37 protein-coding genes and 1 pseudogene (1 of these 38 cut by a window edge) are annotated in these 47,415 nt (G+C 59.8%); 13 read left to right on the top strand and 25 right to left on the bottom strand.

What is annotated here, in order from left to right:
* Positions 1-274, top strand: a 274-nt coding sequence (locus M3I54_RS19940; RefSeq protein ID WP_254338940.1) for a hypothetical protein, incomplete at its 5' end; no start/stop codon positions are given.
* Positions 275-325: 51 nt separating this feature from the next.
* Here M3I54_RS19940 and M3I54_RS19935 read toward each other — a convergent pair.
* The 15 genes from M3I54_RS19935 to rfbB all read right to left on the bottom strand — a co-directional run bounded on the left by M3I54_RS19935 (position 326) and on the right by rfbB (position 22,247).
* Positions 326-1,516, bottom strand: coding sequence for a glycosyltransferase (locus M3I54_RS19935; protein WP_254338938.1), 1,191 nt, complete (start codon positions 1,514-1,516; stop codon positions 326-328).
* Entirely contained in the window at positions 1,513-2,628 is a 1,116-nt protein-coding gene (locus M3I54_RS19930) for a glycosyltransferase family 1 protein (RefSeq protein ID WP_254338936.1), read from the bottom strand. The genes M3I54_RS19935 and M3I54_RS19930 overlap by 4 nt, the downstream gene beginning before the upstream one ends.
* On the bottom strand, positions 2,616-3,770 hold the full coding sequence (locus M3I54_RS19925) for a glycosyltransferase family 1 protein (RefSeq protein WP_254338928.1): 1,155 nt from the start codon (positions 3,768-3,770) through the stop codon (positions 2,616-2,618). The genes M3I54_RS19930 and M3I54_RS19925 overlap by 13 nt, the downstream gene beginning before the upstream one ends.
* 150 nt (positions 3,771-3,920) lie before the next feature.
* Complete coding sequence (gene gmd / locus M3I54_RS19920) at positions 3,921-4,955, bottom strand: GDP-mannose 4,6-dehydratase (protein ID WP_254338902.1); 1,035 nt, start codon at positions 4,953-4,955, stop codon at positions 3,921-3,923.
* Positions 4,956-5,057: 102 nt separating this feature from the next.
* Positions 5,058-8,702, bottom strand: a complete 3,645-nt coding sequence (locus M3I54_RS19915; RefSeq protein ID WP_254338900.1) for a glycosyltransferase — start codon at positions 8,700-8,702, stop codon at positions 5,058-5,060.
* Complete coding sequence (locus M3I54_RS19910; RefSeq protein ID WP_254338898.1) at positions 8,702-10,240, bottom strand: methyltransferase domain-containing protein; 1,539 nt, start codon at positions 10,238-10,240, stop codon at positions 8,702-8,704. The genes M3I54_RS19915 and M3I54_RS19910 overlap by 1 nt, the downstream gene beginning before the upstream one ends.
* Complete coding sequence (locus M3I54_RS19905) at positions 10,207-11,427, bottom strand: ABC transporter ATP-binding protein (protein WP_254338896.1); 1,221 nt, start codon at positions 11,425-11,427, stop codon at positions 10,207-10,209. Before M3I54_RS19905 ends, M3I54_RS19910 begins: the two co-directional genes overlap by 34 nt.
* Positions 11,427-12,221, bottom strand: a complete 795-nt coding sequence (locus tag M3I54_RS19900; protein ID WP_254338894.1) for an ABC transporter permease — start codon at positions 12,219-12,221, stop codon at positions 11,427-11,429. Before M3I54_RS19900 ends, M3I54_RS19905 begins: the two co-directional genes overlap by 1 nt.
* Positions 12,221-13,663 carry a mannose-1-phosphate guanylyltransferase/mannose-6-phosphate isomerase gene (locus tag M3I54_RS19895; RefSeq protein ID WP_254338892.1) on the bottom strand — a complete coding sequence of 481 codons (1,443 nt, stop codon included), beginning with the start codon at positions 13,661-13,663 and terminating at the stop codon, positions 12,221-12,223. The genes M3I54_RS19900 and M3I54_RS19895 overlap by 1 nt, the downstream gene beginning before the upstream one ends.
* Positions 13,664-13,900: 237 nt before the next feature.
* Positions 13,901-15,103, bottom strand: a complete 1,203-nt coding sequence (locus M3I54_RS19890) for a sulfotransferase family 2 domain-containing protein (RefSeq protein ID WP_254338890.1) — start codon at positions 15,101-15,103, stop codon at positions 13,901-13,903.
* Positions 15,104-15,409: 306 nt separating this feature from the next.
* On the bottom strand, positions 15,410-18,616 hold the full coding sequence (locus tag M3I54_RS19885) for a glycosyltransferase (protein ID WP_254338888.1): 3,207 nt from the start codon (positions 18,614-18,616) through the stop codon (positions 15,410-15,412).
* 218 nt (positions 18,617-18,834) lie between these two features.
* Complete coding sequence (gene rfbD / locus M3I54_RS19880) at positions 18,835-19,731, bottom strand: dTDP-4-dehydrorhamnose reductase (protein ID WP_375542169.1); 897 nt, start codon at positions 19,729-19,731, stop codon at positions 18,835-18,837.
* A gap of 13 nt (positions 19,732-19,744) precedes the next feature.
* Positions 19,745-20,296, bottom strand: a complete 552-nt coding sequence (gene rfbC, locus M3I54_RS19875) for a dTDP-4-dehydrorhamnose 3,5-epimerase (protein ID WP_254338884.1) — start codon at positions 20,294-20,296, stop codon at positions 19,745-19,747.
* Positions 20,281-21,174 carry a glucose-1-phosphate thymidylyltransferase RfbA gene (rfbA, locus tag M3I54_RS19870; protein WP_254338882.1) on the bottom strand — a complete coding sequence of 298 codons (894 nt, stop codon included), beginning with the start codon at positions 21,172-21,174 and terminating at the stop codon, positions 20,281-20,283. The genes rfbC and rfbA overlap by 16 nt, the downstream gene beginning before the upstream one ends.
* Before the next feature lie 11 nt (positions 21,175-21,185).
* Positions 21,186-22,247 (bottom strand): dTDP-glucose 4,6-dehydratase, encoded by a 1,062-nt coding sequence (gene rfbB / locus M3I54_RS19865; RefSeq protein ID WP_254338880.1) that lies wholly within the window; start codon positions 22,245-22,247, stop codon positions 21,186-21,188.
* A 370-nt stretch (positions 22,248-22,617) separates the two neighbouring features.
* Here rfbB and M3I54_RS19860 point away from each other — a divergent pair, with 370 nt between their 5' ends.
* Positions 22,618-23,466, top strand: a complete 849-nt coding sequence (locus M3I54_RS19860; RefSeq protein WP_254338878.1) for a symmetrical bis(5'-nucleosyl)-tetraphosphatase — start codon at positions 22,618-22,620, stop codon at positions 23,464-23,466.
* 36 nt (positions 23,467-23,502) lie between these two features.
* Here M3I54_RS19860 and M3I54_RS19855 read toward each other — a convergent pair whose 3' ends face one another.
* The 8 genes from M3I54_RS19855 to M3I54_RS19820 all read right to left on the bottom strand — a co-directional run bounded on the left by M3I54_RS19855 (position 23,503) and on the right by M3I54_RS19820 (position 30,392).
* Positions 23,503-24,276, bottom strand: coding sequence for a 1-acyl-sn-glycerol-3-phosphate acyltransferase (locus M3I54_RS19855; RefSeq protein WP_254338876.1), 774 nt, complete (start codon positions 24,274-24,276; stop codon positions 23,503-23,505).
* Between the two features lie 72 nt (positions 24,277-24,348).
* Positions 24,349-25,632: a dihydroorotase gene (locus M3I54_RS19850; protein ID WP_254338874.1), complete on the bottom strand. Its 1,284-nt coding sequence runs from the start codon at positions 25,630-25,632 to the stop codon at positions 24,349-24,351.
* 26 nt (positions 25,633-25,658) lie between these two features.
* The gene (locus tag M3I54_RS19845; RefSeq protein WP_254338872.1) at positions 25,659-26,678 is read right to left on the bottom strand and encodes an aspartate carbamoyltransferase catalytic subunit; all 1,020 of its coding nucleotides are present in this window, start codon (positions 26,676-26,678) and stop codon (positions 25,659-25,661) included.
* Between the two features lie 101 nt (positions 26,679-26,779).
* Positions 26,780-27,301 (bottom strand): bifunctional pyr operon transcriptional regulator/uracil phosphoribosyltransferase PyrR, encoded by a 522-nt coding sequence (gene pyrR / locus M3I54_RS19840; RefSeq protein WP_254338870.1) that lies wholly within the window; start codon positions 27,299-27,301, stop codon positions 26,780-26,782.
* A 19-nt stretch (positions 27,302-27,320) separates the two neighbouring features.
* On the bottom strand, positions 27,321-27,755 hold the full coding sequence (gene ruvX, locus M3I54_RS19835) for a Holliday junction resolvase RuvX (protein ID WP_254338867.1): 435 nt from the start codon (positions 27,753-27,755) through the stop codon (positions 27,321-27,323).
* On the bottom strand, positions 27,752-28,330 hold the full coding sequence (locus tag M3I54_RS19830; protein WP_028202127.1) for a YqgE/AlgH family protein: 579 nt from the start codon (positions 28,328-28,330) through the stop codon (positions 27,752-27,754). Before M3I54_RS19830 ends, ruvX begins: the two co-directional genes overlap by 4 nt.
* 235 nt (positions 28,331-28,565) lie before the next feature.
* Positions 28,566-30,080 (bottom strand): hypothetical protein, encoded by a 1,515-nt coding sequence (locus M3I54_RS19825; RefSeq protein ID WP_254338865.1) that lies wholly within the window; start codon positions 30,078-30,080, stop codon positions 28,566-28,568.
* A 141-nt stretch (positions 30,081-30,221) separates the two neighbouring features.
* Positions 30,222-30,392, bottom strand: coding sequence for a rubredoxin (locus M3I54_RS19820; RefSeq protein WP_008342674.1), 171 nt, complete (start codon positions 30,390-30,392; stop codon positions 30,222-30,224).
* Positions 30,393-30,675: 283 nt separating this feature from the next.
* On the opposite strand from M3I54_RS19820, the gene M3I54_RS19815 reads away from it, so the two are divergent.
* Entirely contained in the window at positions 30,676-31,521 is an 846-nt protein-coding gene (locus M3I54_RS19815) for a hydroxymethylpyrimidine/phosphomethylpyrimidine kinase (protein WP_254338863.1), read from the top strand.
* A 200-nt stretch (positions 31,522-31,721) separates the two neighbouring features.
* Here M3I54_RS19815 and groL read toward each other — a convergent pair whose 3' ends face one another.
* Together groL and groES are read right to left on the bottom strand one after the other, a co-directional pair.
* Positions 31,722-33,362: a chaperonin GroEL gene (gene groL / locus M3I54_RS19810; RefSeq protein ID WP_254338861.1), complete on the bottom strand. Its 1,641-nt coding sequence runs from the start codon at positions 33,360-33,362 to the stop codon at positions 31,722-31,724.
* Positions 33,363-33,406: 44 nt separating this feature from the next.
* Positions 33,407-33,697, bottom strand: a complete 291-nt coding sequence (gene groES / locus M3I54_RS19805; RefSeq protein WP_028202123.1) for a co-chaperone GroES — start codon at positions 33,695-33,697, stop codon at positions 33,407-33,409.
* A gap of 1,066 nt (positions 33,698-34,763) precedes the next feature.
* On the opposite strand from groES, the gene M3I54_RS19800 reads away from it, so the two are divergent.
* From M3I54_RS19800 to M3I54_RS19755, 10 genes and pseudogenes are all read left to right on the top strand, one after another.
* Positions 34,764-35,669: a hypothetical protein gene (locus tag M3I54_RS19800; RefSeq protein WP_254338859.1), complete on the top strand. Its 906-nt coding sequence runs from the start codon at positions 34,764-34,766 to the stop codon at positions 35,667-35,669.
* 60 nt (positions 35,670-35,729) lie between these two features.
* Positions 35,730-36,818: a TAXI family TRAP transporter solute-binding subunit gene (locus M3I54_RS19795; RefSeq protein ID WP_254338857.1), complete on the top strand. Its 1,089-nt coding sequence runs from the start codon at positions 35,730-35,732 to the stop codon at positions 36,816-36,818.
* A gap of 880 nt (positions 36,819-37,698) precedes the next feature.
* On the top strand, positions 37,699-38,817 hold the full coding sequence (locus tag M3I54_RS19790) for an acyltransferase (protein ID WP_254338855.1): 1,119 nt from the start codon (positions 37,699-37,701) through the stop codon (positions 38,815-38,817).
* Positions 38,818-39,087: 270 nt separating this feature from the next.
* Positions 39,088-39,807: pseudogene (locus M3I54_RS19785) on the top strand (IS5/IS1182 family transposase); the annotation flags it as partial.
* Between the two features lie 156 nt (positions 39,808-39,963).
* On the top strand, positions 39,964-41,331 hold the full coding sequence (locus M3I54_RS19780; RefSeq protein WP_375542168.1) for an acyltransferase family protein: 1,368 nt from the start codon (positions 39,964-39,966) through the stop codon (positions 41,329-41,331).
* A 487-nt stretch (positions 41,332-41,818) separates the two neighbouring features.
* Positions 41,819-43,138, top strand: coding sequence for an FAD-binding oxidoreductase (locus M3I54_RS19775; protein ID WP_254338851.1), 1,320 nt, complete (start codon positions 41,819-41,821; stop codon positions 43,136-43,138).
* Complete coding sequence (locus M3I54_RS19770) at positions 43,138-43,881, top strand: SDR family oxidoreductase (protein WP_254338849.1); 744 nt, start codon at positions 43,138-43,140, stop codon at positions 43,879-43,881. Before M3I54_RS19775 ends, M3I54_RS19770 begins: the two co-directional genes overlap by 1 nt.
* Positions 43,878-44,303, top strand: coding sequence for a GtrA family protein (locus M3I54_RS19765; RefSeq protein WP_254338847.1), 426 nt, complete (start codon positions 43,878-43,880; stop codon positions 44,301-44,303). Before M3I54_RS19770 ends, M3I54_RS19765 begins: the two co-directional genes overlap by 4 nt.
* A 143-nt stretch (positions 44,304-44,446) precedes the next feature.
* Positions 44,447-45,877, top strand: coding sequence for a UbiA family prenyltransferase (locus M3I54_RS19760; RefSeq protein WP_254338845.1), 1,431 nt, complete (start codon positions 44,447-44,449; stop codon positions 45,875-45,877).
* Positions 45,878-46,191: 314 nt separating this feature from the next.
* Positions 46,192-47,415, top strand: the 5' portion of a protein-coding gene (locus tag M3I54_RS19755) for a hypothetical protein (protein ID WP_254338843.1). It continues 9 nt past the right edge of the window; only the first 1,224 of its 1,233 coding nucleotides appear in the window; the start codon lies at positions 46,192-46,194; the stop codon falls past the right edge of the window.

Below are 47,415 nucleotides of genomic sequence, written 5' to 3'. Positions count from 1 at the left end.
TCATCCGGGCGCTCGCGATTGCGCGCTCGGACGTTTTGCCTTCCGCTACACAGACAGCGTCGGCACCCGGGATCAGTTTTCTATCGTGGCTCAATGGCTGGCCTGCACGTACCCCTGCCGACGCTTCGCCGACATCCTCGCGGATACCTGCGCACGGCTCGGGGCCGATGTGGTTCGCTATTCCTTCATCGCAGTGGACTTGCACCACCTACTCCTTGCCGGTCTCCCGGCGCACCTGTGTGAAAACGCGAAACTATACGGTTTTCGGGTGTAGCTTTACCCTACCTGTGCCGAAAGAAACATCACTGCCCCGCGCATCACCACTTTATCCAATAAAGTCAGCAAGCCTAACCATCAGCGGATCAATCATTCGCCCCCATCCATGCTCCCGCTCGACAAACATCCTTGCGTGCTCGGCCATTTGAATCGCTCCGGCTTCGTTGTCCGTCAGCCACTCGATCCGATCGACAAATTCCTCCGGCGTATTCGCGATCACCAGATCTCGACCGGCCTCCGCATGCAGCCCCTCATGTCCAGACGAAGTCGCCACAACAGGCAACCCCAGCGCCATGTACTCTAGAATCTTGTTCTGCACACCGGCCCCGATTCGCATCGGGCACACGCCAATGGCGCCATCCGTAGCCGAATCTGCTACTGACGCAACGCGCCCTGTCACGTCGACACCGTCATATGCCCTGAACCGCTCGGCAAGTGCGGGAGAAATCGAACCCACGATCCTGAACCGGTAATTCGCGCGCTTGCGCAGCAATGGCAACACCTCTTGTGCAAAGAAGTGGCACATATCCTCGTTCTGAACCGTCCGCATGTCTCCGATGAAGATCAGTACGCGGCTTGCCATACTACGCACCGAATACGGCAACCCTGACAGATCAACTCCGTTCGAGCACACGATCACATTCGCGGCGTGCAAGCCAGGAAACAGATAATCCTTATCGGTCTGCGAAACTAGTACGGACAAGTCGAAGTCGTCGACGATCGTGCGCTCGTAATCGCGCAACCGTTTCGCCTCGAGACTGAGCACGCGCGACTTGAGCCCCCGTGCATTCTTGAGTTGCCTGATCCGGCTGTAGTTAAGCGAGATCGCGTCGGTCATTTCGAGAACCCGCGGCTTGTCCGACTTGCGCACATACTCGGCGCAGCGCACCAGATGGACGAGTACGCCATCATGCGAAGGCATCATCCGTGCAACTGCCGCGGCAAATGCCCGACTGCGGTAGTAGGCGACCTGCAATGGCGTCCGCGTGGGAAGCGCAAGCAGCGTGTTGACGTACGAACGCGCCTTCGACAGGAAGACTCGCTCGACCCGGTCAAATACGCCGTCGTTGGGCAGCTCGCAGTCCATCTCTTCGCGCGACTCGCACAGGCTCAGCAGCGTTAGCGAATACTGGCGCGACAACGCTTTGCAGAGGTGATAAATCCTCAGTTTGTCCCCGCCGATCACCGGGTAGGGAAGTCTGGGCGTCAGCACCAGCAGCTTTTTCTTGTCTGTGGTCACGACAAACGTTCCCAGAATTGCTGAATCGCCGGCGCGACGATCGACTTCGAAAACAGACGCGCGCGGTCCACTCCGTCGCGGACCCTCGCATCGAACGTTTCTCCGCCGCTGCATATGCCCCGGATCTGCTCGGCCATCTCGCCAACCGAAAAGGGGTCGAAATGCAGACCGGCCCCCCCAACGATCTCGGGCATCGACGTCGTGTTACTGCACGCGACAGGCGTACCCGATGCCATCGCCTCCAACAGCGGTATGCCGAACCCTTCGAACAACGAAGCAAAGATGAATGCCCGCGCCTGCCGGTAGTGCAGCTTCAGCTCCTGGTCGGAAACATACCCGAACAGCTCGACATGACCTGCGAGTCCCAGTGCAGTTGCCCGCCGTAGAAAATATTCGTGATGCGCCGATTTAATCCCGGCAATGCGCAATCTGACGTTCTCGTCCAGCGTCGGCCTCGCCAACGCGAACGCTTGCAGGAGGCGATCGACGTTCTTGCTGGGCACTTCGCCCGCCACGGTAAACAGGTAGGGTTGGCGATCTGCCTGACTGAGGGGAGGAGCGAACCAGTCGTCCGGAATCGAACACGGAATGACGCGCACATCCTCTTCCGACAATCCGAACTGCTCAACCAGTTCCCGCTGGGTAAATCGGGATACGGTTAGCACGACGTCGGCGCGGCGAGCCAGCCGGGGCACCACATGCCGTCTGTACACGCGCCCGAACGTCTGATACAGGGATCTCGACGGAGGCAGCACGCGCCAAGGTTGCAGATAGATCAGGTCGTATATAACCGAGATCAGACGGGTCCGGCCCGTTGATCGCAATGGTCCGGTGTTGTACGGACAAAGCAGGTAATCCAGCTTCTGCGCCTCGCACAGGCGGGGCAGCTCGACCTGCTCCCACCATGGAAAGAAACCGCGCCCATCGCTAACGCATGGCCAATCCGTGGTTGTCACGCCGCTCGGCGCGAGACCCAGCACCGACGCACTAACCGGCTCGATCAGCTGACGCGCGAATCGTCCCATGCCGCGGTAGTTGCCAACCATCCAGGTGATATCCACCCCCAACTTCACGCTGCATTGCCCCGAGGCAGATTGAGTCAGGAGCGACATGAACCATCCAGGACAGTTTGATAGACCGCCACGGTCTTCGCGGCGCACGCCTGCCAGGTCAACTCGCCCGCTCTCGACAACCCTGCCTCGCGGAGCGCGTCAGCTTCGCGTGGACCCTCGATCACGAGGCGCATGGCATCGGCAATTTCACCTGCGCTGCAGGGATCGACCAAAATGGCGGCATCTGCCGCCACTTCGGGAACGGAGGTTGTATTGGACGCGATGACCAGAAGACCCGAAGCGAACGCCTCCACGACTGGCAATCCGAAGCCCTCGCCCAACGACGCAAACACCAGTGCGCTGGCCGATTGCATCAATGCACGCACTTCGAAATCGGGCAAATACTGCAACCAGCGAGTACCGCCTTCCGTTTCGCTCGCGCGCAGGCGGCCGACAACGCTTTCACACCCCCACCCGGCCATTCCGACGACAACCAATGGAAACTCTCGGCGTAAGTCGGCCGGAAGACTTGCGTGCGCATCCATGACCCGATCGAGATTCTTCCGCGGCTGCAAGGTCCCCACACACAGGAAGAACTGCGCAGGCAAGCCCAACCGCTTCAGCACCTCGTCACGGGCCGCACCGTCGATCTGTTCAAAAAACCGTGGATGCACACCCAAGGGAACCACGGAAATGTGATCTGCCGCGATGCCGAAATGCTCCACAATCGAGCGCTTCGAATACTCGGAAATCGTGATCACATGATCCGCCCACGCGCCCGAGCGCCGCAACAGCCAACGACGTAGCGCAGCCTGCTTCACGGTCGTCCACTCGGGATTCGACAACAGAATCGCATCCATCAAGGTCGCGATTACGGGCATCGCCGACAATTTTGGAATCAGATGATCGGTTGCATGGAACACGTCCACGTGCTCCATGACAAGCTCCGCCTCACCCATGCACTTCCACGGGCTCACAGCGCCCAGCGTTGCCATGACCTCGTGACGGCCGAGATTCACGGGCGGCCGGGCCCCCGGAAACACCTCATCGCCGACGTACGCGCGATAACCGGCGGGGACGAGATCGACCTCGCCCCCTGCAAGCAGGGCTCGCCCCAGTTCCCGCGTGTACGAGCCAATGCCGTCCACCCCGCCGCGTGCAATGCTACGGGCCAATGCCGTCGTACCAAAACCAACCTTCACCCAAGCCCCTTGTTATACATCCAGCGCAGTGCGTCTTCCCGCAATATTTCTTCGAGCGGCCCGACGACGCAATTACCCACCGCCTCCACAAGCCATGCGAAATCACGGCTGGTGAAGCCGGCGAGTTAGGTCACCAGCGGCTGCGGCGCATCAGAACGAGAAGCCGCGCTCGTTACGACGCAAGTCAGCTTCGACCATCATCGCGCACAACTGCTCGAGCGTGGTCTTCGGCTCCCAGCCCAGTTGCCGCTTTGCCTTTTCCGGATTGCCGATCAACAGATCCACTTCGGCCGGACGATAGAACTTCGGGTTGATCCTGACGAGCGTCTTGCCGGTCGCAGCGTCGATCGCGATCTCGTTCTCGTCACGCCCCCTGAACTCGAGGTCGACGCCGGTTGCCTTGAATGCCATGCGCACGAAGTCGCGTACGGTCTCGGTACGATTCGTGCCCAGCACGTAGGTGTCCGGCTCTTCGGCCTGCAACATGCGCCACATGCCTTCGACGTATTCCTTCGCAAAACCCCAATCGCGCTTCGCGTCGATGTTGCCCAGTTCGAGCACATTCAGTTGGCCGAGCTTGATCTTGGCGACAGAGTCGGTAATCTTGCGCGTCACGAACTCGCGGCCACGCAGGGGCGATTCGTGATTGAACAGGATGCCGCTGCAACCGAAGATGTTGTAGCTCTCGCGATAATTCACCGTGATCCAGTGAGCGTAGAGCTTCGCCACACCGTAGGGGCTGCGCGGGTAGAACGGCGTCGACTCGATCTGCGGAATGGCCTGCACCTTGCCGAACATTTCGGACGTGCTCGCCTGGTAGAAGCGGATCTTCGGGTTGACAATGCGAATGGCTTCGAGCAGATTCAGCGGGCCGATGCCGGTGATCTCCGCCGTGGTGGCGGGCTGGTCGAAGGACACGCCAACGAAGCTTTGCGCGGCGAGGTTGTATACCTCGGTCGCTTCTGTCGTTTGCAGCAAGCGAATGCTCGACGACAGATCCGTCAGATCGTACTCGACCAGATGGAGATTCGGATGCTTCGAGATACCTAGCTCTTCGATGCGCCAGAAGTTGACCGAACTCGTGCGGCGGTAGGTGCCGTAAACGGTATAGCCTTTTTCGAGCAGGATCTGGGCGAGGTAGGCACCGTCCTGACCGGTGATGCCGGTAATAATAGAAGTCTTCATAATCCCCTCAAATTAGCTTCAACAAAACTATCCAACGCATAAAACGGGCGCCTCCGGGCCGTCAAACTGCAAGCGACACCGGGCACGCGGAAAATCCTTGGTCTACACTTTTTGAGCCAGCATTGCTGCGCTCTGCTCCCACGACAGGAACGGGAGCCCCGTCGGCAACGGAATCGTTCCCGCCTCCCTCGAGGCCAGCCACTCGCGGACTGCGCCAGCAAGTTCCGGACCTTCGTTGGCGTCGAAATACGACGCATGGTTAGCGGCCACCTCCCTGAAGACGGGGATGTCACGCGCCAGAATCGGCAAACCGTGGCGGGCAGCCTCGATCAAAGGTAGCCCAAAGCCCTCTCCGGAAGATGCAGCAATCAGGCAGTCGCTCACCGCGTACACTTTCTCAAGGTACTCATCGCTGATGCTCTCCAGCCAAAACAAACGGTGATTGCGCTCGGCATGCGAACGAATCCTGTCTGCCAGCGCCTCCATCATCCAGCCTTGTTTGCCGACGATGACGAGATTGGCATCGGTACCGGTCGCCCACAACTGCTCGAACGCGTCGAGCACCAGAGCGTGCCCCTTGCGGGGCTCAAGCGTCCCCACCATCAGAAAACTCAGGCGTTGCTGGATCTTGTTCAATACGCTCGGCGCATCTTTTGGCACTCCCGTCGTCGGGACTGAATTTTCGATATCGGCCCCGAGGTGGAACCAGTCCAACGCGAACGGGCGCAGTCTTGCGACCTCATGAGATGCCATCCATGCATGCAGTTCGTCCGCTACCGCTTTCGAGATGCAGACCGCACCATCGCTTTCCGACACCACATCGAGCCAGCGCAGATAGTGGTCGACGAGCGAGTGCTCGAAATGGTCGCCCCGCAGCGGTAGCAGATCGTAGACAACGAACTTCACACAAACGCCCTGCTGACGCAAATGCTGATAGAAGTCTGCGTAACGCGGGACAACGCCCGGCGCGAGATCGAGACCGAGAAACACATCGCCTACGGCATATTCGATCGGCGCGTCGCGCAATTGACTGCCGTCCTTGCCCTGGAACCGCGCTATGTACTTTCTCGCGTAACGATAGGGCTCATCTGCGCTCGCATAGACGGGCTCCAGGCGATAACCTATCGGAGGCCTCATAAGCCATTCCCGAAGTATGCTGCGCACCACCCGCTGGATCCCGCTCTTCGCATCCTGTTGGACCAGCACTGAAATATCAACCAGCAGTTGCCGGGTGCCTGTGACTTCGTCGAGTAGCTGGGACTTGAGTTCAAATGAGCTCTGTGCCCACGTCGACCATGAAATCTTCGACGACTGAGGATGTTGACCCGTACCATACAACTTGAGCCATTCCGCCAGAGACGCACTCAACTCAGCAGCGGAGTTCCCGGTAAAAAAGTAGGCACCTTCTCCTGCTACTTCGCGGAATACCGGGATATCTCTCGCAATGACAGGCAGTCCATAGTAAGCAGCTTCAATCAATGACAGGCCGAAACCCTCATTGGCACTCGCAGCGACCAGCGCACTCGCCGCCTTATACAGGCTGACTAAATAGTTGTCGTCGATCCCCGCCAGCCAAAATAGCCGCTTGCCGAACTCGCTGTGTGCACGTACCTTTTTTGCAAAGGCATCCATCTTCCAGCCTAGGCGCCCCACAAAAGTCACGCAGATGTCGTGGCCAGTTGACCACAACGCTTCAACGGCCTCGAGGATCTGAACCTGCCTTTTTCGCGGTTCAATGGTCGATACACAGAGGAAGCTCGGGCAGCGCTGCATCGCCGCGATCACGCGTGCGGCTTCAGGCGGCAACGCGCCTTCCGCAACCTCCGGGAAATCAACCCCAATATGAACCCATGAACTATGGAAGCGCGAGGAAGTCGGTACTTCCTCGTCCCGGATCCAAGTCTGAAGGGCATCCGATGTCGCCTTGGATATGCATATCGCTCCATCCGTTGTGGCCATCACTGACAACAGTTTTTCGTGTAGCGTCTTAAGGTTCGCGCCATAGAAATGTTCCGGAAATTCGACCGGCAACAAGTCGTAAAGCACGAATTTGACCAAGACTCCCTGCCGCATTAGCTGTTGGTAGAAGGCGGCGTGCGCAGTTTGCACGCCGTGCTGCATGTCGAGCCCAAGAAAGATGTCACCGCGCTGCCACTGCAGGGTGCCGTCTCCGACGGTTTCATCCGGTGGTGCGTCGAGAAATTTTTGCGTAAACTGACGTGCGTATCGATACGGGCTGTCGACCGTCGCGTAGACGGGCTCGACCCGATAGCCCTTGGGAGGGTCATTCAACAGACAGCGCAGGTAGTTCCGGACGACTCGCTGCACTCCCGTACCCGCGTCGTTCTGGCAGAACTCGGAAACGTCGACCAGTAGTTGGCGAACGTATCCGGACCTCTGGTTCTGAGCAACACATGCGGCGAGCGGCACCAGCATATCTGCGTCGTTCGCGTCCGAGGCTTTGGCAGCAATCGCATGGAGCAACCGATCCTGCTCCCAGCTTTGCTCCAACCAACGCCTTGCTGGGGGCCGATCCAGCCTCTCCCACTCGGCGATAGCCTTGCGAGCTACCGTATCCCACGAAAAGTTCTTTGCCTGCACAAGGCCGTACTCCCGCAGTTGCTCGCGGAAGTTTGCATCTGTCAGTACCTGCGCCATCTTCTGGGACATGGCAGACACGTCCATGGGATCGAACATCGCATCCTTGCGCCCCATGACTTCCGGCAGGCTGGAGGCGTCGGCACAAATAACGGCCGCTCCGCAAGCCATTGCTTCGAGTACCGGCAGCCCGAACCCTTCGTGATACGAAGGAAACACGAACGCATCGCAGATCGCGTAAAGGGAACGCAGATCGTCATCACCCACATAGCCCGGGAATATTAGCTCCACGTCCGAAACGCCGAACTTGTCCGCGTGCTCGCACAATTCGGCCAGTACGCCTTCGGAAATCTTGCCTGCAAGCACCAGCTGAACGTTTGCGCGGACGTCTGCAGTGAGGAGCGAATAAGCCTCGATCAACCGAGGGAGGTTTTTGCGCTCGTCGGCCCCACCTGTGTGCAGCAGGAATGCACCGTTGATACCGAGTTTCTGACGCAGCGCGCCCGCTTCCAGTGCATCGAGAAGCCGCGGACTGACGGAATCCTCAATGGCCGAAGAAATCGCAAATATCTGCCCGGGAGGATAGTCAAGATAATCCACACCCTCCTGGCGAGAGAAATTCGAAACAGCCAGCAGCAGAGAGGCCTTTTTTAAATAGCCAATCTTCCGGTAGTAGTGGCGTGCCTCAATAGGCCTTGGATCGAGATAGTGCTTGGCGTCGACGAGCGGAATGAGATCAAACAGAGAAACACTTATCGGAGTTGCCCGATCGAACCGACCAATGCTCGATACGCTATGATCTGCCTCTCCCTCAAAAAAGCTACCAATATGGATGACATCCGGCTCCAGACTTGCGAGGAAGGCTTCTCGAACGAGTTCGGCGACTTCACGGCGCGTCGCATTTTCGCCGCTTGCTTCCTCTACCGGGTCAGGCGCCTGCCAGACGCGGATATTCTCCTGAGGCAACAGCCCGCAGAACTCCGCACGAATCGCTTCTATCGATTCGTGCATCATGCCGTTCAAGACAAGGATGACCTCATGGTCACCACGAACACGCACCACGCCTTTCGCAAAACCCAACACGTAACGGCCAATGTCCGTGAATCGGCTCTCAGTCTGAGCGCCTTGCATATCGATGACAATGCGCATCAGCGCTTCTCCCGTTGCGATTTGTCGAATTCTGCAGTCAGACTGGCATGAATACGATTCGCGTGCTCGCTAAGGCGCTCGACATGATTGGGCAGAGTGTTCAGGTCGACGGCTAGTCCGGCCGTCGACGCAGTCACGACATGCGTGAGACGCGCCTTTACTCGCGGCATGCGATTGAGCACGGCAAATACAGGCCAGCGCAACCAGGGCCGCTTGCTCACGTACAGCCCCGCCTTCCCGAGAACAGGCTTCAACGCCTGCTTTACTGTCACCGCTTGCTTGCCTCGCAACGCAAGGCTCACCCACCTCATGGGAGCAGTGACACGCCATGACATGCTCCGATAGACCGCATCCAATTGAACATGTACCAGCTGCAATTGAGCATTTGCCTGATGCGCCACCTCTTCTGCATGCCGCGCACGGTGCTCTGCACCGTGCATTTGAGTCTCAGCATGCTCGAGCCGCTCTTCGACCTGTTGGCGTTGATGCTCCTCAATATGCAACCGTCCCTCAGTAGAGCGCAATTTTCCTTCTACGGAATAAAGCCGCTCCTCAGCGGTGTGCAATTTTCGTTCTACGGAATAAAGCCGCTCGTCAGCGGTGTGCAATTTTCCGTCTACGGAAAAAAGCCGCTCCTGAGTGATGTGCAATATTTCTTCTGAGGAACGAAGCCGCTCCTGAGTGATGTGCAATATTTCTTCTGAGGAACGAAGCCGCTCCTGAGTCTGTCCGAGGCGTGCGTCCAGCTGCGAAATACTCGATGCGATCCTCGCCTCGTAGCGATGAACCAGCACGTCGATCGTCAGACCATATTCCGCCGCGAACGCATCGTCAAACGCACCTTGGCTCGAGTTGGCATCTTTCTGCGCGACAATCGCATAGTCGGGGCTCGCTCCGCGCAACACATCCAGAAAGCCAACGGGCACTGCCGCGTCGTTGAGTTCTGGAGCCTCTTGCAGCCGGACCACTTTGACGCGATCGAACCCCGCATGTTCCACAACAAAAGAGAGCAGCAGCGGAGGAATAGGCTTCTGGTGCGACGGATCGAGGTAAAAATTGGACGTCGCTACGGCGATATTTTCAGGGTTCGGCGTTTCGAGAATCAACAATCCGCCCGGCTTCAGCACGCGCAAAGCCTCACTGACGAGACTGCGCAACTGATCGAAGCTCACGTGCTCGACAACATGAAAAGCCGAGATCAACGCGTGACTGTCCGATTCAAGCGTCGCGAGATGCGCAATTGCGTCGGCCTGAAGTACCGGCAGATTTCGCTCTCGACATGCCTCCAGCATCTCGGCGTCGAGGTCCGCGCCGAGCGCGGTAAAACCGGTTTCGACCATCAACTCCAGCCACTCGCCGCGGCCACAGCCCAAGTCGAAGGTCTTTTCGCCCGGATACAGCGTCGCCAGCGGCTGGACGAACGGCATGTATTTCGCCAGCCGGCTTTTGATCAACTCCCGGGAGCCCCGATACCGGTCTTCGAACGCGCGATAGAAACTGTCCACTACGGCAAGCTCCGCACCGTCGTTGGTATCCACGCCACTCCGACAAAATTTTCCATTTTTATATTAACAACGTTGAAAACCAATGCGCGGTCACGCCATTGATAATTGTTGGCGATGTGGGCGTTTCCCGTGTGCAGCGCCACCGCTACCGAATAGCTACCCACGCCAAGGTTCGCCAAAAATTCGAAATAGAGTTCGACTAACTGGCCCTCGGCCAGATCGACCATCACTTGCTTCAGGTGATAGGTATTCGTTCCGAACACCGTCTGTCCCAAGCGATCCTTGATCATGTACCCGACGACCAGTTCGGGGATCGCGTATACGCATTTGACCTTGATGCGCATCGCAACTGGCTGGCCAACTCCGACGACTTCAATGGCCTGACCGGATTCATCCAGCAACACAACTTCGTCGATCACTGCCTCGCCGGTTCCGGAAACGGTTTGCACCGTACCGTCTTCCAGCTTCTCTTGCTTGACCTCATGGTTCTTACGGTCGGCCAACATAGCGTTGTAGTAATCCATCACCGCCTCTGGCGGTCCCTCCATTTCGAGCCGCCCAGCATTCAGCAGGATCGCTCGATCGCAGATGGCCTGTATTGCCGCCTTGTCGTGAGCCACGATGAGCAGCGTCGTGCCTTGCTTGCGAAACTCGCGAATCCGTTCGAAGCTCTTATGCTGGAAATACGAGTCGCCTACCGACAGCGCCTCGTCGACGATCAGCACGTCAGGCCGTCGGGCCGTCGCCACGCTAAATGCCAAACGCACTTGCATGCCGCTCGAATACACTCGCACGGGCTCATCGATATATTCGCCAATTTCGGCGAACGCCTCGATTTCAGACATCAAAGCGAGAATCTCTTCAACGCTGTAACCGAGCAGTTGCCCGGCCATCATGACATTCTGACGCCCGGTAAAGTCGGGATGAAAACCCATCCCCAGCTCAAGTAGCGCTGCAACACGCCCGGTTAGGGTCACGGCGCCAGTGGTGGGCTGCGTGGTCCCAACGATCATTTTCAACAAGGTGCTCTTGCCAGCACCGTTAATACCGATGATGCCTAGCGCTTCCCCGGACTGAACCGAGAAGTTCACGTCCTGGAGTACCCAGTGGAGCTTGTGGTGCGCCTTACCACGTGGGTCCATCCATTCGACGAGACGGGACCAGCGGGTCGGGTATTGCTTGTAGGCCTTGCCGACATTGGTAACGGTAATGGTTCCCATCAGAGTTCATCCACCATTTCGCCCACATGCTTGCGGAACAACCTGAAACCGAAGACGCATAACCCGACGCTCAGTACCGCGACGAGCCAGAGTTGCGACCAATCCGGCCACTCGCCTTGCATCATGACGCCCTGGAAAGCTTCGATCAACGATGCCATTGGATTGAACTGCATCCCTGCCTGGATGCGCTTGGGCAGAATGTCGGCCGAATAGACGATTGGCGTCAGCCAGAACCAGAAATTCAGCACGATGCCAAAGAACTGGCCGACGTCACGGAAGAACACATTGAGTACCCCTAGCGTAATGCCAAGGCCGATGGCGAACAATGTCAGCAGGATCAGCAACGGAATGAGAGCAAGAAACGCCAAGCCGGGAAACGTGCCTGAGACCAACGTGAAGGCAACAAACAACCCGAACACGATCGCAAAATTAACCAGCGCGTTGACCACCACGATCACCGGCAGACACAACCGCGGAAAGCTCAGCTTCTTGATCATGTTGGCGTTCTCTATGAACGCATTCTGGGCGCGACTGACGATTTCGACGAACATGCCCCATGGCAGCACACCCGCGCACAAGTGTATGCTGTACGCGAAGCTGCTATCCACACCGGGCAAGCGGGCATGCATAACTTTCGCAAAGACCACCGTATAGACGACAATCATCGCCAGCGGATTGAGCACCGTCCACGCCGCACCCAGCAAGGAATTGCGGTACTTGGACTGGAACTCCCGCTTGACGCTCCCCAGGATGAACCCGCGATATGCCCAAAGGGCTCGTAGCAATCCCAGCATCAAGCCCGCCCGTAGACATCCTGGAAGCGAACGATATCGTCTTCCCCCAGGTACTCACCGCTCTGAACTTCGATCATCACGAGGTCAAGGACGCCCGGGTTCTCAAGGCGATGCTTGTGGCCGGCAGGAATGTACGTGGACTCGTTGGTGCGAACGAAGATTTCCTTATCGCCGTTCACGACCTTGGCCATCCCGCATACCACTATCCAGTGTTCGTTACGATGGTGGTGCATCTGCAGGCTCAGGCTGGCGCCCGGCTTGACTTCGATGCGCTTGATCTTGAACCGTGGGCCCTCTTCCAGCACCGTATAGGTTCCCCACGGGCGGCTAACAGTGCGATGCAGTTTGTACGCTTCGTGGTTCTGCTTCTTCAGGCGAGCGACGACCTGCTTGACGTCCTGCGCGCGATCCGGATGAGCGACCAGCAGCGCGTCCGGCGTATCGATGATCATCAGATCGGCCACGCCCACTGACGCTACGAGGCGTTCCTGGCTCTGCACATAGACGTTACTGCTATCGACGAAGATCGCATCTCCAACGGCGCGGTTGCTGTCCTCATCCGGAGCAACGAGATCACGGACTGCCCCCCACGAGCCAATATCGCTCCAGCCAAAACTGGAAGGTACCACCACCACGTTCGACGAGCGCTCCATCACCGCGTAGTCGATCGAGATGTCGGGCATCTTCGCGAACGACTCAGTGGGAATTTCGAGCATCTGTGCTGATGCGCTGCCAGCCGTCAGCGATGCCCAGCATGCGTTGGCTGCCACCGTGACCTCCGGCGTGTGCCGGGCCATTTCTTCGAGAATGGCGCCCGCCTTGAAACAGAACATGCCCGAGTTCCACAGGTAGTTGCCGGCTGCCACATATTCGGCAGCCTTGGCCGCGTTCGGCTTCTCGACGAAACGCAGCGCGATCCGTCCTTCTCCGATTCTGTCTCCGACCTCGATGTAGCCGAAGCCAGTATCGGCATTGGTCGGCACGATGCCGAACGTGACCAGCTTGCCCTGCTGCGCCAGTTCAGCGGCACTGGAAACGGCGGCCGCAAATGCGTGCTGATCCTGAACCAGATGATCGGCTGCGAGAACAAGCATCAGCGCATCACGGCCGTACTTCTCCGCGACGTAATACGCCGCCATCGCCACGGCAGGCGCCGTGTTGCGTCCCGACGGCTCGAGCAGGAACGCACCAGGCTGCTCGCCGAGATTCGCCAACGCGAACTCGTCTTTGCTCATGAAGTAGTAATCGCGGTTGGTGACCGTCAGGAGTTCCCCCCGCTGCGATTCCGCATCGTCGCCCGCTACGGCCGCCGCACGACGGTACGTTTTCAGCAGTAGGCTCTCACCGTCAGCGAGTTTCATAAACGGCTTCGGGTGCCCTTCACGGGAGACTGGCCAAAGCCGTGTGCCAGCGCCACCAGACAGGATGACGGGGATTAACATCTCTTTCACTCCAGAAATAATATTCGCTGGCGAACGGAAGCCTTCGCCACGTGGATCGATGAGCCGTCGGCGTAGGGATCAGCCGATCAGGACTGATCCGGGTGGGACAGAATTATACCTGGTGGCCAAGCGGCCCCACGAAGGATGCCTGCGTCCTCACCGGGCCGGACGAGCCAATCGGTCACGCCCCAATATCGTCCCCCTACATGGACGCCCATCACGGTCGATACCCTGATGCTACTCGACTGCGACTTCGACATCGCAAAAAGCACCCGAGTCGCCATCGTCAAGCCAGCCGATTCCTTCCTGTACCAAAGTCAACCGTAGAAAATAACGCCCTGGGACCGCAGGTGCTATTGCGGATACCCGCACATTCTGGTCCTCGCCCGGGATCAGAGAAGCAGGTAATCTCGTGCGCTCTCCATCGAACACCACGACCTGCGAACGCTCGCCGTCGAGCCAGTGATACGACACATGCACCGGATTCGATCCGCGGCTGGCGAGTTGATAGCAGGAAGAGTTGTGCAAGCTGATCTCGGCCCTGAACTGCTGGTTTGCAGGCACCCGTGACGGCGCATCAAGGATCGTCACCTTTATCTGTGTTCTTGCCGGCCCTGCAATTGGCACGTGCCATGACTTCCTGACCAACGTGTGGGACTGCCGGTACCGGTCCATCAAAAGTGAACGCAGCATCTCGCCCACTCGTTCCTCGAAGAGCTGACAAGCCCAGACATACAACTCCTGATCGAGCGGAGTCAACTCACGAATGGCATCGGCTTCATCCTCCGATAACTCGCCATCTCCCGATCGATTGGACGATATATTCAGTTTGGGAACCGAAAAACTCGGAAAAAAACCGAGTTCGTAGGCGAGAAGGCTCATCGAGTCGCGCATCCGCTCGGTGATGCCAAAGAACGCAAACGATTCAAGGCGCCTTTTTGCAAGATCAAGCAATGAGCGGTCATTTTTGCGAGCCGCAAGCTCCTTTATAGCTGCCTGCCCGTAACCGATTGGATCACGTGCCAGCTTGTCATAATCAAGGTCGGCCGCAAGAAACAGAGTCTGTGTGTTAACGATATCCCAGTTCGTTTCAGCGTCTCGAACAAAATCCAGCAAGGACCAACGCTCTTCTTTCATTTTCTGATGGCGATATGCATTGGCATCGCGCATCGCGTGCGAGTACCACGACACCGTCCGCTGCGCCGGGTCCCGCAGCATCGTGAGGTAGGTTAGTTTCCGCTTCGTATAGGCATCTAAACCGTGCCAGAGATGCCCACGAAACAGCCTATATCTATCCACGAACTGCAGTGGCAGCGCGAACAGTTCCGGAAGCAGCCGCGCCGGGCAAATGTCTTCTGGATCGAATTGATCGTCAAGAAAGGAAGTAAGTGAAGTTCCGCCAGTCTTGGGGATATGGAGGTAGTAAACGGGGTCCGCCACTTTTTTTCACCTTTACAAAAGCAGCTCGATCACGAGCGTTCTATCAGATTCGAGTGCGAGTATTTTACAAGACGGATCCGCACCGCATTCTCCAATTTGGGCATCCGCAATTCAAACATGTCAGTCAGTTTGTACGGCGACTGAGTGCTCACGAGTTATGACCTTGCCCGGACGGTCGTTACGCAGTTCGTCTATTTCTGGACGACGTTACATCCAAGATTAATTTTCGATCTAAATTTTCAAAAAATTTAATCATAAGATCGACGGTCAATTTCGCGCGAGATGACGTCATCCATCTGCATAAAATCAATCAGGCGTACTGTCGGATTCAAATTTTTTAGATAAAGCATCTAACCGCACCTTCATAGCTTCTCCGACCACGTCCGGGCTATAACTGCTCTCGATCCACTTGCGCGCATTCCGCCCTCTTACCATCGCTTCTGACGGATCGGTTGCGACTTGCCTCATAATATTTGCCGCCGCCTCCACATCCGGCTCGGCCCAGACCTGACCCTCGGAGCACGGATATTCGTGCTCTTCTACACGTCGCAACTGATAAGGTACGGGATAGCCAGTATCATTGTTCAGAAAATCTACCGACCCTGAAAAGTCCGTACCTATAACGATCCGTTCAAAGGTCATCGCCTCAGCCATTCCAAGCCCGAAACCCTCAGCACGATGGAGGGAAACGTAGGAATCCGACGCGCGAATCAAGCCAAGCATCTCATTGCGCGGCATGTTGCTATCGAACAACATAATGCGCGGATCGCGCCTCATCGCTTCTTCGATTATCGCCTTAATGTCCGGAAAGTGCCCGGGCGCCCCAGTCGACTTGATAACCAATCCGACGTTTTCGTTGCCGCGAGGAAATGCCTTCTGGAATGCATACAGCACACCAAGCGGATTTTTCCTGAACGGCGACGAATAGTAATCGAAGCTGAACATAAAATAGAAACGCCCTTCATCCATCCCGAAATGAGCTCGCGCGGGATGGTCGCCAGCGGTATCTTCCATAGCCGGCGGCATGACGACGATTGGGCCCTCGAATATATGAGAGAAGGCTTTCGCGATGTAGGCATTAGGCGCCCATATTTCATGAATATTCGCCAAATTAGCCCGCCATTCCTCAGGGGCGCGAGGAAGCTCCCAGTATGGACACAAAATATTGTACGAATTGTTCAACAAGCCCGGGGCGACTGACCGGAAAACAACGGGTACCTGGTCACACGCAACTCCGATAACATTGATCTCGCGCGGATGCGCTTCATCATATCGTTGCGGCATGAATGGCTCGAGCATCCGAGTTTCAATACCAACGCGGAACGGATACACCGCAAAACGCAATTTGGCCGCCTCGGCCGCCCTCAGGTTCGCACGAAATGCCTGACCTAGCCCAAGCGCGCCCTCGGCGTAACCGATGAACAATGTACCCGGGAGTTTCTCCTCGCTCACCGGTGGAACGGGCCTCGTGACGATTGACTGATTATTGCGACCAGAAAACCGCAAACGCTGCGCGACCCGCTGTTTGACCCATTGAGTGCGCGTCCTGAAGTACGGCCCGACGAGCCGCGTTGACGAAACCGAAAACGCGGTCCGCCAGCCATATGGCTCCAGGTTATCGGCAAAGAACGTCAGAAGAGTCCCCGTTCGCCGCATACCCCTTGCCACCGCTCCTCGCACACGTCTCGCGCTTTTCATGGTGGGCGGTGCGGCGAATGTCGGTTTTGGAAGAGTCAGGGGCGGTTGGTTGCCGCCCTTTCGCGTTTCGACTGTTAGCAGTCTGCCCTCATCCTCGGCGATGAGGGCACGGCGAATCGCGAGACTCGTTTCACGCCACGAAAAGCGTGTGCGAATGGTCCTTACTCCGATGTCTGAGAGCAACCGATAGCGCTTCGCATCCATGTCATTTGCTTCGAACAAGAGCGCCGTGAGATTCTCAACAGACGGTTCCCACCAGTTACCGACATCTCCAAATCCCTTGTCGGAATAGTCAGCGGCAATAGGTGTTCCCATGAGAGCCAGGGCACCGGGAACCACGAAATCTGCTGTCCCGCCGAAGTTGCCGAAGATGGCAGGCGTCCCACAGGCCATTGACTCGGCGACGCCGAATCCGAAACCCTCCGAACGCGACGAGCACACCGTAAAATCGACGCTGCGATAGATGGCAGCCAGCGACTCGTCGTCCACGCCCGAAATATTCTCGTAGACGGAAATACCGTCTTCTGGAAACTCGGCAATGCGGAAATTCTTCCACAGACGAGTACTGGCGGGAGCAGGCATTGTTTCAAGGATGCCAATGCCCATCAAGATCAATTTGGCGCCGGGCTGCGCACGGTGAAACGGTGCCCAAGCCTTGAGCATGACGTCCAGACCTTTACGGTACTGGTTGCGCGCGAACCAAAGAAAGGTCTTCCCATCGGAGAAGCGCTGCGTGCCGCCCCAAGGCTGGAAGACATCACTTTCGACGCCGAGAGGGACGTAATGCACTCGACCAAAACCAGCTTGCTTGAAAACCTCCGTGTTCCAACGCGACGTAGTCAACACGAGCTTGTATTGATCCCTGAACGCCAGCCACGCATCTGGGAGCCGGGTTGTCTCCCAGACTGAATACAGGTATTGAAAAGGCTCGGCTCCTGGATGAGAGAAAATTAATTCAGCAGCATCAGGGTGAACAAATCCGTACTTTCGCAGGTACGGATGCAAATGCTTGTTGATGATATTCCACGAATTGGTCGCATCCGATTTGTGATTGTGATGCGCGACATATCGTCCAAGAAACTTTTGCGCAAAAAGTTCCTTGTTTTTCTTCAAATATTTGAGCTTGAATTCGCTGGGCTTCGCCGAAACCGTCGAACTTGTCCAATGCTCGATTTGCGAGTGGGGGAAATAAGCGCACGTGTAGCCGGCATCCCTAAGGCGGAAACCGAAATCCGCATCCTCGTGGTAGAACCCGTAATCATCGTCAAGGAAACCGATCTTCTGAATCACCGACATTCGCATCCCTGCAAACGTCAGTTCACAAAAATCGGCCTCCAGTCGGTGCGTATTCCCATGGGGCGGCGTGAAATCATGAGCGAACGAAAGCGTCTCAAGATCCCAGTAAACACGATATGCGAGTTGCTTGAATGAAGCAGCTACGTCTATCAGCAACTGCGCCGGCGCCGCGATGCCGAGATCCGGATCAGCCATCAATTCAGCGAGCAATTCCCGAACGACGTCGGTACTGAACGAAATGTCGTTATTTCCAACAAACAAGAATTCACACCCACGCTCGGCAGCGATTCTCGCGCCGATGTTGCATGCCTCTGTGTAGGTATGTGGACGCTCGAGCTGCACGAAGCCTACTCCGGCCTTGCGGCACACCTCCTCAGTGTGATCGGTACTACCTTGATCGAGAACAACGACCAGTTCCCCCGGAATCCGCAAGGTCGGCAACATCCGCTCGAGCAGTCGGCCACCATTGATTGACGGAATAGCAACGAGGGATTTTTGAAGGGCAGCTTCAATAAGCATAATATTTAGCCTCGGATCGCTATGGGCATGAATTAAAGCACGAATTCGGAAGGCAACGAACCGACCGGATCAAGCCCGCGATCGTGTAGTGTCCACGGGTGTATTCGACGACGACGGACGCCGCTATAGAGGCCGAACGGCTCGCGTTGGCCGCACACGCACCGTCGGAAAATAAAAAACGACAACCGCGCGTGAACGCCCCGAATCGGGAGCACTCGTCAAAGCGCCCTCATGCAAAGCTTCAACGCGTCTTCCCAGTCCGGCGCATACAGGCCGAAACGCTCGCCGAGTTTCGCGTTTGACAAACGCGAATTGGTCGGTCGACACGCGGGCGTCGGGTAGGCACTTGCGGGAATAGGCTTTACGATTGGCTTGCTCTCGAGATTCGACAACCGGAAAATTGCTTGTGCAAAACCATGCCACGAAGTCGAGCCAGACGCAGTCATGTGATAGAGGCCCGAGTGGACGTGCCACCAGTCATTCCACCCGGCACTACCCGCGCCAATCGCTTGCGCAATTACGTCAGCAGTCATCGTCGCGATCGTGCTGGACCACGTCGGTGCGCCGATCTGATCGGCAACTACAGCAAGCTCAGGTCGCGAAGCACCGAGGCGAAGCATCGTTAGCATGAAGTTCTTGCCGCGCGTGCCGTACACCCAACTCGTGCGAAAGATGAGATGTGAGCAACCTGACGCCGCGATAGCCTGCTCGCCCGCGAGTTTGCTCTTTCCGTAGACGTTCTGTGGATTGACCGGATCATCTTCGACATACGGCTCGCCTTTCTCTCCGGAGAAGACATAGTCAGTCGAATAGTGAATCAGGGCTGCACCGATGCGCTTCGCTTCTTCGGCGAACACAGCAGGCGTTTCAGCGTTTAACCGCGTTGCAGCGGCAACATCGATTTCTGCGTTGTCGACGGCGGTATATGCTGCGGGATTAACAATCAGATCGGGCTTGGTCGTACGCACTGCGTCTCGCACGAGATCGAGATTCGTGAGATTGAGACGACTACGGTCGAACGCCACCACCTCGCCGAGTCCTTGCAGGCTCCGCTCCAGTTCAAATCCCACTTGGCCGTTTATGCCAGTGAGCAGGATCTTTTTTCGATCGCGCATCGTTACGTAAGCCTCACTCGAAACACTCAGCTTCGCCCAACAGCTTGCCGGCCGCATCCTTTACAGCAAGCAACGGCTCGGAGTCGAGCGGCCACTTGATACCAATTTCCGGATCGTTCCACACGATGCTGCGCTCGTGCTCCGGAAACCAGTAGTCGGTCGTCTTGTACAGGAATTGCGCGGACTCGGACAGCACGAGAAATCCATGCGCAAAGCCCGGTGGCACCCACAACTGTCTATGGTTATCGGCCGAAAGATTCACACTAACCCATTTACCGAAATTCGGCGAACTCCTCCGGATATCGACGGCGACATCGAATACCTCACCCTCGACGACGCGCACCAGCTTGCCTTGCGCATTTTGAATCTGATAATGCAACCCACGCAGCACGCCCTTTGCGGAACGCGAGTGATTATCCTGCACGAACTCGACGCCCGGCTCAACGCGCTCAGCGAATTCACACGCATTGAAACTTTCGAAGAAGAAGCCGCGTGCATCGCCGAATACCTTCGGCTCGACGATCTTCACTTCGGGAAGCTCAGTGGCTGTTACCGTGATGGCCATGCAACCTGATCCGTAAGAATGTTCAACAAATATTTTCCGTAGCCGTTCTTGGCGAGCGGGGACGCGAGCTTATGCAACTGTTCCGCATCAATCCATCGACTGCGATACGCAATCTCTTCCGGACACGCCACCACCAGCCCCTGTCGCTTCTGCAACGTAGCAATAAATGTCGCCGCATCGATCAGCGAATCGTGCGTACCGGTATCAAGCCACGCATAGCCGCGACCCATGATCTCAACGTTCAGCGAACCATCGGCGAGATAGCGGGAGTTCACATCGGTAATCTCGAGCTCGCCGCGCGCGGACGGCTTGATATCAGCCGCGATATCGCACACGCAATTGTCGTAAAAGTACAGCCCCGTCACCGCGTAGTTCGAACGCGGCTCCTGCGGCTTCTCTTCGATCGACAATGCGCGGAAGCGCTTGTCGAATTCGACTACACCATACCGTTCCGGATCTTGCACGTGATACGCGAAGACAGTCGCGCCGCTCTCACGGGCGTTGGCGCTCTCGAGTTGTTTCGCGAGGTCGTGACCGTAGAAGATGTTGTCACCGAGAATCAGTGCGGACGGATCATTGCCGACGAATTCGCGTCCGATGATAAACGCCTGTGCAAGCCCATCGGGCGACGGCTGCACCGCGTACTGAATGTTCATGCCCCACTGGCTACCGTCGCCGAGCATCGACTCAAAGCGTGGCGTGTCCTGCGGCGTCGAGATGATGAGCAAGTCGCGGATGCCAGCGATCATTAGTGTCGACAGTGGGTAATAGATCATCGGCTTATCGTAGACCGGCAGCAGTTGCTTCGAGACCGCATGCGTGATCGGATAGAGCCGCGTGCCGGAACCGCCCGCTAAAATAATACCTTTGCGCGCCATGACGACCGCCCTTACGCGCGCTGCGCGTAGTTGGTTTCGACCCACTTTCGATAGTCGCCCGAGGCGACCTCGTCCGCCCACGCCTGGTTGTCCAGGTACCACCGCACCGTCTTCGCCAGACCAGTATCAAAAGTTTCCGCAGGCTTCCAGCCAAGTTCGCGCTCAAGCTTGCGCGCGTCGATGGCGTAGCGCCGGTCGTGGCCTGGCCGATCTGTCACGTAGGCGATCTGGTCACGGTATGAGTCGGCGGCCTTCGGACGCAGTTCGTCAAGCAGGTCGCAGAGCGTATGCACGACTTCGAGATTTTTCTTCTCGTTCCAGCCGCCAACGTTGTAAGTCTCGCCTACACCGCCGCGCGTGAGCACTTCGCGAATCGCGCTACAGTGGTCGCCCACATACAGCCAGTCACGCACATTCTGGCCATCGCCATAGACCGGTAGTGGCTTACCTGCGAGAGCGTTGGCGATCATCAGTGGAATCAGCTTTTCCGGAAACTGGTATGGGCCGTAGTTGTTCGAACAGTTCGTCGTAAGCGTGGGTAGGCCATATGTATGGTGGTACGCGCGAACGAGATGGTCCGATCCCGCCTTGGTCGCAGAGTACGGGCTGTTTGGCGCGTACGGCGTGGTCTCGGAGAATTGCCGGTCGGTTGCCGAAAGCGAGCCAAATACCTCGTCCGTGGAGACGTGCAGGAAGCGGAACGCAACCTTTTCACGTTCCGGCAGACCATTCCAGTACTGACGAGCGGCCTCGAGAAGCGTGAACGTGCCTACAACGTTCGTCTGAACAAAGTCAGCCGGACCATGAATCGAGCGGTCAACGTGACTTTCAGCCGCGAAGTGCAACACCGCGCGCGGTTTGTGCTGGGCGAAGAGCGCATCGAGCGCTGCCCGATCGCAAATGTCCACGCGTGCGAATACGTGCCTCGGATCATCCCGCAGCGATTTCAGCGTACCGAGATTGCCCGCGTATGTCAGCTTGTCGACATTCAATACGGTTTCGTCGGACTGACTCAGCCAGTCAAGCACAAAGTTGGCACCGATAAAGCCGGCGCCACCAGTTACCAGAATCATGGAACTCCTTTTATTGCGCGAGCGCGGAAGCATTTCTGGCGTCAACCCTCGCACCGGGCCACCTTGGAGCTATTCTTAAAAACAGCTTTCGTGAGGTAGAAGTGCCCGATTCAGTTTAACTACCCGCAGACTCTGGTTCTAATTTATCGAAAGAGATTATAAGGATACCCCGCGCAAACGCCACCCCTCTAACATCTTGAAACAGCTTGACAAATTCATTAGACCGCACTTTTCATGCCAAGATGGGGTCTGAACGTTCATGCATTGATGGATTTTTATCATTCTCGAGCCGTCACGCGGCCAAACTATTCCTGTGATACCGTCACAGCCTCGTGTTCCACGCTGCACTGCAATCAAGCCCACCCTAACGATGACGCAAGCGCCGCATCCAGCCCCTCTCGCTTTCGGCGACCTCCAGGGTTGCCTCACACCGTTTCGCGAACTGCTCGCCAAAGCCGCCCCGTCCCCGGACACGCCGCTCTGGTTCGCGGGCGACCTGATCAATCGCGGTCCCGCGTCGCTCGAAACGTTGCGTGAGGTGATCGATCTCGGCAAGCGCGGCGTGGCGGTGCTGGGCAATCATGATCTGCATCTGCTGTCGGTTTCGGCGGGCATCCGCAAGGCGAAGAAAGACGACACCATCGAAGACATCCTGAACGCGCCCGACGCCGAAGATCTGCTGCACTGGGTGCGTCATCGCCCGATCGCGCACTACGAGAACGGCATGCTGATGGTGCATGCGGGCGTATTACCCCAGTGGGACGTCGATCTCACGATGGAACTCGCGCACGAACTCGAAAAAGCGTTGCGCCGCGACAACTGGCGAGAGACGCTCGCCGGCCTCTATGGCAACCAGCCGAACCGATGGTCCAAGGATCTCAAGGGTATCGAGCGGCTGCGCGTGACCTGCAGCGCGCTCACGCGCGTACGCTTTTGCGATAGCGACGGCGTGATGGACTTCTCGACCAGCGGCGGCCTCGACTCCGCGCCGCCGGGCTTCATGCCGTGGTTCGACGTGCCCGGTCGCAAAACGGCCGACACGACCGTGGTGTTCGGCCATTGGGCAGCGCTTGGCCTCACCCTGCGCAAGAACCTGGTCGGGCTCGACTCGGGCTGCGTCTGGGGCGAGCAACTCTCGGCAATCCATCTCGTCGGCGATCCGGGCGAACGCATCCTCACGCAGGTGCCCTGCGAGAGTTGCCGCGTGACGAACGGCTAAAGCTCCTGAATTCGCGCAGGCGCACGCCTTCTGACATCAAGTCAGCTGCGCGACGCTATGCGGACGCGCCGCCGGTTCACCACGCATCGTCTCCAACGCCTGCCCCACCGATTCCTGCGCACGCGCCGCCAGCTTGCGCCGATCGTCCCCCGCTTCGATCGCTTCGCCCACGTAGACGTGAGCGGTCAGTGGCCCAGCCTTGAGCATCGCGTCGAGCGAATCCTTGAGCGAAAGGTCGTCGATATACGCCGGCGCCACCGACTGCCGCCCCTGCGCATCCTCATACAAAATGCACAGCGGCTGCACGGGCCTCCCAGCCGACACCGCCGCCTGGAACATGTTCGAGTGAAACGGCTTGAGCGCGAGGCCGTCCGTGGTCGTGCCTTCAGGAAACACGCACATCAGCTCGCCGCGCTCGAGCCGCGCCGCCAGCTCATGCATGATGCGCTTCGCGTCACTGCGTTTCTCGCGCTCGACGAACACCGTGTCGAGATTCTGCGCGAACCAGCCAATGAGGGGCCAGTTGCGGATCTCGGCCTTCGAAACAAACGGCGTGGGACGCCACGCGTTAATCACGTAGATATCGATCCACGAAATGTGGTTGCTCACGACGAGCGCGCCCGCATCGAGCCGCGCTGCGTCGTTGTGCACGACGAGCTTCATGCCGCACAGCTCGAGCATCTTGAGGGACCATGCCCGGTTCATGGCGTGGCGCCGATCGGCGCTTGCGCGCGGAAAACGCGTCGTGACGGTCAAGGCGCCGCGCAGCAGATGCGCGAGCAGCCGGGTCTTGCGAATGAAAAGGCTCATGTTTGACGATAGGCTGAATCGCGAGATCCTAGCAGACGCGCATGACACAAATCTGTCACGCGCGTTCGCAACTCAATCGAACCCGCGCTCGAAACCCACACGGCCCGCTACGAGCGTGGCGCGCACCACGGCGGGCAGTTCGTAGCCGAGGAACGGCGTGTTGTGCCCCTGACTCTTGAGCACACGCGGCTCGACACGCCAGTGCGCATAGGGATCGAACACGCTGAGGTCCGCGTTCGCGCCCACGGAGAGCCGGCCCGCGTCACGCTGCATCACGGCAGCCGGCGCCGACGTCACATGAGCGAGCGCCTTCGCGAGCGGCACGCGCGCTTCCTGCGCCCACTTCACGGTGAGCGAGAGGAGTAGCTCGAGGCCCGTCGCGCCTGGCGTCGCTTCGGCGAAGGGCAGCAACTTCTCGTCGTCGTCCACGGGCGTGTGCTGCGAGCAGATCGCGTCGATCGTGCCGTCGGCGAGACCTGCGCGTATCGCCTCGCGGTCGCGCTGCTGTCGCAGCGGCGGGTCGAGCCGGAACTGCGCGTCGAAATAGCCGATGTCCATGTCGATCAGATGCAGGTGATTGGCCGTCACGTCGCAGGTCACGGGCAGGCCCTCGGCCTTCGCCGCGCGCATGAGCGCCACGGCCGCCGCCGACGAAAGATGCTGCACGTGCACACGCGCACCCGTCACTCGCATCAGTTCGAAAAGCGTATGTAGCGCGATCGTCTCCGCGCTCACCGGCACGCCGGAGAGGCCGAGGCGCGAAGCCAGCGCGCCGCTCGCGGCCACGCCGCCCTTCGAGAGATACGCGTCCTGCGGCCGCAGCCACACGGCGTAGCCATAGGTGCTCGCGTACTGCAGCGCGCGCAGCAGGACCTGGGTATCGGCGACCGGCGTGTCGGCCTGCGTGAAGCCGATGCAGCCCGCCTCGGTCAGCGACACCATCTCGGTGATCACCTGCCCTTTCAGGCCCACGGTGAGCGCGCCTAGCGGATGCACATGCGCACGCGCGAGTTTGCCCGCACGGTGCTTGAGCATCTCGACGAGGCCGGCCTCGTCGAGCACAGGGTCGGTGTCCGGCGGGCACACGAGGCTCGTCACGCCGCCCGCGAGCGCCGCGTTCATCTCCGAGTCGAGCGTGGCCTTGTGCTCGTAGCCCGGCTCGCGCAGGCGCGCGCTCAGGTCGACGAGACCGGGCGCGACCACGAGGCCGCGTGCATCGAGCGTTCTATCTGCCTGGAAGCCCGTGGGCGCCGCGCCAAGCGCAGCGATCTTGCCCGCTTCGATGTACACGTCCTGCTGCTGTTCGGTTCCGGCCGCCGGATCGATCAGCGTGCCGCCTTGAATATGGATCTTCATCTGCTGCCCTTGTCGTTCTCGCCGCTTCAGTCGTTGTTACCGGCGACGATGCCCATCACCGCCATGCGCACCGCAATGCCAAAGCTCACCTGGTCGAGGATCACCGACTGCGGACCGTCGGCAACCTGCGAGTCGATCTCCACGCCGCGATTCATCGGCCCCGGATGCATGACGATCGCGTCGGGCGCGGCGAGCGCGAGGCGCTCAGGCGTCAAGCCCCAGCTCTTGAAATACTCCTGCGCAGAGGGCAGCAGCGCGCCGCTCATGCGCTCGTTCTGCAGGCGCAGCATGATGACGACGTCGACGTCCTTCAGGCCTTCATCGAGGTTATGAAACACGCGCACACCCATCTGTTCGAGGCCGCCCGGCAACAGCGTGCGCGGGCCGATGGCGCGCACTTCTGGCACGCCGAGCGTGGTGAGCGCGTGGATGTCCGAGCGCGCCACACGCGAATGCAGGATGTCGCCCACGATCGCCACGCGCAGGTTCGTGAAGTCGCGCTTGTAGTGACGGATCGTGTACATGTCGAGCAGGCCTTGCGTCGGGTGCGCGTGGCGGCCGTCGCCGGCGTTGATCACGTGCACGTGCGGCGCGCAGTGCTCGGCGATCAGGTACGGCGCGCCGCTCGACGCGTGACGCACGACGAACATGTCGGCGTGCATCGCCGAAAGATTGCCGATGGTGTCGAGCAGCGACTCGCCCTTGCTCGTCGATGAAGCGTTGATGTTCAGGTTGAGCACATCCGCCGAAAGACGCTTGGCCGCGATCTCGAATGTGGTGCGCGTGCGCGTGGAGTTCTCGAAGAACAGGTTGAACACCGACTTGCCGCGCAACAGCGGCACCTTCTTCACGTCGCGGTCGGTCACGCTCACGAACTGCGTGGCGGTGTCGAGAACGTGCGTAAGGATCGCGCGCGACAGGCCCTCGATCGACAGCAGGTGCTTGAGTTCACCGTTCTTCGTGAGCTGCGGATTGCCCTTGAGGAAGCCGTAGCGAAAACGCTTGTCGTCCGCTGTGGACGCGGCGGGCGTGGGCTGTGTGTTCATCGCGTGAATCCTGGGTGTGATAGGCGGCGTATGGCCAGCGTGCGTGCCGGTGCGTCTGGCGTCGTTGCCGCCGAATTGATTCGATGCGCTCGATGCGCGTGTCAGGCGCCGCTTCCCGGCTCGACGTGAAAGGCGAAGCGGCCGTCGGTGCTGTGTGCGAGCACAAGCGTTTCGCGCGCATCGACGCTCACCGCGCCGCCGGTGAAACGCGCGGACACCGGCAGCTCGCGCCCGCCGCGCTCGGCGAGCACCGCGAGTTCGACGGAAGCCGGGCGACCGTAGTCGTAGAGTTCGTTGAGCGCGGCGCGCACGGTGCGCCCGGTGTACAGCACGTCGTCGACGAGCAGAATGTGGCGGCCTTCCACCGCGAAGGGCAGCGCCGTTGGGCTCGCCTTGCTGTGCAAGCCCTTCTTCGCATAGTCGTCGCGGTGCAGCGCAACGTTGAGCACGCCCCATTCGAGCGCGCCAACGTCCTGCGCGAGGCGCTCGGCGATCCACGCGCCGCCGCTATGGATACCGACGATCGCCACGCCGCCAGGCGCGCCGAACGCATCGGCGTGATACGCCGCGCGGATCTCGTCGAGAAGGGCAAAATACAGCGCTTCAGCGTCGGGAGTGATCATCGGGTAACTCGTGGGCAGGTCAGAGCGGGAGTTCGTCGAGGTACTGCTGGAGAATCACGGAGGCCGCTTCGGCGTCGACATGTTCGACGCGTTCGCCGCGCTCGCGTAGCCGCACTTCGGCGTCGACGGACGAATAGCGCTCGTCCACCCACACCACCCTCAGACCGAAGCGGCCGTTGAGCTGGTTGCCAAAGCGCTTTGCGTGCTGCGTCATGAAGTGCGGCGTGCCGTCTGGATGGCACGGCAAGCCGACCACGAGCAGATCGGGTTGCCACTCGCGCAGCAACTCGCCTATCGCTTCGAAACGGTAGTCGCGACTCTTGTTTGGAATGACGGTGAGCGCCCTGGCGCTGCGCGTGAGCGCATTGCCGAGCGCCACGCCGATGCGCTTTTCGCCGTAATCGAAAGCAAGCAAGGTGGCCTCGCCGGCCCCTCGCCCAGCGGCCACGCTCATGCGTGGCCCGCCTCGCCCGACAGCATCGTCGAGGAAATGCCGAGCAGCGCGAGCGCCGCCTCGAAGCGCTCTTCGGCGGGCACGTCGAAGACGATCTTCGGATCGGCCTCGACCGTGAGCCAGCCGTTCTTCGAGATTTCGTCCTCGAGCTGACCCGCGCCCCAGCCGGCGTGGCCAAGCGTGAGGAGGAAGCGCTCGGGGCCGCTGCCGTTGGCAACGGCTTCGAGCACGTCCTTCGACGTGGTCATCTCGAGCCCGCCCGGCACCGACATCGAAGACGTATAGCTCGTGCCCTCGGCGGGCGCGTGCAGCACGAAACCGCGCTCGGTCTGCACCGGGCCGCCGAAATAGACGGGCACATGCAGGAGCGGCTCGATTTCGAGCTTGAGGTCGATGCGGGAAAAGAGCGCTTCGAGATCGATGTCGGTAGGCCGGTTGATGACGAGACCGAGCGCGCCGCGCTCCGAATGATCGCAAAGGTAGACCACCGTTCCTGAAAACGTGGGGTCCGCCATGTTTGGCATGGCGATCAGGAACTGGTTGGTCAGATTGATGCGATCGGTACTCTTGGACATGGTTTGAATTCTAGCAAAGACGATGCGCAATGGCGGCGCGCTGCCAGGCCGGAGGTCGGGCGCCCGATGGCTGCCTCGCACTTTGCCAGCCGCTACGCGTTGCGCATTGCAGGGAATGGCTCACTCTAACACGCGCGTGCTGTGCCCTTGCAAGGCAATCGGCCGGGTGCGCAAGGCCGATGCCCGGTGCCTGCGAGAGCAAGGCACACGCCGCTGATCCACCCGCCCGGTGCATTCAGTGCGCGATCGATTGCACCGCGGATTGCACTGCGGTTTGCGCCACGCCGCTGACGATCGCCGCCCCGAGCGCACGCACCGCGGGTGTGGCGTCGGGCTGCGCGACGCCCGCTGCAACCTTGTGCAGCATGGCACGCAGCGCTTCGCTGGCGTGCTCGATCGCCTCGGCGCCGGGCGGCTGAACCGATGGCGCGCCGTGCGCCTCGTGCACTGCGAGCGTTGCCGCGTGTGCCGTGCGCCGCCAGGCGAGGCCCAACGCGTCCGCGAGCTGGCCGACGTGCCCGAGCCCGAGCGCCCAGGCCGCCGCGCCGATGCGGTACGCCGCTTCGGCCGCGACCAGCGCGTCGGCGGGCTCCGGGCTCGCGCCTGCGCCGCGCAACGTCAGCGCGCGCGAGTGCATGCCGAGCGCGATCATCGCCGCATCGGCGGTCTGCAGAAAATCTTCATACGCGTTGCCGTTCACGACCAGCGCGCCCAGCTCGCGCGTGGGCGCCACGCGTGCCGCGAGCGCGCCGGCTTGCACACTGCCGGCTTCCCACAGCGCTTCCGAGGCTTGTGTGCCGGCAATGTGCCATTCCACGGTCAAGCCGTAGTCATGCAGCAGATCGACATCGGCGGTGTCTTCCGCGGCGGCCCCGAAGAGCGCGTAGTCGCGCCATAGCAACGCCAGCGTCGAGCGCACAAGCGTTTGTGGCGCGAAGCGCAGACCGCGCGCGTGCTCGCCGATCAGCAGATTGCAGCGCGCGTAAAGACGCCGCACGCCCTCGTCGCCCCACGACCCCACGCCGCGCCGCAGCGCGCGTCCGCACGCAGCAGCAAGACGCCAAAAGTCGTAGGGATCCGGACTCGATAGTTCGGCCATGCAGGCGTCCATTTCGTCGAACGCCGCGAGCGCGAGCGCGTTGGCCGCTCGGCTGCCGTTGCCGGCCTGTGATTTCAGCGCATGCAGGAGCGCTTGCTCAAAGCGAGCCCGCACCTGGCCAAAGCGCTGCGCCGACTGCGGATGCAGCGAAGCGGGCGCGAGCGGCCGGCCCTCAAGCGCCACGTCCTCGTAGGCGAGCGCAACGCCCGGCATGTGCTGCGCGAGCGCCGCCACAAGCGCGTGCTGCCGCGCGAAAAGCGCGGGCGAGCACGCCAGCTCACGCAAATTGCGGCGTTCCAGCGCGGCGACGAGATCTTCGAGCGCCTCGTTAAACAAGGTGCGGATTTCAGCGTCCTGCGCTTCCTCGAGCGTATGGAGCGGCCGCGCGGGCAAGCCCGGCGGCGCTACGGCCACCGGCGCGGCAAGCGCGAGCGGGGAAGCGAGCAGCAGCGTATCGGCAAAGCGCGCAGCGGCAAGCCAGCCGGCGTCGTGCAGCGTGCGGGCAGCCTGGCGCAGCGGACGGGCGACGTCACGCTGCTCTTCGAGCGCGGCAAGCGCCTGGGCGAGCGCGCCGTGCGCGAACGGCACCGTGCCGCCGCGCGGATTGGGCAACGCTTCGAACCGCACATCAGAGCTTGAAGGATGACTCATAGGGCAGCGCCGAAAACATTAGCGGGCCGACCAGGCGGGCGATATCGACAACAGCGTCCGACGATAGCGTCGACAAGCGCGACGGCAAGCGCAAATACGGTGCCAGCCGTTGCGACACCGTGAGCTACCTGAGCAACGCGCTCAAATCTGGACCATCTCGAAGTCTTCCTTGCGCGCGCCGCACTCGGGGCAGGTCCAGTTGATCGGGACATCCTCCCAGCGCGTGCCGGGGGCAATGCCTTCATCTGGCAAACCGGCTTCTTCATCGTAAATCCAGCCGCAGATCAGGCACATCCAGCTTCTATATTCCATTCTTATGCCGCGTCGAAAAGTCCGAAACCAGTCGGAAAAAAATCAGGGGAACGAAAGCCATGATGGTACCTTGTTGCCGTTTCCATGCCTAGCAAGAGGAAATCTGGCCTGCACGGGGTCAAACGGAATGCGTTGCCGCGCGCAACTCGTGCAGCACGAAAAAATCCTCCCGCGCGCCGGGGTCATCCGTCCCCCGGATTCGTCGATAAGCCGCATAATTAAAGCATTCTCTTATGACGGCGCGGTACGCCGCGCCCGAAGTCCAATTCATCTCGCCACGTTCATGCCCAGCGACACCCCTCCCATCGTCCTCACCTTCGGCCTTTCCGACCCGACCGGCGGCAGCGGACTCCAAGCCGACCTGCTCACGCTCGCCAGCATGGGTTGCCACGGCGTCACCGCGCTGACCGGCTACACCGTGCGCGACTCCGCGGGCTGCGACGAAGTGACCGGCCTCGATCCGGAAACCGTCGCCACCCAGGCGCGCATGCTGCTCGAAGACATGCCCATCGCGGCATTCAAGGTGGGCGCGGGCGCGCGCGCCGAGGTCGTGAGCGCGATCGCCGAAGTGGTCGCCGATTACGACGACTTGCCGCTCATCCTCGCCCCTGACTTCACGCTCGACGACGAGCACGTGCTCGCCGCCGACGAGCTGCGCGAAGCCATGGCCGACCTGCTCGTGCCGCAAACCACGCTGCTCGTGGCCGACTCCGCCACGCTGATCGCGCTCGCACAGCCGGACGGCGACGCGGAAGCACCCAGCGTCGACGCTGCCATTGCGCACCTGCTCGCCACGGGCTGCGAGTACATCCTCGCGATGGAAACCGGCACGCATCGCGTGGTCAACACGTTATATTGCGAAGACGGCCAGCTGCGCCAGGACCTGTGGGACCGCTCCACGCAGCCGATGATGGGCCTGACCGACACGCTCGGCGCCGCCATCGCCGCGCTGCTCGCGAACGGCCAGGAGCCGCCCGAGGCCGTGCGCGAAGCGCAGGAGTATCTATATCAGGCCGTGCAGAGCGCATTCAGGCCGGGCATGGGCGCGTGGCTGCCCGATCGGTTCTTCTGGGCGCGGAGCAACGACACGGACGCGGACGAAGCCTCGCCCGGCGAAGCGAAGCAATAAGACTGCGGCTTGGCCTTCTGCCCGGAGGCCAGCCGCGCAAACCGTACGGACGAAAAAAAACCGCATCGCTGCGGTTCTTTTCCTTTCCGGCCAAGGAACACGCCTCACGGCGCGTTCCCTGCACGTCGATGTAATTACGGCAGAAGCCTGGCTCTGCATGGGACCGGAGTAGGCGCTGAAGCACCAACTCCGGATCGCAATTACATGTCCATGCCCATGCCGCCCATGCCGCCGGGCATGCCGCCGCCCATCGGAGCATCTTCCTTCGGCACTTCAGCAACAGCAGCGTCCGTCGTCAGGAGCAGGCCAGCAACCGAAGCTGCGTTTTGCAGTGCGGTGCGCGTGACCTTCGTCGGGTCGACCACGCCGGCTTCCACCAGGTCGCCGTACTCGCCGGTGGCTGCGTTGTAGCCGTAGTTGCCCTGACCAGCAGCAACCGCTGCCACGACGACCGATGCTTCTTCGCCGCCGTTCGTGACGATCTGGCGCAGCGGCTCTTCCATTGCGCGCAGGACGATCTTGATACCGGCGTCCTGGTCTGCATTGGCGCCCTTCACGCTGGCGATTGCCGTGCGTGCACGGATCAGCGCAACGCCGCCGCCCGGGACGATGCCTTCTTCAACGGCAGCGCGGGTTGCGTGCAGCGCGTCTTCCACGCGTGCCTTCTTTTCCTTCATTTCGATTTCGGTCGCAGCGCCAACCTTGATCACTGCAACACCGCCTGCCAGCTTGGCAACGCGTTCTTGCAGCTTTTCACGGTCGTAGTCCGAGGTCGCTTCTTCGATTTGCGTGCGGATTTGCTTTACGCGCGCTTCGATGTTCGTGCCTTCGCCAGCGCCGTCGATGATCGTCGTGTTTTCCTTGCCCACTTCGATGCGCTTCGCTTGACCGAGTTCGGCCAGCGTTGCCTTTTCGAGCGTGAGGCCGGTTTCTTCAGCGATGACTTGACCGCCGGTCAGGATCGCGATGTCTTCCAGCATGGCCTTGCGACGGTCGCCGAAGCCCGGAGCCTTGACAGCAACAGTCTTCAGGATGCCGCGGATGTTGTTGACGACCAGCGTGGCGAGCGCTTCGCCTTCGACGTCTTCAGCGATGATCAGCAGCGGACGGCCCGCCTTCGCGACTTGTTCCAGAACCGGCAGCAGATCACGGATGTTCGAGATCTTCTTATCGAACAGCAGGACGAACGGGCTTTCCAGCACGGCGACTTGCTTGTCCGGGTTGTTGATGAAGTACGGCGAGAGGTAGCCGCGGTCGAATTGCATACCTTCGACGACTTCCAGCTCGTCTTGCAACGACTTGCCGTCTTCGACGGTGATGACGCCTTCCTTGCCAACCTTGTCCATCGCTTCAGCGATACGGTCGCCGATCGACGTGTCGCTGTTTGCCGAGATCGAGCCGACTTGCGCGATTTCCTTGTTGGTCGTGCAGGGCTTGCTGACCTTGCGCAGCTCTTCGATCGCTGCTGCGACGGCCTTGTCGATGCCGCGCTTCAGGTCCATCGGGTTCATGCCCGATGCGACGTACTTCATGCCTTCGCGGACGATCGACTGGGCCAGAACCGTAGCCGTCGTCGTGCCGTCACCGGCGTTGTCGCTGGTCTTGGAAGCCACTTCCTTGACCATTTGCGCGCCCATGTTCTGGAGCTTGTCCTTGAGCTCGATTTCCTTTGCGACCGAGACACCGTCCTTTGTGACCGTCGGGCCGCCGAACGAGCGCTCGAGCACCACGTTGCGGCCCTTCGGACCCAGCGTGACCTTCACTGCGTTGGCGAGAATGTTCACGCCTTCAACCATCTTGGAACGGGCGGAATCGCCGAACACGACGTCTTTAGCTGCCATCTTCTAACTCCTTGGATTCTTGAATAGTGAGCGGTGGAATGAACTTACTTGTTCACCACGGCCATGATGTCTTCTTCACGCATCACGAGCAGTTCGTTGCCATCGACCTTGACGGTCTGGCCAGCGTACTTGCCGAACAGGACGCGATCGCCGACCTTCACGTCGAGCGCGATCAGGGCGCCCTTGTCGTCGCGCTTGCCCGGGCCGATGGCCAGGACTTCGCCTTGATCCGGCTTTTCTGCCGCTGCGTCCGGGATCACGATGCCCGAAGCGGTCTTGGTTTCTTGATCCAGGCGCTTGACGATCACGCGATCATGCAAAGGACGAAGGTTCATGGATTTCCTCTGTTGATTGGGACTTGAAGAGACTCAAGAAAACCTGGCTGCCGGCAACCGCCAGCCAGAGATGTTGTTACCACCAGAGTTGTTAGCACTCTCATGCGGTGAGTGCTAATTATATGGACGAGGAGTGACAAATTCAAGAAGGGCGGAATGGGAAGTCGCCGTTGAGATTCATTCAACCGTGGAACCACCTTTGCCATCGAAGTAGAACTTACTGGTTGCCTTATTTGAGTGCCATATCACAATATTTTTCAATTGAAACAACGCGATAGGCTGCTATGAGGCTTGGCTCGACAAGGACACGCTTGAATCTGGAAGCGGCTGTATCTAGCAGGCGCGCTCGCGCGCCGAGCCATCCGAGACGCCTCCTGGGGAAATCCCGAACCCTGTGCCGATGACCCGCCAATCAATTAAAGGGCCAGAGTAATGCGTCGATGGCGCTCGGTAACACAGCACCTGGGTTCAGGGCCGATTTATCACCCCCCTTAGGCGCTCGCGTGGGTTGTTGGCGAACCCCAAACTGCGGCCGCACGCGTTCACGGGCCGTTGTCCAGACCGGCTTCGTTGTCGAAACAGCCGCGCGTCGGACTAAGTTCCGTGGGATTCAGGGCTTCGCAGACTGCCTCGGGCGTCAGCTCTGCCCGTGCTTTTCGACACGCGCGCGGGCTTGCCGGCTTTGAGGCGGCGGGCAGCAACGCATATGTGCGGTAGGCAACACTGGCAATTGACGTATGAATGGAAAATCACTCATATGATTTTTCAAGCGGCTGCGCCCAGTCAGGCATCGCCGCTTTCCTGCGCATGCAGGTCGTGGGTTCCGCGAGGCCTCGCCGATCGCTTCAACGACGATCCTGAACATGCCGAAATGGCGTCGCCATGACGGTGGAACGACAGCATGTCCGCTCAGATGACTCGTGACCAGAGTTTCCCCACGCCATGCGAGCTCTGTGGTGGGGTGCTCTACCAGCACATCGATTCCTGCCCATACTGCGGCGAGGATCGTCCGCTGGATACGGCTGCGCGCGCGCTTCCGAAAGCCGCGTCAAGAGCCGTTGGTCCCATGGCAACGCCTATGCCTGCCGTCGCGAAGCTATCGCCTGCCGGTGCGCCTGCATCTATTCGCCCATCGGTGCAGGCCGACTATCTGCACCACTATCAACTCGAGTATGAGCGGCTGCTCCGGCCCACGGGTCGGCAGCGCTTCACGAAAAGGCTTTTGCTCGTCTCGCTCATTCTCGCGATCGCGTGTGCAGCGTTTCTGCTGTTCGGCGAACGGCACAAGCAAGAAAGCGCGCTCGACGCTCATAGCACCTACACATCGGGCGCTTCGGGCTCGCCCTACTTACCTCATGAACAGACCAACGTGATGCCCCCGACCGCCGGCACGGGGCCGCAATCCACCACGCCGAAACCGGACGCGATTCCGCGCTTCCAGGACGCGGACGACATCGCCGCGCGTGCGCGACGCCGCGACGACGCGTTGCAAAGCGCGGACCAATGTGCCGCGCAACGTGCCTGGGGCTGCGTGCAGCAACACGCATCGGAGGCGCTCGCGATCGATTCGAGCAGCCTGCACGCGCAATCGTTATTGGAGCGCGCCATCCTGGCGACGGGCTGGTCGCCGAACGGCGCGGTGCAATCGGATGCGGCCGTGCCGCTGCCGCGCGACGCAAGCACCGTACCGCTGCCGTCTTCGCGAGATTGGGGCACGGCTGGGTCGGCCGCATCGACCGACCCGACAACGGTCGCGCCTCCTCCCCCGCTGCCGAGCGCGACCGGCACATCAGCGAACGGACATCCACCGGACCTCGGCAGGGCGAATGCGAGCGTTACGCCGGCCGCTGCGCATCAATCCACCGCGGGCACCGCCGGTCCGGCCAGCAACGACAACGGCGTCGATGCACAGGAGCGCGCGATTCTCCAACTTGGGTGGAAGCACGCTCCACCCTCCGAGGCGATGCATTGAAAAGGATTCCAGAATATATCGAAGTCTGCTGTACAACGTGACCAAGGCGGGAGAGAGACCATGCTGAAAACGATACTCGCGGGACTGGCGGCGCTGATTGCCCTGCTCTTTTCGACGCTCGCGCTCGCCGCCGCGGCAGACGCGAACTACAAGATCGTGACCGGCCCAGAGCGCGGCACTTACATTCAGATCGGCCAGGATCTGGCGAAATGGGTAGCGCAGCCAGCCGGCATCGATCTCGAAGTGATTCCATCGAAAGGCTCCGCGGAAAACGTGCAGCGCATGCGCTTCGAGCCTGGCGTGAAACTCGCGCTCGTGCAGTCCGACGTCTATCAGGCCTACGTGGATGTGGCCAACTCCGGCAACGAGGAGGCTGGCACGTTGATTCGCCCGCTGCGGCTCATCATGCCGCTCTATGACGAGGAGATTTACTTCGTCGTCCGTAACGACTCGCCGATGAAGACGATTAACGAGATCAAGGACAAGGTAATCAGCGTCGGCCTGATCGGCAGCGGCACCGCGCAGTCGGCGACGACGTTGTACCGCCTCATGTTCGGCCAGCCAATTCCCGAGCAGAACGCGCAGCATCTGAGCAACGAAGACGCGCTTGCCGCGCTCATCGTCAAGAAGATCGATGTGGCGATCATCGTCGCTGGGCAACCCGCGAAGCTCTTTACCGACATGAACCCCGAGCTGCTGCAGCAGATCCGCTTCCTGCGCGTCGATCCGAACGCGCCAGAGACGGCGCGCGCAAAGCAAACCTACTATCCCGCGACGATCCACGTGTCGAGCTACCCGAACTGGCTGAAAGAAGATGTGCCGACGTGGTCGGTCAAGGCTTTTCTCGTCACCTATGATTACAACCTGCGCGATACGGTCGGCAACCTGAGGCACTTTGCCGATTCACTCTGCGCGAACTTCGACAACCTGCAGGAGCACGGCCATCCGAAGTGGAAGCAGGTGAAGCTCGAACTGCCGGGCCTAGGCAAAGGCTGGCAATACTATCAGCCCGTTGAGCGACGTCTGAAGGCGTGTTTCGCGCATCGCGCCGCAATGCAAGCGGCCGCGCCGCAACGCGTCGGCGCCACGGAGCAAGTCAATGCCCGGCCGTGCTCGGACCAGGAGCGCCTGCTGCTGCTTTGCAAGTAGTTTGACACGGAAAGGACATCCTGCAGCAGGCGGCAAAACGCGCTCACAAGCGCTCGGACGATGAGCGTCGCCGTCGCGCTCTCGTATATCCGAAGTGCCATCTTTCTTGATCCCGGGAGCGATTGATGCGATGTTCGCAGGTCGTTGCTCCAGGACCATTTCTACCATGCAGTCGGCTTACGTAAATCCATAGCTGGCCTCGTCATAGGCATAATCGCGGTCGACTGCGTCCCGACAAATGGCAGGCTTGTTCCGCCACGTGAGCTGCTCCGCTCACGGATACGATAGAAATACACTGCACTGACCGATCGCCGTGCAATTCGCTCGCCTCGCGTTCTGCGACGCCACGAATCGCTTTTCCTGAGGTACGTATCCGGATCGAATGAGGAGCCTCTCATTCAGGACACTGCCGGCAAGGAAGCGCTCAGTTGAGATCCTCCCTGTTTTCAGTTGATCTAGTTGTTCGAATTGGTCCCGCGCCAAGCCTTGTTCTCCCGTTGCAAATTCGAAGTCAGCTGAAGCTCGGCGATTTACGCCGCGCAGGTGCGTACAAAAGGCGGGAAATTCCAAAGCAAATCAAGGCCGCAGTAGCTTGCCGTGGCCAGCATCCCGGATTGCGCTTCCCCCCAAAAAGCGAGTGGTTCCGGGTTCGGTGCCCCAGAACCAAAAAGTCTTACCTCAGCGAAACATCGCGAGTATCGGCGGCGCGCTGTCCGCCACCACGGCACTGTCACCGACAACGGAAATCCGCATCGTTGCAACCGGTGAATTCCCTCAATTCCGAACTCGCTAGATATGTACGTCAACACACCTACGCACACCTTTCCTTACCTTACCTTACACAACCGCAAGTCACCATAACAAACTGCCGGGGAACCCCATGGGTCAATCGATCACGGGCTCGAGATACGCAACGCTGGACGGCTTACGCGGCGCGGCGGCAATGATCGTCTTCGTCCTGCACTTTCACGCGCTGTTCCACCTGCCGCTCATCGCACACGCTCATCTGGCAGTCGACCTCTTTTTTGCCATGAGCGGATTCGTCATTGCAAATGCTTACGACAGGAAGCTCTCGTCGGGGGAATTGAGCTGGCAGCACTATTTCGTACTGCGACTGTACCGCCTGTATCCACTTTACTGTGCCGGCCTCGTGCTCGGCATCGTTGCCCTAGCGTATCGGCTGCCCGCGTCCGATTGGCGCGATATCGCGTCTGCAGTCCCGGCCAGTTTGCTGATGATGCCCTCACACGCTCCCCTGCGGACGTTCTCCCCGTATCCGGTGAAATTCGACTTTATCTTTCCGCTGAATTTTCCTGCGTGGTCGCTGTTCTTCGAACTGATCGCGAGCCTCGCGTATGGCCTGTTCTTTCGCCACCTGACGACACGCTTGCTCATCTTCGTCATGTGCGTGTCGGGTGTCTCCCTCGGTGTAGCGGCCTATACCACAGGCCTCGAAAACGGCGCCACCTGGCTAGGGTTCTACGCGGGCTTTGCACGCCTCGGCTACGCGTTTTCCGCCGGTCTGCTCCTCTACCGGTTCCACCGCCCCGCGTGCAGGCCCCGGTCAATGTTGGCGATTGTCATCGTCGCGCTGACGATCGGCCTGTTCTTCATGCCATGGCCGATGCTCAGTCACGCCTCGGCCGATCTGCTGATCGCGCTTGTCGCCGTTCCCGCAATCGTCTGGGCGGCGTGCCGGGTAGAGCCACCCGCACGCCTGCTGCCGCTCTTTGCTTTTTCGGGAGCGATTTCGTATGCCATTTACGTCCTCCATGTGCCGTTCGCGTTCATCGCGCAGGACCTCATCTATCGCAGCCATCTTCTGCAACATCCGTACAGCGTAAGCGCGGTAATCCTGCTGCCCGGCATCGTGCTGCTCACATGGTGCGCCGACCGGTACTACGACACCCCCGTGCGCAGGGCGCTCCTCGCGCGCTCGCGCGGCTGGCTCGCGGCGCGTCCGAAGCGTGCCGCCACGGACACGACCGTCCCGCAATAGGCATGGGTCCAGATGATGGACCACACCCTTCCGCGCCCCACGACGCCGCGTGATAACTTTCCTCCGGCGCGCATCGCGAACAAAGCGGAGCATACCGGCGCGGTCTTCCGAAGATATCTTCCGCTATCGATTTACCCACTTTCTCTGTTTTTCTTGTTCTAGCGTCGGCGTCAGGTATTGCTTGCATTCTTATTACAGCAATCTCAAAACCTTCATTCCTTTTCAGCGCCTGACTCCGTGCGTGATCCTTGGATTCCTGATTGGGGGAACGCTCACGCGAAGCAGTACAAACGCATGAGAAAGGCATTGCGGACGCGGCGTTCGCGCGTTGGGCGGGTCATGCGCGATGTGGAGTGGCAGGTCGCCCAAGTCGCAGACTGAGGCCGTGCTGCCCTGCTGGAACTGATGGGTCGCACGAAGCGCATCCTGGCGCAGAAGCCGAAGGACAAAAACAAGCTCTACGCGCTTCACGCACCGGAAGTCGAATGTCTCGCGAAGAGCAAAGCACGCATACCCTAAGAATTCGGCGTAAAGGTTTCGATCACGACGACTCACCAGGAAGGTCTGTTCGTTGGCATGCGTTCGATGGCTGGCAATCCGTACGATGGACACACGCTGACTGAAGCACTGGAGCAGGCGGCAATCCTGTGCCACGCTACACCAGAAGTGGCCATCGTCGACCGCGGCTACAAGGGTGTCGCCTTCGACGGCATGAAGATCTACCACCCGGGATTGCGCCGAGGTATCACACGCGGACTACGCGCAATGATCAGACGGCGCCGCGCGATCGAGCCAGCTATCGGCCACATGAAGACCGATGTGAAGCTCGACCGGAACTGGCTAAAGGGAGCGCTCGGCGATGCGATGCACGCCGTGCTGTGCGGCGCAGGTCACAGCCTGCGCATGATCCTCAGGAAGCTGCGGCTTCTTTGTGCGTTAATTCTCGCTGCCTTGTTCAACTGTTTCATTGCCGCCGACTTGCCCGCGTGACGCCGACGGCACGAGAAACGAATTGTTCAGGGGCAACGAAGTAATTTCACGCAATTCAGAATTGCTCCGCGCCCGGTGCAGGCACAACCAACGTCCCCAATCACCTGGAGACGTCGAGACGATTCGTCGGCTGCCGTGCGATCAGCTGCAGGAATAATGTGCGCGCTGCTTTGGGCGCTGCGTTCGGAATCCCACATACCGCCAGCGTGCACTCTTCTACAGTCCCCTGCATCCACGGCGTTCGCGGCATGGGCTGCGCGGCGCGTGCTTTCACGGCATCGTCATGCGCATTCAGCCAGACCGGTCCCGCCGGCATACGACGTAGCATGCGACGCCGGTCACGGTCATCGGGAGACTCCGGGAATGCCAGCTTCCAGTCCACGTCCTCGCGTGCACCTCGCACCCGCCACTTCCGTTTCGCTTGATCTGCTGCGCTTCGCACTTGCGATGTCCGTCGCGGTCGGACACATTACGCAGTCCTATTTTCAGAACACCTGGTGGGACATGACCCACGTGGTGGTCATCCCAGTCGGCGGCTTCTTCGTGCTGAGCGGCTATACGATCCGTTCCTTCTCGCCGTCCGATACCGAATTCGACGCACGCAGCTTCTTCGTCGACCGTGCGACGCGACTCCTGTCCGTGACGTTGCTCGCGCTCGTGGCCACACTCGCTCTCGACACGTATTCATCGACCGTCGCGCCCGGCTGGTACAACCACAATTGGGGCGCGCAGGGGAACCATCCGGTGCTGCGCATGGTGGCGAATGTGTTGCTCCTGAATGAGGTGTGGGGGCACGACGTGTCGCCGCTGTCGAATTCGCCGTTCTGGAGCCTCGGCTACGAGGCGGGGTTCTACGCAATTTGGGGTGCGCTTCTCTTTTGCCGCCGCACCGGCCGCACGATGCTGATCGCAGTCGGGGTCGCGCTTCTGTACGGGCCCAACGTGGTCGCGATGCTGCCGTTCTGGCTGGCGGGTGTGTTGATCCATGATAGTTTCGCGACGACGCCGTCGCGTCGCAACGCGATCATCGCGCTCGCGATCTCCCTCGCGGCGGCACTGGCGATAGCAGTGTCCTACAGGACAATGACGCCCGCGCTGAACCGTGGGATCAATGCGATCTCCCTGCTGATTGGCAGCTCGCGCGGCCGCATCCAGGCGTCGCTCATCAGCGGCTGCTTATTGTTCGTGTGCTTGCTCGTTGCGCTCTTTTCCGCGTTAGCGCTCGCGGGGCCGAGCTTGCGTCCCGGCGCCCGGGTGGTCGCGTTCGCGCGCAAGCTCGGTGACACCACGTTTCCTCTGTATCTCCTACATTTCCCGCTGCTTGTCGCGATCGGCGCGACGCGTCAAGGACAGCCTTTGTCGACAAGCCAAATGCTAATCGTGCTCGCCGCGCTGCTGGTGCTCGCATTCGCCGTCGTGCCACTCGCGCGTCGCGTGAAGAACGCAATGCGCGCGATTGCGAAACACGGTGGCACGGTAGTCGCGGTGCATGGCGTCGCCGGCGCGGACGACGTAGTTCGCTAACCCTTCGCTAAACCGCTACGGACCGGCGTCCACTGCCGGACGGAACGCGCCCAAACCTAACCACCGGCTTTTGTAGATCACTCGTACGGTGATCTGGCATTGTTCAATCTCGTATCGATAGCATGGGATCGGATCCACAATCCACGCTCGACCGCTGCCAGTTGCATCACCACATCCCTCCGACAAATGGTCGGCTCGTTCCGCCACTAAATGCACCGGCATTCGCGGATGTGATACAGATACAGCGACAACGCGCGACGACTCGGTGGCCCGGGCAGCTCGCTCGCCGCGCGCTCAGTGCCACCGACCAGTGTTTTTCCATCGGACCCGTATCTCGATCAGATGGAGTGCCCAGAATCCAGCACGCTGCGGACCTCGGTGCACGCGGGTGCACGAACGCGGGCTTTGTGCTCCGGCGAACGGTAATCGCGGAGCCGTCCGCCTAACATGCGCTAACTGTCAACCCATTGTTAGGCAACTGCACGTCATGAGCATCTCGAAGCTCAGTTCCTGGGGCCACTACCCGTACGCACCGCAAACCGGCCGCGAGCCTGGTTGGCGTGAAAGCGTACAGACGGCGCTGCGCGATGCGGCCGAGCGCTTCGGTACGACGTTGCCGTTCGGCAACGGTCGTAGCTACGGAGACAGTTGCCTTGCCGCCACCGATCACGTTCTCTCTCTGCGCGGCCTCAACCGTTTCATTGCAGCAGACTGGAAGACCGGTGTCGTACGTGCCGAGGCGGGTGTCACGCTCGGAGAGGTGCTCGCGCTTGCGGTACCCCGCGGCTGGATGTTGCCCGTCACGCCCGGCACGCAATTTGTCACGCTCGGCGGCGCTGTCGCCAACGACGTCCACGGCAAGAATCACCATGTGCGCGGCACCTTCGGGCGACACGTGCGACGCTTTTCATTGCTGCGCTCCGATTGCGAACCGCTCGAATGCGCACCCGAGGAAAACGAGAAGTTCTTTCGCGCAACGATCGGCGGGCTTGGCCTCACGGGCATTGTCGAGTGGGTCGAACTGCAACTGATGCCCGTCGAATCGAGCCGCCTGGCCACTCAGACGATTCCGTTCGGCAATCTCGACGAATTTCTCGCACTGTCGCAGGAATACGACGCGCAGCATGAGTACGGTGTGGCATGGATCGACTGTTTGGGGCGCGGCACCTCACTTGGCCGCGGCATCTATGTCAGCGCCGACCATGCAACCGACCAGCGCTTCGATATGCCGCAACGCCCCGTGCGGAGCGTGCCGTTCGCCCCGCCCTGGTCGCCCGTGAATCGCTACACGTTGAAGCTCTTCAACGAGTTCTACTACCGCCGGGCCGCGAGCAAGGCAGGCCCCGCCGTGGTCAATTGCGCGAGCTACTTTTACCCGCTAGACAGCATAAGGGACTGGAATCGCCTGTATGGGCGGCGCGGCTTCCAGCAGTATCAATTCGTCCTGCCTGACGGCACGGCCCGCGACGCATTGCACGCGTTCCTGGACGCGATCGCCTCGACGCACGCAGGCTCATTCCTCGCAGTCCTCAAACGCTGTGGCCCGCTCATCTCACCGGGGCTGCTCTCGTTCCCGATGCAGGGAATCTCGCTCGCACTCGACTTTCCCCAGCACGACACGCGAAACGCGACGCTCTTCGCCCGACTCGACGCGATCGTGCGCGAAGCGGGCGGCCGCCAGTATCCGGCCAAGGATGCTCACATGAGCGGTCCGGATTTTCGCTCCGCCTATCCAGCGTGGCAGGCGCTCGAACAACTGCGCGACCCGGCCTTGATGTCGCGCTTCTGGCAACGGACAACCCACTAATGGACAAGAACATCCTGATCGTAGGCGGTTCCTCCGCCATCGCCGTGGCCTGTGCTCGAGAATGGATCAAGGGCGGCGCGAACTTCATGCTTGCCGGCCGCCATGCAACGCGTCTCGAAGCCGTCGCACAGGATCTGCGCGTACGTGGTGCGGGGCGTGTCGGCACGTTCGTCCTCGACGTGAACGATTTTGAACAGCACACCCCGATGCTCGACGCCGCCATGGCCGAGCTTGGCCGCATCGACATCGTTCTGCTCGCGCACGGGACGCTATCCGACCAGTCGGAGTGCGAACGCGACCCCCAGGCCGCTGTGCGTGAAATCACCGTCAACGCACTCTCGACAATCGCACTGCTCACACTGCTCGCCGGTGTGTTCGAGGCACAGAAGAGCGGTTCGATCGCCGTCATCTCGTCGGTGGCGGGCGACCGCGGTCGCCCCTCGAACTATGTCTACGGCACCGCCAAGGCGGCAGTGACGACGTTCTGTGAGGGGCTGCGCGCACGGCTCTTCAAATCGAATGTGAAAGTCCTGACGATCAAGCCGGGTTTCGTGAATACGCCGATGACAGCCGGACTCGCGCTGCCCGGCCCGCTCGTCGCCTCGCCCGAGCGCGTGGCGACGGATATCGTGCGCGCCGTGGAGCGCGGCAAGGACTCGATCTATACGCCGTGGTTCTGGGCGGAAATCATGCTCGTGATCCGATCGCTACCCAGCTTCGTATTCAAGAGGCTTTCGCTATGAGCAGCCCGGCTACAGGCCTCGCGCTGAGCCGCTCTCGCCTCGTCTTCTGGTACGCGGTGTTCGCCGCCATTTCGATCGGCGCGAATCTGGGCAGCCAGAGCCTGGCGTTCCACCTGTACCAGGGTGTTTATGCGGTGCCAATTTCGGTCTGCATAGGAACCGGTGTCGGGCTGGTCGTCAAATATCTTCTCGACAAGTCCTGGATATTCCGCTACGAGCACCGCAGCGTCGCACACGGCGTGCGCACGTTCACGCTGTACGTCGCCATGGGACTCGGCACGACAGTCGTTTTCTGGGCGGTTGAATTCGCCGCGGATGCGCTCTTTCACGATGAAATCGCGCGCCTCGCTGGTGGCGCACTCGGTCTGGTGATCGGCTATGTCACGAAATACCACCTCGACAAGCGTTTCGTGTTTGCCTGAGCGCGTGTGCGTTGCAGCACAGAGCCTGCACGTGGCCATAGTTACGATGCTCTGCCGGACCGCGCGAGTGCCGCTTGTGCTGCGCTACGACCAACACGCCAACAACCGGTCCACCTGTTCCTGTCCCGGCACGGAGAATGAACATGGCCACGCCCGCTGCACACCCTGTCCCGCTGTGCGTGGACCTGGACGGAACGCTCACGCGCACCGACCTGTTGTTTGAAGCCTTCTTCGTGCTCGTCAAGCAGAGTCCGCTGTCGATCTTCCTGTGCTTCGCCTGGGCGCTGCGCGGGCGCGCCTATCTGAAGGAGCAGATCGCACAGCGCGTGAACATCGACGTTGGCGTGCTGCCTTACAACACAGAGCTGCTCTCGTGGCTGCGCGACGAGCGGGCGAGCGGGCGCGATCTGTATCTGTGCACGGCCACAAACCAGCGCCTCGCCTCTCAAATCGCCGCACACATCGGACTCTTTACCGGTGTGCTCGCGAGCACGGTCGGCAACAACCTGCTCGGCAAAAACAAGGCGCGGGCGCTCGTCGAGCAGTTCGGCGACCACGGCTTCGACTATTGCGGCGATGCTCGAGCGGATTTGCCGGTATGGCGCCAGGCTCGCCAGGCGATCGTGGTGGGTGACAAGCACATTGCTGCCGCAGCTCGCAAAACAAATGCTGCGATCATCTTTTTCGAGCAAAAGCGCCGGCTGATTCCGCTCGTGCTCAAGGAAATGCGCGTGCATCAATGGGTGAAGAATGTGCTGATCTTCGTGCCACTTCTCACCGCACACCGTTTCACCGACCGTTCCGCACTCGCTGCCGCCTGCATCGCGTTTCTGTCGTTCAGCTTGGCCGCTTCGTCGGTTTACCTGCTTAACGACATGCTCGACCTCGACGCAGACAGGCGGCACGCGCGCAAGCGCAGCCGGCCGTTCGCGTCGGGCAAGCTATCGCTCAAATTCGGGATCGTGCTCACTGTTGGACTGCTCGCCGCCGGTGGCGGCCTCGCGGCACTCCTGCCGCGCGAGTTCGGCGTCGTAATGGCCGCCTATTTTGTTACCACCGTCGCCTACTCGTTCGCGCTCAAGCGCATGACGCTTGTCGATGTATTCACGCTTGCGTGTCTGTACACCGTGCGTGTGATCGCCGGTGGCGCGGCAACAGACATTCAGCTCTCGTACTGGCTGATCCTGTTCTGCGTCCCGATTTTCCTCTCACTCGCCATGGTCAAGCGCTATGTCGAACTCGACACGATCCTGCGGGAAGGCAAGACGGAGGCCGCCGGGCGCGGCTATATTACGCAGGACATCTCGATCCTGCGCTCGTTTGGCACGGCTTCCGCATACCTCGCCGTGCTCGTGCTCGCGCTTTATCTGAACACGCCGGAAATGAAGGCGCTATATCTTCACCCGAAGGCGTTGTGGGCAACATTCGCACTCACTCTCTTCTGGGTGAGCCGGATCTGGATGTGCGCGTTTCGTGGCACGATGCACGACGACCCGATCGTGTTCGCGTTCAAGGATCGCGCGAGCCTTGCTGTGATTGCACTGTCCGGCCTCAGCATGATGCTTGCGATCTGATATCGCGTCAGCTCAGCTACAGCACAGAGCACCCGAAAATCGAGCGGGGTTTCCGTATCTACCTCGCCGAGCATAGTGCGCTGGCGTACAGATCCACCTACAACCATGGCCTAGGGTTGTCCTTTGGACCCGCCAAAGCGCGCGCGACCCTCTGAAGAACCCGCAGGCAGCGTTTGCACGTTCGCTTTATGGGCTACGCCACGCGAAGTTCCTCACGTTTGCCCGGAGAATGCGCGAGTAACCGATCGTCTTCACGTTCAATACCCGCGTGAACTCCGGTGCTGTCGGGCGGGGAAGCTCAGGTGGACGAATGTTTGACCGTCAACCTGCGATGTTATCTGACGGTCACAATTGAGATGGGGGCGTACTTGAAGCAAGATGTGGCGCGCGTGAACGACGACAAGGGGTGGTCTCTGTGGAGTTTATCTGCGGTCGCATGCTGCTTATTGGTTCTCGCATTCACCGGAAAAGCCAGCTCATTTTTCTGGGACTTCCATGTATACGAGAAAGGTTTGACTTGCTATTCGTATTCTCCGAATCCTTACGCGTGTGCATCGGGTGACTTTCCATTTGTATACCCCCCCATTTTTCTCAAGACATTTTCTGTTATCGATTTTTCAACTGTATTTGCTTTCCTGGTTCTGGCCTCGGCAGCAGGAATCCTTTGCGTTTGCGTAAATCTTAAGTCGCTAATTTCGTATCATCGTCTGGCTCCTTGCGTGGTTCTTGGTTTTCTGATTGGAGGATCCGGTTATGCCTCAATCCAGACGGGAAACATTAGCGTCTTTGCACACCTGCTCCTCGTGTCACTGTCGTATTTTCTGTACAAAAACCGGTCGATTTACGCGTTGACACCGCATGCCTTCGCGATCATATTTTTTTCAGCGATAAAACCCTATTTTCTTGCTTATGTCCTACTTTATCTTTTTCTGCCGCGACGTCGGTTGTCCGCATTCGTTGCGGTACTATTATCTGTCGCCTGCATCTATATAATTCAGCCTGCCTTTTACCCACAACTATGGGCAGGATTTGAGGGTGCTATTTACGATCAGATCATCCAGCATGGGGATGCAGGACTCACAATTTTTGGCGTATTTTCCAAGCTTGGGATGGGGAAAATCGGCCTTGCTCTCCATATTTTTCTGGTACTTCTCGTTATACTAGCTTCGACAATTCTTCGATACCGGCATGAGCAAGGCTCTGCGCAGATCAGTTCGGCAAGCGAGCTGTTCTATTTTCTCGCAATTTTAATTCTGCTGAACCCGAGATTGATGTCGTATGATTTTAGCGTTTTTTCAGTTTGCCTTTATTTGTCTATGATTCTCTCGTCGCAAGGAATTGGGTGGACAGGTGTATTTTTGAGGGCTTTCCCTTTCCTGACCATCGCCCCTCTTTGCCTCGAAGGTTTGTTTAATATTCGAGTGCACTCTTTAACCTATTACTTTCTCACAACTTACATCCTGCTGGCCGCTGCAATAGCCAGTCATTGGCCTTTGAGTGTTTCCTCGAGGAAAACACCTTTCCCCCGTTCCACCTCC

The organism is Paraburkholderia sp. CNPSo 3274 (assembly GCF_024206475.1).
Taxonomy (GTDB): Bacteria; Pseudomonadota; Gammaproteobacteria; order Burkholderiales; family Burkholderiaceae; genus Paraburkholderia.
The sequence above is the reverse complement of the archived record's forward strand: the minus strand, read 5'-3'. Positions and strand labels throughout refer to the sequence as shown.

What these genes read in the sequence shown, in the direction of transcription:
- M3I54_RS19930 (WP_254338936.1), bottom strand. Translation starts at nt 2,628, where the DNA reads ATGTCGCTCCTGACTCAATCTGCCTCGGGGCAATGCAGCGTGAAGTTG.
- gmd (WP_254338902.1), bottom strand. Translation starts at nt 4,955, where the DNA reads ATGAAGACTTCTATTATTACCGGCATCACCGGTCAGGACGGTGCCTAC.
- M3I54_RS19915 (WP_254338900.1), bottom strand. Translation starts at nt 8,702, where the DNA reads ATGCGCATTGTCATCGATATGCAAGGCGCTCAGACTGAGAGCCGATTC.
- M3I54_RS19905 (WP_254338896.1), bottom strand. Translation starts at nt 11,427, where the DNA reads ATGGGAACCATTACCGTTACCAATGTCGGCAAGGCCTACAAGCAATAC.
- M3I54_RS19900 (WP_254338894.1), bottom strand. Translation starts at nt 12,221, where the DNA reads ATGCTGGGATTGCTACGAGCCCTTTGGGCATATCGCGGGTTCATCCTG.
- M3I54_RS19895 (WP_254338892.1), bottom strand. Translation starts at nt 13,663, where the DNA reads ATGTTAATCCCCGTCATCCTGTCTGGTGGCGCTGGCACACGGCTTTGG.
- M3I54_RS19885 (WP_254338888.1), bottom strand. Translation starts at nt 18,616, where the DNA reads ATGCTTATTGAAGCTGCCCTTCAAAAATCCCTCGTTGCTATTCCGTCA.
- rfbD (WP_375542169.1), bottom strand. Translation starts at nt 19,731, where the DNA reads ATGCGCGATCGAAAAAAGATCCTGCTCACTGGCATAAACGGCCAAGTG.
- rfbC (WP_254338884.1), bottom strand. Translation starts at nt 20,296, where the DNA reads ATGGCCATCACGGTAACAGCCACTGAGCTTCCCGAAGTGAAGATCGTC.
- rfbA (WP_254338882.1), bottom strand. Translation starts at nt 21,174, where the DNA reads ATGGCGCGCAAAGGTATTATTTTAGCGGGCGGTTCCGGCACGCGGCTC.
- rfbB (WP_254338880.1), bottom strand. Translation starts at nt 22,247, where the DNA reads ATGATTCTGGTAACTGGTGGCGCCGGCTTTATCGGTGCCAACTTTGTG.
- M3I54_RS19860 (WP_254338878.1), top strand. Translation starts at nt 22,618, where the DNA reads ATGACGCAAGCGCCGCATCCAGCCCCTCTCGCTTTCGGCGACCTCCAG.
- M3I54_RS19855 (WP_254338876.1), bottom strand. Translation starts at nt 24,276, where the DNA reads ATGAGCCTTTTCATTCGCAAGACCCGGCTGCTCGCGCATCTGCTGCGC.
- M3I54_RS19850 (WP_254338874.1), bottom strand. Translation starts at nt 25,632, where the DNA reads ATGAAGATCCATATTCAAGGCGGCACGCTGATCGATCCGGCGGCCGGA.
- M3I54_RS19845 (WP_254338872.1), bottom strand. Translation starts at nt 26,678, where the DNA reads ATGAACACACAGCCCACGCCCGCCGCGTCCACAGCGGACGACAAGCGT.
- pyrR (WP_254338870.1), bottom strand. Translation starts at nt 27,301, where the DNA reads ATGATCACTCCCGACGCTGAAGCGCTGTATTTTGCCCTTCTCGACGAG.
- ruvX (WP_254338867.1), bottom strand. Translation starts at nt 27,755, where the DNA reads ATGAGCGTGGCCGCTGGGCGAGGGGCCGGCGAGGCCACCTTGCTTGCT.
- M3I54_RS19830 (WP_028202127.1), bottom strand. Translation starts at nt 28,330, where the DNA reads ATGTCCAAGAGTACCGATCGCATCAATCTGACCAACCAGTTCCTGATC.
- M3I54_RS19825 (WP_254338865.1), bottom strand. Translation starts at nt 30,080, where the DNA reads ATGAGTCATCCTTCAAGCTCTGATGTGCGGTTCGAAGCGTTGCCCAAT.
- M3I54_RS19820 (WP_008342674.1), bottom strand. Translation starts at nt 30,392, where the DNA reads ATGGAATATAGAAGCTGGATGTGCCTGATCTGCGGCTGGATTTACGAT.
- M3I54_RS19815 (WP_254338863.1), top strand. Translation starts at nt 30,676, where the DNA reads ATGCCCAGCGACACCCCTCCCATCGTCCTCACCTTCGGCCTTTCCGAC.
- groL (WP_254338861.1), bottom strand. Translation starts at nt 33,362, where the DNA reads ATGGCAGCTAAAGACGTCGTGTTCGGCGATTCCGCCCGTTCCAAGATG.
- groES (WP_028202123.1), bottom strand. Translation starts at nt 33,697, where the DNA reads ATGAACCTTCGTCCTTTGCATGATCGCGTGATCGTCAAGCGCCTGGAT.
- M3I54_RS19800 (WP_254338859.1), top strand. Translation starts at nt 34,764, where the DNA reads ATGGCAACGCCTATGCCTGCCGTCGCGAAGCTATCGCCTGCCGGTGCG.
- M3I54_RS19795 (WP_254338857.1), top strand. Translation starts at nt 35,730, where the DNA reads ATGCTGAAAACGATACTCGCGGGACTGGCGGCGCTGATTGCCCTGCTC.
- M3I54_RS19790 (WP_254338855.1), top strand. Translation starts at nt 37,699, where the DNA reads ATGGGTCAATCGATCACGGGCTCGAGATACGCAACGCTGGACGGCTTA.
- M3I54_RS19780 (WP_375542168.1), top strand. Translation starts at nt 39,964, where the DNA reads ATGTGCGCGCTGCTTTGGGCGCTGCGTTCGGAATCCCACATACCGCCA.
- M3I54_RS19775 (WP_254338851.1), top strand. Translation starts at nt 41,819, where the DNA reads ATGAGCATCTCGAAGCTCAGTTCCTGGGGCCACTACCCGTACGCACCG.
- M3I54_RS19770 (WP_254338849.1), top strand. Translation starts at nt 43,138, where the DNA reads ATGGACAAGAACATCCTGATCGTAGGCGGTTCCTCCGCCATCGCCGTG.
- M3I54_RS19765 (WP_254338847.1), top strand. Translation starts at nt 43,878, where the DNA reads ATGAGCAGCCCGGCTACAGGCCTCGCGCTGAGCCGCTCTCGCCTCGTC.
- M3I54_RS19760 (WP_254338845.1), top strand. Translation starts at nt 44,447, where the DNA reads ATGGCCACGCCCGCTGCACACCCTGTCCCGCTGTGCGTGGACCTGGAC.